Genomic DNA, 57671 nt, shown 5'->3' with positions numbered 1-57671 from the left:
GATCGCATGTCCCAGATATTGGGGGCGTACGCCGATCTCACGCCAATATCTGGGAGAGATTCGAGCGTCCCCGAAGATTGACGTAATTTCACCCAAGTCCTGCGTCTCAAGCTCTACGGAAACGAACTCTTGGGAAGGTCGCTCATCCCCGAGAATCCGGGGAGCTGACGACTTATGTAGAGTCCGTGAGGCTAGGGTCCATCAAACGCATAGCCCATTTTTCATCATTGGGGTTTCCACTTAGATGCCGTAACCCTAAAGCCGTTTACTCCCGCCAGGGAAGCTGGACACCCGAGCCTAGGTTGTCCCTTCGTCTACTCAAAAGCTCCTGGACCCCCACCTGGAATCTGGCACTACAGGAAAACACAGGACCATCGAATGCGCGCACAGTCTGACCTGCGTCACTGAAATGATTAGGTATAAATCATCTAGACTTAGGTAGCTTGGCATGGCAATGGTAAGAAGTTGGCAATCAAATCTATAGGAAACCATCATCAAAAATCTGCGGGTAGCATTTTGGCACTTTAGGCAAGGTGGGCTGAAACAACTGCTCCGTTGGAAACGCCGGCAAGTCGTTCTGAACCACAACGGCGCGAACAACATCATGGGACGCGCGATCCGCTCAACTTCGAATGGTCGGATGATGTTGGACTTTCCCGCACTCCAACATAATCGGAAGCCTGCCCCTATGGCCAAGCTTCGTGTGGCGACAATCCTGGATGACTTCTCGGCGCAGGCTTGGGGATACGAGTGGGACTGCATCGCTGTCAAGCCCGATACCTGGCTAGAGGAACTGACAGCCGAACCTGTTGGTCTCCTCTTCGTTGAGTCCGCCTGGGCCGGAAACGGCAAAGCCTGGTCGTATCACTTGACTGGAACTTCGGCACCACGACCGGCCATCGTGGAGTTGGTGGAGTGGTGCAAGTCTCAACAGATCCCCACTGTATTTTGGAATAAGGAAGACCCTCCTCACTACGAAGACTTTCTGGCAACTGCGAGGTTGTTTGACACGGTGCTCACATCGGACTCAACACAGATTGATCGGTACAAAACGGATCTGGGCCATGATCGTATCCATGCACTGAGTTTTGCTGCCCAGCCAGTGGTTCACAACCCCATTCGTCCACAGCAAGGGTTCCAAGCGCGAGACGTTGCCTTTGCAGGAATGTATTTCGCCCACAAATTTCCTGAACGCCGCGAGCAGATGGATATGCTGCTCTCAAGTGCGTTGGACGTATCCCAAAGCATGGAGCATGGCTTGGAGATCTTTTCCAGGCAACTCGGAGGAGACGCAAACTATCAGTTTCCGGCGCCGTACAATGAACACGTGGTCGGAAGCCTGCCGTACGAGAAGATGCTGACCGCTTACAAGGCCTACAAAGTGTTCCTCAACGTGAATTCCGTGGTCAACTCCCCGAGCATGTGTGCCAGGAGAATCTTCGAAATCACGGCATCCGGCACACCCGTCGTAACCGCTCCAAGCCGGGCGATTGCAGAATTTTTTGACAAGTCGGAAGTGCTCGAAGTCGGCACTCGAGAGGAGTCGGCGAGCATGATCCGTTCGTTGGTCCGCAGCAAGGAGTTGCGAGATCACACGGTTCACTTGGGCCAACGCAGGATCTGGCAAGAGCATACGTATGCACATCGTGCGGATCAGGTTGTTCAAGCGTCGGGGATCCGTGTTTCGACACCCCACCCGTCCTCAATGACGCTGAAGCCCACTATTTCGGCGCTCGTTTCGACCATTAGACCGCAGCAGATTGATCATGTCCTTGCCACAGTGGGCAAGCAGCTAAACGTAAACATCGAACTAGTGCTGCTAAGCCACGGCTTCGAGCTTGACGAGCGTGCCGTGAGAGCGAAGGCCCGTGACCAGGGAATCGAGAACCTCGTCATCCTGCACCAGCCGCGAACTACGTCGCTCGGAGCATGTCTAAATCTTGCGGCCGATGCTGCTTCCGGCTTTTATGTCACTAAGATGGATGACGACGATCTCTACGGCATCAACTATCTGCAGGACCAGGCAGCCGCCCATCGCTACAGTGGCGCAAACGTTGTCGGCAAGCAGGCGCACTACATGTATCTTGGGGGCCGAAATGCGACGCTGCTGCGTTTTGAAGAACGTGAACACCGATTCACTGATCTGGTCATGGGGCCAACGATTTTCACCACTCGAGAAATAATGCAAGAGGTTCCGTTCCTGGAACTTGGCAGGGGAGAAGACACCAACTTTCTTCGCGGTGTCCTTGAAGTTGGGGGGACCGTATACTCGGCTGACCGTTTCAACTTCATACAGATGCGTGGCGTTGAGCGCGACGCCCATACCTGGTCAGTTGAAGAGACAGAATTGTTGGCGACAGGTGTGTTGTCAACGTTCGGACTCAATAAGGCACACATCATGTTCTGATTGTGTATCCGAATTCGGAATATACATTGCACATGCAACCTCGGGCTGAATCATGTCCGAGGTCGAAGCAACGTAACGTAGGATTTATGAATCAATTGTGGAGCTAATGCTCCTGGAGATAGGCGGAAGATGTCAGTGGGGGCTGTGCGAGTACTGTTGCTGACGCATTCCTATTCTCCGGAAGTTTCGCCGCCACAGCGGCGCTGGGATTCTTTCGTTTACGTCATGCGACAATGCGGATGGAAAGTGCACGTCGTAACCCCTAGATTCGAAGCTCAAACTGCTGCCTCCGCCGCGAATCTACGGATGGGCGCAGCAGAAATCGGGGCATACGGTGAAACCATTCGCCGCTATTGCTCCATGAGGAAGCCCCGGACTATCTTGGGCAAGCTCATAAAGAACGCCATCGATGGCACCCTGATGCTACCGCGCGCCCTCTTTCAAGGACGTCCGAGCGTGGTGATAGCAACCGTTCCTGCGTTGCCGACCATGTTTGTCGGGTTCATCGTAGCGACAATCTTCCGGCGACCTCTGCTCCTGGAAATGCGGGACGCGTGGCCGGACATCATCTCAGATTCACGAATTCTCCGATGGAAGTGGCTGACTCGGCTGGCGCATTGGAGCGTACGGTCCATTCAGCGCCGGGCAACGGTGGTCGTCACCGTGACTGATGGTTTCGCGACGATCCTGAGTCGCGAGGGGGTTTCGGCCGTGCGAACGATCCATAACGGAATCAGCACCAGAAAATTTGAAGTGCTCCCAGAAACCCGAAAAAGGTCGGATTCAAAGCTTCATGTGCTCTACTTGGGAAATTTGGGGGAGAGCCAGGGCTTGGAGTCGGTGATCTTGGCATCCACCATGGTGTCTGAGGACGTACAAGTTCGCATAGTGGGTGGCGGAACAGCCAGTGATCGTTTGAGACGATATGCAGAAAGCCTTGATGCCAATATCGATTTCCAGGAACCTGCCCGGGGCGATGCTTTGCGTGCGCACTATCAATGGGCAGATACATGTGTCGTTAGCTTGCGCGACGACTGGGCGAGTTTCAACCACACAGTGCCCTCTAAGATTTATGAACTGCTGTCGCTCAGTAGACACGTCACGGGATTAGTAACCGGTGAAGCCGCACGAATCATCACTGATGCGGCCGCAGGAGACATTGTGGATCACGATCCAACAAACATTGCCGAGCTGTGGCGAATACTGAATGCCGACCCACAGAAACTGGATGTCGGTACCACAGGGCGTGACTGGGTGTTCGAACAGGCCTCCTTGGAGAAACTGGGGCAGAAATACGTGAAACTGGTACTAGAGATAACCGGGCGAGAATCAAATAATGACTGAGCTTACGCCTGTCCGGCTAGGGAGCCGCGTTCTTCGTGTGTTCCAGAATTTGCGAACAATCAGCCGAATCGTCATAGAGAATCTGCTCGATGACCCGACTTATTTCCTGCTGCAAGTCTCGAGGAGAATTGATTCCGGAAGTCTTGCGAGAATTGCGGGTTCCTGTCAACGTGTTCTACCTCCTCGGGCAGTCCTACTGAGGAGCTTCATCCTGATGCTGTCGGGCAACACTTCCCAGTTGGGGAAGTACCTGCGCACTGTTGATACAGAACCCCTTTCTGATCAAAAGCTCGCGCGATTGGGAGATATGGCAGTCGCTATCCAAGATTCGATCAGCACGTCGTACCTGCTCGATGGGCGAGACTCAGAGAACCCTGCCCTGCGTCGCACAAAAGCGCGACACGCCTGGTATATGGGAAACATGCAGGAAGCCATTGATCTCTTGGCCACTTTGGTGCCACCATCCAACAGGCAGCTACGACACTACCGAAGCGAACTCGAAGTATTTAAAGGTGTACTTCCAGAGATAGGCCGCAGAGAAGTGCCACAAAGTGGCGAAATAGCAGCGCCGACGACCGCGCTGCATTTTCTGACCAATTCTCTGCCCCACACCGGCAGCGGCTATGCGCAACGCTCACATTCGATCATGACCTCCCTCAGGGATGAAAAATGGCACGTTGAAGTTCTGACGCGAGCTGGGTATCCTCTCTCCACTGGCAAATTCCTTGCTAAGGCAATGGACCATATCGATGGCATTACATATCGGAGGGTTCTTCCGCGGACTTATAGTTCCGATACCCGGTCCAAGATCCAGCAACAGGCCGATGCCTTGGTAGATGCTGTAGTCAGATTGAAGCCTACGGTTCTTCACACGACCACGGATTTCACCAATGCCATTGCTGTCATGTGCGTTGCCGAGTCATTTGGTTTGCCCTGGGTTTATGAGGTTCGAGGTCAGCTTGCGGACACCTGGGCTGCTACTCGACCTGCAGATGCCAAATCATCACAGCGATACAGGCTCTTCAAGGAACGAGAAGCCTTCGTGGCGTCACGTGCGACCCACGTTGTCACCCTGGGAGAGAGCATGCGGTCGGAACTTATTGCCCGTGGCGTTGAGGACGATAAGATCTCCATCGCACCAAATGCCATCGGTGATGCATACCTGGACGAGCCGATTGAACGCAATGAAGCGCGCTCGTTATTGGGTTTGTCGAAAAGCCATCAGTATGTGGGTACTGTCAGCAGCTTGGTTGCCTACGAAGGGTTGGACCTTTTGGTCAGGGCCGTGGCCGAGCTGATTCCGGAGAATCGGGCTCTTCGACTACTCATCGTCGGCAGCGGTGTCGAAGCTAACAATCTCAGAGAATTAAGTATCGAACTAGGCATCGATGAATTCTGTATTTTCCCGGGGCGCGTCCCTCGGGAGGATGCTAGGACCTACCATTGCGCGCTCGATATTTTTGTCGTCCCACGTAGGAATCTCTCGGTGACGCAAGCAGTAACACCTTTGAAGCCTGTGGAAGCCTTGGCCTGCGAAGTTCCAGTCATTGCAGCAGATTTACCGGCTCTCCGCGAGCTTGTGGAACAAGATGTAACCGGCCTTTTGGTCAAGCCGGACGACGTCGGGCAATTGGCCGAATCCATTCGAACATTGCTCGCAGACCCGTCGAAGAGAGCATCGATGGGCGCGGCGGGCAGGAAGGCCATGCTTGCTGATCGCACTTGGGCGGCCAACGCCCAAAAGTTGTCTGCGACATACAAGTTGATCGCCGACAAACTGCAATGAATGGATGAATGAAGTATTCTGGACGAGGCTCCAAATCGAAGCCTCCTGAATTTCAGTGCCTCTGGCGAGTTATCTGCACGCCTCGGTGCTCCCACTCGATCCAAGGGGAAACGTCATAGTGACGAGCATTAAAGAAGTGGCCGTAGTCGGACTTGGCTACATCGGACTGCCAACGGCAGCAATCCTTGCCTCCAAGGGCATCATCGTCAAGGGCGTGGACGTCACCCCGCGTACGGTCGACGCGGTAAACCGCGGCGAAGTGCCGTTCGTCGAACCCGCACTCGGAGACTTCGTTGCCGCCGCAGTGGCAAACGGCACCCTGAGCGCAAGCTTCGACACTCCTAGCGCCGACGCCTACATCGTTGCAGTACCGACGCCGTTCAACGGCGACCACAGCGCTGACCTGTCCTACATCGAGGCAGCAGTCGACAAGATTGCCCCGCAGCTTCGCGGCAACGAACTGGTCATCCTCGAGTCGACGTCCCCTCCAGGCGCCACCCAGCACATGGCAGACCGTTTGTTGGCAGCGCGCCCGGACCTGGATTCCTCGAGCCTGCACATTGCACACTGCCCGGAGCGCGTGCTTCCAGGTCGCGTCATGGAAGAGCTTGTCACCAACGACCGCATCGTCGGCGGCATCACTCCCGAGGCTGCCCAGATGGCCAAGGAACTTTACAGCGTCTTCTGCGAGGCAGAGATCCTTCTCACCGATGCAACCACCGCAGAAATGGCAAAGCTGGTGGAGAACTCCTACCGCGACGTCAACATTGCGTTCGCCAATGAGCTGTCCGTGATCTCCGACAAGATCGGGATCAATGTGTGGGAGCTCATCGAGTTGGCCAACCACCACCCGCGTGTCAACATCCTCCAGCCTGGTCCCGGCGTCGGTGGACACTGCATTGCCGTCGATCCATGGTTCATCGTTGCCGCGGCTCCCGAGGAATCCAAGCTGATCCGGCAGGCTCGCGAAACCAATGACGCGAAGCCGGCCTGGGTGGTCGACAAGGTCATCGAGTCCACGAAGGCAGAAGGGTTCAACGGCAAGGTTGCCGTCTTGGGTCTTGCCTTCAAGGCCAACATTGACGACCTGCGTGAATCCCCGTCGATTGCGATCGCCCGTTCCTTGGCCGACAAGGCCCCGGGCGTCGAATTCCTCCTTGTTGAACCGCACATCGAAGAAATGCCGAAGGCACTGGTGGGCATCGAAAACGTCCGTTTGGCAACCACCGAGGAAGGACTGGAAAGCTCCTCCACCGTTGTCGTTCTGGTTGACCACGACCAGTTCAAGACTGTTCCGGCCACCGCTTTAGCGGGCAAGGACATCATCGATACCCGCGGACTTTGGCGCTAAGCTGATCGAGGCACTCGCATCCACATCATCATTCGCCCCAACGGATAGGTAATCGTGAAGAAGATTATGCCGATTTACGGCACGCGGCCGGAAGCCATCAAGGTGGCACCAATTGTCAAGGCCCTCAAGGACTCAGAGCTTTTCGATTGCGTGGTGACCGTCACGGGCCAGCACCGCGAAATGCTCGATCAGGTGAACGAACTTTTCGACATCACCCCTGACTATGACCTCGACGTCATTCAGCCACGTCAGACACTCAACTCATTGCTCACCAAGACCATCAACGGATTGGATGAGATCTTTGAGAAGGAGAAGCCCGACGCAGTAGTTGTCCAAGGTGACACCACCACGTCCACGGCCGGTGCAATCGCGGCATTCTACCGGGGCATCCCGGTGATCCACGCCGAGGCCGGACTGCGTAGTTACGACATCTTCTCTCCGTTCCCGGAGGAAGCGAACCGCAAGATGACGTCGCAGATCGCCAGTCTCCATTTGGCTCCCACCAGCTTGAGCCAGCTGAACCTGATCAACGAAACCATCGATCCGAAGACCATCTCCGTCACCGGCAACACGGTCATCGACGCGTTGTTCACGGTTGTCGAAAAGAACATCCCTTTCAGCGACCCCAAGCTGGAAGAACTCGTTGCTTCCGGCCGAAAGATCGTCCTGGTCACGACACACCGTCGGGAAAACCAGGGCGAACCCATGCGGGGGATTGGTCGTGCTTTGGCTCGCCTCTCCGCGGTCGAGCCGGATGTTGAATTCATCCTTCCGCTGCACCGCAACCCCGCCGTTCGTGAGGCTTTGCTTCCCGAGATTGAGGGTCGTTCAAACATTACCTTGACGGAGCCGCTCGCTTATGGTGAGTTCACCCGACTCATCGCCGCGGCGAACATCGTGTTGACCGACTCGGGAGGGGTGCAGGAAGAAGCCCCGAGCCTGGCCAAGCCCGTGCTCGTGATGCGGGAAAACACCGAGCGTCCCGAGGCGGTGGTTGCCGGTACCGTGAAGCTGATTGGCACGGATGAAGAGAAGATCTTTGAATCCGTGGAACTGCTGCTCAACGACGCCGCTGCCTACGCGCAGATGGCTTTGGCAGCAAACCCGTATGGCGACGGCAAGGCGGCTATCCGCACGGTTGCCGCCATTGCGGAACTGCTAGGCGTGGGCACCCGGATGGAAGATTTTGACTCCAACCTGACTTCCGAGGCGAGCCTGGTGAACGCGGCAAGCATGTAATTAGGCGAAACGCCAGAAGGCTTGGTCCACAACTTGGGGGTTGTGGACCAAGCCTTCTGGCGTTCCACGGCACTTGCTTGTGACACGTAGCACGGGTTGAACTGAACGAGCTAGACGGAATGTTGCGCCTAATCAGGGGGTTACGATCCCGGTTTCGTAGGCGATCACAACGGCTTGGACACGATCCCTGGCATTCAGCTTGGCCAAGATATGCCCCACATGTGTCTTGACCGTTGCCTCCGACAAGAAAAGTTCCGCGGCAATCTCCGGATTGGATTTACCATTGGCTATGAGCCCAAAGACCTCGCGTTCACGCGGGGTCAATGATTCCACGGCCTTGACGTGCGCGCTGCCCGGGAGCGTCGACCGCCGCAGCATGGGGGCCACATGGTCCAGGAGTCTGCGTGTTGTTGAGGGCGCAATGACTGCATCTCCGCGGTAGACCGTGCGAATCGACTCCAGGAGCTCTTCCGGAGGAGCGTCCTTGAGAAGGAATCCGCTGGCGCCAGCCTGGATGGCTGAAAGCGCGTACTCGTCAAGGTCAAACGTTGTCAGCACTATGACCTTGGGCCCCGGGGCTTCCTTGGCCTGCTTTCGAAGCAAATATTCCGTGGCCTCTATCCCGTTCATCTCGGGCATGCGCACGTCCATGAGGATGACGTCGGCGCCAGCCAGAGCCGGTGAGGCGATGGCTTCACGGCCGTTGGATGCCTCTGCAACGACTTCCAGATCTGTTTGGGAGTTGATCAGCATCCGGAAGCCACTTCGAACCAATAGCTGGTCATCGACGAGTGCAACCCGTATGGGGTTTTCTTTGGGCAAGATTTCTAGTCCTCGGTGTAGGGGATGAATACGTCAACGTGGAATCCGCCACCGGCCTTGGGCTCTGCCCGAACACGGCCATCGTAGAGGGCGACCCGTTCGGCCATGCCCAGCAATCCTTGCCCAACGTCCGATGTGCCGAGAGCTCCGGCTCCGCGGCCGTTGTCAGAAATTGCCAGCTGCAGTCCTTTGCTGTTCCAGGTGAGGCTTACTTTTGCCGTGGTTGCAGGTCCGGCATGTTTCAAGACATTGGTCAGTGCCTCCTGCAGTACCCTGTAGGCTGTGAGCTCCGCGCCCGCAGGCAGCGAGCGCCGGGCCGTTCCTTCTGGCGTGTAGCTTATCTCCAGGCCGCTTTTGCGTGTGGTTTCCAACAGCTCGGGTACATCCGCAAGTGTAGGAAGTGGCCTCGTGGAGGCCTCATCGCCACCGCGCAGCACACCCAGCAGTCTGCGCATCTCCTGGAGGGAGCTTCGTCCGGTCTGGGCAATCGTGGCAAGGGTTTCCCTAGCAATCTCCGGGTTGTGTTCACTCGCGTAGCGTGCACCATCGGATTGCGCGATGATCACGGACAAGGAGTGGGCAACAATGTCGTGCATTTCCCGCGCAATGTGGTTGCGTTCATCGGCGGCAGCCAGCGCACGTTCCTGCTCCCGCTCGGTCTCGAGCCTCCGGGCGCGGTCTTCGAGTGTTTGCAGCGTAAGCCGCCGAGTCCGGGCCAAATCTCCAAATGTCCAGGCAACCAGAACCACGAGTCCTAGGCCAATGAAGTTCAGAACCATTCCTTCAAGCGAATTGCCGCCGGCCCAGACGCCTACCCGTACACTGGCCAGCAGAGCTCCAACGAATCCCGCTGCCAGCCCGGCGAAGGATTCCCACCGTTTGCCGAAAGCCGCCAATGTATAGACCGTAATCGGCACGGCAATCTGGGAAGGCAACAATTCGCTTGTGACCACGACCTGGATCAGATGCGCGATGACGATGATTCCGGCGGCCGGCGCGGGTCGCCTTCGCCGCCAGATGAGCGGAAGCGTCTGCAACGAACCCAAGACGAACATCGTCCAACCGTTGCCTGAAACGCCAAGCATGATGCCGGCAAGGAATCCGAAGACGAGCCAGATTCCGAGGCCAAAGATGAGGTCAACCTTGTTTGGATTCTCGCGAATCCACTTGTCTATGGTGCGGTGTGGCGTCATCGGATCCTGCGTTGGCAACTGGAGGGGTTAGTTTCGTCCTAAAGCCTACGGGGCAAACGCCGGGCGTGCCTCATGCCTCGGCATGAGATTTGGCTCTGTCCAGCCACGAATTGTTCATATTCTGAGACAGGTTGCTCACATAGTGATACAAGTCGATAAACTCATGTGTCATGAGCGAATCCTTGAATATTGCCGTCATTCCAGGCGATGGCATTGGTCCAGAAGTTATTGCCGAGGCCGTGAAGGTCCTGAAGAAGGCCATTGAGAGCACCAACGTGCAACTGGTGCTGACCGACTACAAGCTCGGTGCCGAACATTGGCTCGAAACGGGGGAGACCCTGCCCGAGGAAACCCTCGTCGCGCTGCGCACCCATGACGCCATCTTATTTGGTGCCGTTGGTGCGGCACCGGGGGATACCCGCATTCCTTCCGGCTTGATTGAACGCGAACTGCTGCTCAAGCTGCGCTTCAGTCTGGACCACTTTGTGAACCTGCGTCCGTCCAAGCTGTACCCCGGCGTCCCGAGCCCGTTGGCCGAACCCGGCGAAATCGACTTCATCGTTGTTCGCGAAGGAACCGAAGGCCCCTATGTGGGCAACGGCGGCGTGCTTCGTGCCGGCACGCCCCATGAAATTGCCACAGAGGTGTCCATCAACACCGCACACGGTGTCGAGCGCGTCGTGCGTGACGCATTCCGCCGTGCCAGTGAACGTACGCGCAAGCACGTCACTTTGGTCCACAAGCACAACGTCCTGGTCTACGCCGGTCACTTGTGGCGCCGCACCGTCGAAGCAGTCGCTCAGGAATTCCCGAACGTCACCCACGATTACCTGCACGTGGATGCCGCAACGATCTTCATGACCACTAACCCCTCGCGCTTCGATGTCATTGTCACCGACAACCTCTTCGGTGACATCCTCACCGACCAGGCCGGCGCGATCACCGGCGGCATTGGCCTGGCCGCTTCGGGAAACATCAATATGGACCGCACCGCACCCTCGATGTTTGAACCGGTGCATGGTTCGGCGCCGGACATTGCTGGCCAGCAGAAGGCCGACCCTACGGCGGCGATCCTTTCGGCTGCTCTCTTGCTTGACCATGTTGGCCTGTCGGAAGCCGCCCGCCGAGTGGAAGAAGCCGTGGAAAGCGACATTGCATCACGTGATGAAATGACCGACCCGCGCACCACGGCCGAGATTGGCGATGCAATCCTTGCTGCACTGGCTTAAGCTGGAGCGTAGGTTCACTTAGGAACCAATTCTTAGGGTGGCAAGCCCTTATGGGCTTGCCACCGCAACACCCTGTCGAAGAGGAAGCCTGACGGCATCATGGAATTCACCGAAGTTCTCTCAACACACCGTAAAAGCGATCAGGAACGTGCCGATATCCTGGCCAACCCGGGTTTCGGGGATTTCTTTACCGATCACACGACTGTCATCGACTGGGCAGCCAACGAAGAAGGCAAGGACGGTACCTGGAGCAATGCACGCATTGAACCCTACGGTCCCATCGCCATGGACCCAGCGGCATCGGTCCTGCACTACGGCCAAGAGATCTTTGAAGGACTGAAGGCATACCGTCACGCAGATGGAAGCATCTGGACGTTCCGTCCGCATGCAAACGCCGCCCGGCTCAACCGTTCGGCCGAACGATTGGCTCTCCCCAAGCTGGATGAAGAAGTCTTCGTCGAGTCGTTGCGTCGCTTGGTCAAGGCCGATATCCAGTGGGTCCCCTCGGGAGACGGTGAGGCTCTGTACCTCCGACCGTTCATGATCGCCACCGAGGCCTTCCTGGGTGTTCGTGCGGCTCGCCAGGTTTCCTACCGTGTTATTGCATCCCCTGCTGGTAACTACTTCGGCGGCGAATTGAAGCCGGTGGGCATCTGGGTATCCCACAACTACGCCCGCGCCGGTCGAGGCGGCACGGGAGCTGCCAAGTGCGGAGGCAACTACGCCGCATCCCTGATTGCCCAGCTTGAAGCCGAGGAGAATGGTTGCAAGCAGGTGTTGTTCCTGGATCCATTTAATGACGAGGCAGTGGAAGAGCTGGGCGGCATGAATGTCTTCTTCGTCATGAAGGGCGGCAAGTTAGTCACGCCACGACTGACCGGAACCATCCTGGAAGGCGTCACGCGCTCCTCGATCATCCAGCTGGCCAAGGACCGCGGCCTAGAGGTTGAAGAACGCACGATCACCCTCGGCGAGTGGCGCGAGGGAATCGCCAACGGGGACATCGAGGAAGTCTTTGCCTGCGGAACGGCTGCTGTCATCACACCGATCGGTGTGTTGAAGAACGGCGAGGAGCACATCGGTGATCCCGAGGCTCCCGCCGGTGCAGTGACGATGGCATTGCGTACTGAATTGCTCGGCATCCAGACCGGCGCTATCGAAGACCGCCACGGCTGGCTCGAACAGCTCGCGTAATCGCAAGACATTTGAAAGGGTGGGATTCGAAACGAATCCCACCCTTTCGGCTCATGTGACCCAAATACGGCTCAAAGTTTCATAGAATGAGAGGCATGCGCATTTTGGTCACCGGCGGCGCCGGCTACATCGGATCCCACACAGTGTTGCTTCTTCTGGGAGAAGGGCACGAGGTCCATGTCTATGACAATCTGAGCAACTCATCACCCGAGGCATTGCGTCGTGTTGCGGAACTCACCGGCCACGACGCGCAGCTGCACATCGGCGACCTGCTGGACGAACGCCGTCTTCGGGACGTTTTTGACGTGGCCAGGCCCGAGGCGGTCATCCACTTCGCAGGACTCAAGGCAGTCGGAGAGTCAGTATCGAAGCCGCTGGTGTACTACCGCAACAACGTCACCGGCACCTTGAACCTGCTCGAAGCCATGGACGCCAACGATGTCCGGACACTGGTCTTCAGCTCCTCGGCAACCGTGTACGGCGAGACAGTTGAACTGCCGATCAACGAATCAACTGCGCTGTCCGCCACCAATCCCTATGGACGCACCAAGCTTCACATCGAGTACATGCTTGATGACCTTGCTGCCTCCGATCCACGGTGGTCTATTGCCAAGTTGCGCTATTTCAACCCGGTTGGTTCTCACGAATCGGGACGAATCGGTGAGGACCCGCAGGGAATCCCCAACAACCTCATGCCATACATCGCCCAGGTTGCGGTGGGGATCAGGGAGAAGGTGAGCGTGTTCGGCGGAGACTATCCGACCCCCGACGGCACCGGCGTGCGCGACTACATCCACGTTGTGGACCTGGGCGCCGGCCACCTGGCCGCGCTGGAGTACCTGCAGGATCACGGCGGGTTGCACGCGTGGAACCTGGGTACCGGCAACGGGTCCTCCGTGCTGGAGGTCATCCAGGCCTTTGCCCGGACCTCCGAGCGGGATATTCCGTACGAGATTGTCGACCGCCGTCCAGGGGACGTTGCCGCCAGCTACGCCGATCCGACGTTGGCCCGCGAGGAAATTGGCTGGAAGGCGGAACGTGGCCTCGAGCAAATGGTCGAGGACATGTGGCGGTGGCAATCCGGGAACCCCAACGGTTACCCGGAGGAAGCACCGCACGATCCTGAAGACGACGAAGTGCAAGAAGGCAATGTGGCCAAGTCGTCCAAGACGAAAAGCGATCCTGACGTCGACGAAACCACTAAGCTGTAACCCATGCGTATTGCTCGTTTTGTCGTTGACAGTGACCCCATGTACGGCGTCGTGGAAGATGACGAGGTCATCGTCATTGCCGGAGACCCGTTCTTCCAAGGAATCAAGCCAACCGGTGCCAAGCACAAGCTTGAGGACGTCCGCCTGCTTGCCCCGATCATTCCCCGCTCCAAGGTCGTGTGCTTCGGGCGCACCTATGCTGACCATGCCGCCGAGCTTGGCAACTCCGTGCCCGCCGAGCCCTTGATGTTCCTGAAGCCGAACACCGCGGTGGTCGGCTCCGGCGATCCCATCACCTTGCCGAGCTTCTCCGAGGAAATTTCCTATGAGGGTGAGCTTGCGGTGGTCATTGGACGCATCTGCAAGGACGTCCCGGCCGAGAAGGCCCAGGACGTGATCTTTGGCTACACCATTGCCAATGACCTCACCGCGCGCGATGCCCAGCGCACGGACGGCCAGTGGGCCCGTGCCAAGGGCTGGGACGGCTCCTGCCCGCTCGGTCCGTGGATCCAGACGGAACTGGACCACGACGACACGCAGCTGACCACCCGACTGGACGGAAAAGTCGTCCAGGACGGCAACACCTCCGAAATGGTGTGGGGGATCAACGACCTGGTGGCCTATGCCTCCCAGGCCTTTACCCTGCTTCCCGGTGATGTGATCCTCACCGGCACCCCCGCAGGCGTCGGCTTGGTCACCGAAGGCCAGCGAGTTGAGGTCGAGATCGAGGGAATCGGTACGCTGAGCAACACATTCCGCCGCTGAGCTCCCTGATTAATCGCTTTTGAGCTTGGCCCCAGTTTCCGGGGCCAAACTCGTTAGCTGAAGTATTTCCGACTTGTTGCGGGTTGCGGACCATCCATGAAGGGCATCGAAGCACCTTCCCTTGACCTAGCGCTGAAGGCGGGGTTTCAGGCGGGAATGCAGGATTTCGAACATGATCTCCCGGATGGATGCCACGTAGACGGTCGAGAAGAGCTCAGGGGAAAAGCCTAGACGATTGATTCCAAACCGTCACTGGTCGTAGGCGACCAGTGACCGGCGGATGGAGGCGCCGAAGTTCTCGTTGTAGCAGATAGCAGCGGTCTTCACCAGAAGCCGCTGCACCACGCGGGCGATGACGCCGGCCGGGGTGCGGCCGCCGTGCCGTTCCCGGTCAAGCTGCCCTTTGAGGGTGTCGTTGATCGGTTCGATAGCCTGCCCAGGGGCCCGAAGAACCTGGCTCTGGGCAGGCGTTTCTCGCCCTTGCGTGCCGGGCGGAGCAGCTCGATGCCGGCCGGAGCCATGGTGTCCTCCAACTCGGCGCCATAGTAGTTCCTGTCACTGATCACCAGCTGGCGGAACTTGTCCTCGTGGAGCTGGTTCATAGTTTCGGTGCCGTTCAGGATATCCAGGAAGATCTGGCATTCATCCGCCATCGCGCCGGCCAGGGCGAAGCCGACCGGCAGCCCGTGCAGGGTGCAAATCAGAATCAGGAGCACCCCCAGAACCAGCGCGAATGCGAGGCGGAGGAGCCGTACTCGGCCCACCCGGCCAGGTCCGAGCATCGCACGGTCTCGCGGGAACGCCCGCATTTGACCGGGGTCGAATCCAGCACCCAAACGTCGTCGGAGCCGGCATCGGCGTCCCGCACCAGGGTTCCGATGACCCATGTCATGGTCGGATACAGCTTGCGCAGGCGCTTGTTATATCCGGGTTGGCCGCGCAGATGCGGGAACTGTGAGACTCGTTTGTAGCTGGTCTGGGACTGACTGGCAGGATAGGAATCGGCCGTTCCGCCCGTTGAATGTGACTCAATACGGGACCGACCCTTAGCTTATTTAACCTTTTCGCGCAGGATGGCGCGCGTGGCCCGCTCGGAGGCCTCGCGCATGTCCTTGATGATCCGCCGTAGCTCGCGGTCGTTCTCGATCCATTCTCGATAGAGGTTGGCTTCCTCCTCGCTCAGGGTGCGGGTGACGGTCTTGCCGTTGACCTTGCTGCTCCACTGGTAGAACGGTGCCCGTCCCGTTTTCTTCTCCGTTCCGTCGGTAGGTGCGGCCGCGTGGCGGTGGACGACTGAGCCGTGGTGGATCAATCCCAGGGCGCCGATGCAGGCCGCCAGCTCCCGGTATTCGGCGGTGGCCGCGGCCAGTTCCTGGCCCGCAGTCGGTGTTGATTTGGGGGTGGTGGCCATGGGTGCGCCTTCCGGGCGGGGTGGGTTGCGAAAATTGCTGCCGTGTCGTTCCCGGCTTCCCATCAGTGTATCGATCAGTATTAGTACTGTCTGATGATTGGTGACACCCGGGAGCCCTTCGATGACCGAAAACCCAGCACAAAACCTGATCGAGTTCCGCGACTGCTTCTACCACTGCCTCGAATCCCGCCCCGATGCCCAGTTCGAGCTCTGCGACGCGATCCTGTGCTCCGAAGGCCCGGTCGACACCCTGGTGGGGCTCTCCGAGGTTCCCGAACACCGCCGCGGCTACGGGGCGCTCTATGATGCGGTGAACCAGGGAACACTCACCGAAAGGCAGCTGCGCGGCGCACTGCTGGCGGCCCCGCTGCCCCGGGATGCGAACGGGCGGATCGTGCTGGCCGTGGACATCAGCAATCGGCTGCGCCCCGACGCGCCGACCAGCCCCGAACGGCTCTTCTGCCACACCTACGCCCGCGGCTCCGGGGCCAAGCAAATGATCCCGGGCTGGCCGTATTCCTTCATCGCCGCGGTGGAGCCCGGGCGCGCCTTGTGGACCAGGCTCCTGGACGTGCGCCGGCTCGGACCCACCGAGCAGGAAACCGAGATGACCGCCGGGCAACTACGCAACGTCATCGAGGGCATCATCGCCGCCGGGCACTGGAAACCCGGGGACCAAAAGATCCTGGCGCTCTTCGACGCCGGATACAACGTGGCCCGCATCGCCCGGCTCCTTTCCGATCTGCCCCTGGAAGTGATCGGGCGCCTGCGCTCGGACCGGGTGCTGCGCAACGATCCGATTCCGGCACCGCCGGGTTCCGGGCGTCCGGCCCGCCATGGCAAGGAATTCAAGCTCCAGGACCCGGACATCTGGGGTGCCCCGGCCACCGCAAGCCACACCGAAACGACCCGATACGGGGACGCCGCCGCGCAAAGCTGGAATCGCCTGCATCCGCGGTTGGCCCACCGCGGCGCCTGGGAGGACCACCGGGGTGAGCTGCCGGTCAGCCCGGGCACGCTGATCCGGCTCGAGGTCCAGCATCTGCCGGGCAACGCCAAGCCCAAGCCCCTCTCGTTATGGACCTCGGCACCGGTCCTGGACACCGCCCAGGCCGAGAAGTATTGGCAGTCCTACTTGCGTCGCTTCGATCTGGAGCACACGTTCAGGTTCCTGAAGCAGCCCCTGGGCTGGAACGCGCCGCAGGTCACGTCCCCGCGGGCGGGTGACACTTGGACGCAGCTGGTCCTGGCCGCCCACACCCAGCTGGCGCTGGCCCGCGAGCTCACCGGCGACCTGCGCCGACCGTGGGAAAAAGCCGTGGAGCCGCACAAGCTCAGCCCGGCGCGGACCAGACGGGGGTTTCGGCACCTCCACCGGAAGCTGCCGCTGCTTGGCAGGGCACCGAAACCCGCGCATCCGGGGCCCGGGCGGCCGCCGGGCAGCAAGAATCGACGACCAGCCAGCGTGCACCCGGTGGGAAAGCAGCCTTCAACGGTTAAGTAGCAAGCTCAGAGGCAGGGCGTCTGCAAAGTCGCGGATGAACTCCGGACCTATCCTGTGAGACGGCCCCGCCAGGCGGAGACCCTTGGCGAACTGGGCCCCGAAAGTTGGAGCCGGTAAGTAAGAGTCTACGCAGCGAGTGCCCGGGCCCGGTATTTGATCGGGCTTAGGCACCGCAGCGTCAACGAAATGCGGTCCTGGTTGTACCAGTGGATGTAGTCGCCGAGCTCGGCGATGAACGCCTCGACGCTGGTGTGTTCGTGGTGGTGGAACATCTCTTCCTTCAGGTGCCCGAAGAAGTTTTCCATGACGGAGTTGTCCAGGCAGTTGCCCTTGCGCGACATGGATTGGGGCATGCCGGCGTCGGCCAGCAGCCTCTGCCAGCTGGCGTGCTGGTACTGGAATCCCTGGTCCGAGTGCATCATCGGAGCCTCGCCCGCGGCCAAGGTCCCGATGGCCTCGCTGAGCGATTGGTTGGTGAAGGCCACGGTTGGGGACTGCGACACCGAGTAGGAAATGATTGAGCGGTCGAACAGGTCCAGCACCGGCGAGAGATAGACTTTCCGCTCGGCAATCTTGAATTCGGTCACGTCGGTCACCCACTTCAGGTTCGGTGCCTCGGTGTCGAACTGGCGCTTCAGCAGGTTCTCGGCGACCTTGCCGACAGTGCCCTTGCAGGAGGAAAACCGTCGCTTGCTGCGGACCTTGCAGACGAGGTTCTCCTCGCGCATCAGCTTCAGCACGGTCTTTTTCGCCACCGGCCACCCGCCGCCGAGGAGTTCGGCGTGGATGCGGCGGTGGCCGTAGCGGCCCTTGGCGTTGGTGAAGACCTCGTGGATCCGTGCGCGGAGCTCCGCGTGCCGGTCCGGGGCCTTGAGTGCGGCCTGGCGGTGGAAGAAGGTGGAGCGGGGAAGCCCGGCCGCGGCCAGGAGCAGGGGCAGGGGGTGTGTGGCCTTGAGGGCTATCACGGCGCTGATTTTCAGCGCGGTGGTTGGTTCCTCAAGGCCCGAACTTTTTTAGGTAGGCATTCTCCGCCTGCAGCCGCTGGTTCTCGCGGCGCAGCTGCTCGACCTCCGTGGGTTCACCGGGTTCGGCGCCGGAGGCGGCCTTGGGCCGGCCCTTGGCCTTGGAACGCAGCCCCTCCTCGCCCTGCTCCCGGTAGATCCGGATCCACTTGCCCAAGAGCTTCGGGGAACTGAGCTGGTGCCTCAGTGCCAGTTCAAGCAGTGTCCCGTCGCCGTCGAGGAACTGGCGGACGGCCGCGAGCGTGAACTCGAAGGAATTCACCTGCTTGGTCGGTTTGCTGTCCAACGCTGCCCTACCCCAAATCTTGAATCGTGCCTCCAGCCCCTTAACGGAGTGGACGCTAGCGCCAAGTCTTGAGGATACCGCGTGATGCCCGATTCCCTGCTCGAATAGATCGACGGCAGCCGACCGCTGCTCGGTGGTTAAAGAACCTTGTTGTGGCATGAAAAACTCTCCGAAAGTATGGATCTGAATTATTCATTCCAACTTTCGGAGAGCAGTTCATTGGCTAGGGGGCTTCTATTTGATCCGCAATAGCTTCATAGGCGGAATTTACATAATGGTATTGAGCTGGACCCCATCTGTGGGCCTCGCTAGAGAATAGTGATAGCTCCGGGATCTCTACTAAGCGAATGCCGTATGCAGCAATTTGTGAGTAGTACCGCTCATATCGTTGGTTCCAGTAGGCATGCGTCAACCCACGTGTGAGCTGCACTGATGTTCCTTCCTTCGTGGAATCCACAAATGGGGCTCTAATTACTCTTGTCTTACTCAATAGATCTTGTTCTCGTAGTAACGTGATGAGTTTGCCGAGAGCGTCAACCCAAAGTTCGAAATGATGATCCGTCCCGAACTCTATGAAACGTCCGCGGCCTTTGATTTTCAACATCAGCTTTGATTTGTTCAGCTCGTTCGAGAACGTGAGGTATCCACCATCTGCATATGGGTATACACCTAGACGTTCGTCGACTAGATCGATCACGATCCTGTCTGCTTCTTTCCCCGAGATTTCTAGGGATGGGAAGAGAGTGGAAGCGAAGTCCCCTTCAACGGCACGGTTCTGAAAAGGCGAGCTTAGCCCGCTTACCTCTGGCAGAGGAACGGGAAGATTCGCGGCACTGATGAGAGACTGGCGGGCGATGTATTCGGTTCGCTGCCAGAATTCACTGCGCAACTCTGCGGTGTCGCGGGAGACGCATGAACCGGCCAAGAATACTTTGAGGGGGTTTGGTGTCATTCGCTCAAATTATCATAGTGACACGGCTCGGTCGCCCCTCGACCTAATATCCGTTGGGCAGTCAATTTGCGGGTATCATGCCATAATTTTCGGGGGAAAAAAGAGAGCGTTTCAGGGGTGGCGTGTAGTTAGAGCAATGTAAGACACAGTTCTTGGGTATGGCACATTGCTACTCACTGTTCCAGTCGAACGGGAACCGCCTTTCATCAGGCTGTAGTTGCCCTGAAAGATTGATGGTGGACCCTCTCATCGCTCTGTTTAAGGCTGCTGAATCTCGGAATTTCAGGGTGACGGCAGTCGGCTTTCTCCCCTCTCAGTCGAGCTTAGTTTGGAAAGGGACTCCCCAATTTCATTGGTTGCGTCCTAACTCCCAATTGCTTGACAACGCCTTTTGGCGCTCGGCGCGCACGCTAATGGTGGTAGTTCTAGCGATAGTGGTGATCGCTCGCACGAATGGAATGACGAAGAGTGCGATGAATAGTCTGAAGCATGCGGCGTTGCTGACGGGTGGCAATTGAGCTACCTGCAGCGGACCGGGTAAAAGTGTCCACGGTTTCTAAGTTTTTCCGGAGGGCGGGTAATATTGGCTCTAAAACTCGAGTCTGGGGGGAAAGTGCTATTCATCGGTCAAACACGGTTCAGTGTTTACAGTCCGAAGTCGGGTGCGTGGAAAGCTTCAAATGGTTCAAGGTTTAGGTCAGAGCCGGAATATCGGGAATACCTGTTCTCCGACGAACGGCTTGCTGGTCGCTCTGCGATCTTCTTCAACCTTTCGCTCCCGCAGTTGGCCGCAGCATCGAAAGGGCATGGGGTCCGGCACCTAATTTCGTACTCGGAGTACCTCCCTGAGAAGTACCAGGATCGTCTTCGGGAAGCCGCCGCGGCCCACAACTTTCTAATCCTCGATAAGCAAGTGGCTGGGCAGGCACCGAAAACGGTCGAGTCTGTTGCCCGTGCATCGATGTTCAGCGAGACCACAGCGGACCCATACCAGCCGTTCGGTGTCTATCGCTTGGATGATGATGATTTGCTCCCCATCAATTACTTTGACTTGAATGCAAGGTATGTCAAGAGCGAGTTCGTAGGGATGCAGGTCTCGCTTGGCACCGGTATAACAGCGATCTACATGGAGGGTAAATTTTATAATGCAAGACGCAGCTACCATCCAATGCTTGGCATCGGCTACATGAGCATCCAGAATTTCAGTGGTGATGGCACGCTCAATTCCCCTCCGGCCGTCATGCACAACACCGCTGATCGGCACTACCCAGTGGTCATGGACTCCAAGCGGCTTGGTTATGTATGGACTCGTCATATCGAGCAGGACACCTCACTGGGGCTGGTCGCATCGCCCGAAGGCGACATAACGGACAGCATTAGGAACCACATCAATCAGCACCCCGCAGTAACAGACTTGAATGAACTGCATGAGTCATTCCCTGTACTTGAGGGGCTGATCACCGCTTCAGCTGACGCTAATTCAGAGCATCAAGAGCTTGTGACTTCGCCGCAGATTATTCCGTCGCCTGGTCTTCAGTTTGCCATTGATAACGCGAGAGGTGCGCTAACAATTACGACAAAGATTGTGTGCGATATGCAGTCGGAAGTCCGTAATGCCCTTCTGAGCTTTGAGTTGGTTGACGGTCAAGGTAATGCTGTTGACCGCGAGGTTATTCAAGATCATATGAAGGAGCAGCAAGTAAGTTGTTCCGGTAACCCGGGCATTGGATGGTTCCGTTACCTGACGACTCGCCCGGGCCAGAATCAGACTGTAATGAAGTTTGCACTCCCGAGCGGTGTCTATTTGTCGCGTGTGACGGTGAGGAAGTGGAGGAAGCCGGACACAGCAATTACACTCCGCTCCATCACAGTGGAGCATTCTGATCGTTAGATGCGTCCAGCATTTAGTGCGGTGACGATGCAGGCTCCGCAGGCAGTCACAAAGTACGTGTGCTCGTCCGGTTCGTTTCTCAGTTTCCGCTGCGTCTACTTTGCTGGGATGCTGAAGTTTAGGGTTCAGCGATCCTTCGTATTGGAATTCCCTATTGCTCTAAGGAAGCTTATTATTCCACCAGGTTCCTTGAGCTGACATGTTATGTGCGGCGCATTTGTTCGCTTTACGTTGTAGAGTATTGCGGGTAGCGGCGCATGACCATGGGTAGCCGCGGTGCCGGTCGTCGGGACATTTGCCTCGGGGTTCCCCGTCAGCGGCGTCAGGCTGACGACGGACCTGTGTTCCGGGGGTGGACATTGGGCCGTTTGTCCCTTGAATGTGGGCCAGGGTGGCAGTGTGTTTCAGGCCAATTTGGCGAGGTGGTCCGAGTGGACTCCGATTCCACTCTGCGGGCGGAAACCCCTTGTGGATAGGCCGATGCTGGCGCCGTCGATCAACCGCTCGAGCCCTTGAAGGGCAGTTCATCCACAATTCGCCACGCTAAAAAGCTAGATATCAGGACGTCCAAAGCAGATGGCGGCGTCTTTGCCCGACTTGTGGAGCAGAGGCGTGCTGCCGTGCTGGCCGGTTGATTTCCTGTCGCGGCATAGAATGGTCACATCATGACTGATGTATCCCTCATTCCCACCGTGACCGATGAAACCCCCGTCCGCGTACGCTTCTGCCCGTCTCCGACCGGCACACCGCACGTAGGCCTGATTCGCACCGCCCTGTTCAACTGGGCCTATGCCCGCCACACTGGCGGAAAAATGATCTTCCGCATTGAAGACACCGACGCCAAACGAGACTCCGAAGAGAGCTACCACCAATTGCTTGATGCGTTGGATTGGCTCGGGATCACCTGGGATGAGGGTGTCAATGTCGGGGGACCGCACGAACCGTATCGCCAGTCCCAGCGCAGCGACATCTACCAGGACGTCATTGCCAAACTGCGCGCCGGCGGCCACGTCTACGAATCCTTCTCCACTCCCGAAGAGGTCGAGGAACGCCACAAGGCAGCAAGCCGCGATCCGAAACTGGGCTACGACGGCTACGACCGCGACCTGAGCCAAGAGCAGATCGCCGCCTTCCGCGCAGAAGGCCGCGAGCCGGTGTTGCGCGTGCGCATGCCGGATGAGGACCTGACCTTCACGGACCTGGTCCGCGGGGAAATCACCTTCAAGGCCGGTTCTGTTCCGGACTTCGTGGTGGTCCGGGCCAACGGCCAGCCGCTCTACACGCTGGTCAACCCGGTCGATGACGCGCTGATGGGTATCACGCACGTACTCCGCGGCGAGGACCTGCTTTCTTCCACTCCGCGCCAGATCGCCTTGTACCGTGCCTTGATTGCCATCGATGTTGCGAAGTACATGCCGCTCTTTGGCCACTTGCCATACGTGATGGGCCAGGGAAACAAGAAGCTTTCGAAGCGTGACCCCGAATCCAGCCTCTTCCTTCACCGGGACCGCGGCTTCATTCCGGAGGGCCTGCTGAACTACCTGTCGTTGCTGGGCTGGTCGCTGAGCGCGGACGAGGACATCTTCACCCGGGACCAGCTCATCGAGGCATTCGACGTCCACGACGTGCTGTCGAACCCGGCTCGCTTTGACATCAAGAAGGCCGAGGCCATCAACGGCACCCATGTTCGCATGCTGGAGCCGGAAGACTTCCGTGCCCGCTTGGTTCCTTACCTGCAGGCCCATGGCTTGGTGGGGGAGACGCTCACCGATCGCCAGAACGAAATCCTTGCCGAGGCGGCTCCGCTGGTCCAGGAGCGCATCACGCTCCTGGGAGAAGCACCGGAAATGCTCGAGTTCCTCTTCAGTGAAGATTCGTCCATCGAGCCGGCGGCCGATGCCTTGAAGGGGCTGCCAGAGAATACCGCCGAGGTCCTTGACGCGGGTCTGGCCGCGTTGGAGGCTGCAACCGAGTGGAATGCCGAGACAATCCAGGACGTCTTGAAATCCGCTTTGGTCGAGGGACTTGGCATCAAGCCTCGCCACGCATTCGGACCCATCCGCACCGCTGTGTCGGGCAAGCGCATTTCCCCGCCCCTCTTTGAATCCATGGTGATTCTGGGCAAGGAATCATCCTTGAACCGCGTACGCGCGTTCCGGGCCACCCGGTAACCAGGAGTAAACAAGAATCGTGCATAACGCGACCAGCGCCCTCAACCCAACTCACGGAGCATCTTCCGTGGCCCGGGTTGAGGGCGTTCTCTTTGACATTGATGACACCCTGGTGGACCTGAACTCCGCTTCGATCATGGGCTTTCACCAGCTCACCGCAGAAGACTTCCGGGATATTCCAGCTGCACTGCGCGAGCATGCGGCCCGGGACTATGCGGATGACGGCGCGGGGGCTTACGAGCGCTACATGGCCGGGGAACTGACATTCCTTGGCCAGCGCGCCGAACGAATCCGCCGGGCGTATGGACTCGTTGGCGTGGCAGCGCCGCCGGCGGAAGCCATCGCAGTGTGGAGTGCCCGCTACGAGGACGTGGTCCAAAGCATGTGGGCGCCGTTCCCCGATGTCCATGATTGCCTGGACGAGCTGGATGCGCTTTCCATTCCCTACGGAGCCGTCAGCAACAACGTGAAGGACTACCAGCGCATCAAGTTGTTGTTGGCAGGTCTCGAGCGCATAGCGGTGCTCGTGGGTTCGGACACTGCCGGTGCGCCAAAGCCGGATCCACGTCCTTTCCATGCCGGCTGCCGGCTCTTGGGCACCAGCATTGGCGCCACGTTGTATGTGGGCGACAACCCGGTCAACGACGTCCAGGGTGCCAAGGCCGCGGGACTGCAGGGAATCCTGCTGGATCGTGCGGCAGATCACAAAACCGGGTCTGGCGGAATCCTGCAAAATCTCGGGTTGCTGACTTCGCTAATCCGCGGAAATTCGGGGTTTTTGGGCACCTAGGCACCTAGTGAGCCCCCGATTTGTACTTTCCGCAGATCCGCCGGTATAGTTATTTCTCGTGCTGAGGCGCAGGAAAGCTTCCGAAAAGGAAAGCCGGAGAGCGAGTCAAGCGCTGTGGGGTATGGTGTAATTGGCAACACACTGGTTTCTGGTACCAACATTCTAGGTTCGAGTCCTGGTACCCCAGCGTCACGGTCTTCGCGAAAGCGGAGACCGGTCTGCTTGGGGGATGAAAGTCCTCCAAGCAGAGCATACGGCCCCATCGTATAGCGGCCTAGTACGCTGCCCTCTCACGGCGGTAACGCGGGTTCGAATCCCGCTGGGGTCACGATTCAATTGAATCGGACGGCAACAGTCCTAAAACGTTGCAGCTATGCGGCCCCATCGTATAGCGGCCTAGTACGCTGCCCTCTCACGGCGGTAACGCGGGTTCGAATCCCGCTGGGGTCACCAGCGCAAAGGTTCCAAACCAAGGTTTGGAACCCTTTGTATTTAACCGGTAGTTTCGGATTTTTCCGGGCTAACTCCGCACAGCTTGCGGATAAAAAGCCCAAGTCTTTGGCATGATGTAGTGGTGACTACTAGTAATGGCTCCGGACCCGAAGGTTCGCCACACCTCTCTGCAGTTCCAGCAGACATGGAAGCCATCAATCTGCTCACCGAAGTCCGTTCCGATCTTTCGGTCAACATCCTTCCCCTGGACATTGCCGGTGTTGCCCAGCTACGTGAAAACGTCCGCAGCTCGGTGGAACAGCTCGACGACTACATCCTGCCGCGTTACCGCAGCCTGGATGCACCGCTGCTCGCCGTTGTCGGTGGATCCACCGGTGCCGGAAAATCCACGCTCGTCAACGCGATTGTGGGCCACCCGGTGACCCGTGCCGGCGTGATCCGGCCCACCACCCGACAACCCATCCTCCTGCACCACGAGCTGGATCGCCCCTGGCTGGAAAACGACAGGATCCTTCCAGGCCTGCGCCGCATCACCGGAACCACCGTCAGCCGCAACGAATCGATTCCGGCAAGCCAGGCAGGTGCCACACCGGATGCCGCCCTGACCGATTCGATCATCCTGCTCCAAGATGATGCCGTCCCACGCGGCCTGGCGATCTTGGATGCCCCGGACGTGGACTCGATCTCGGATGAGAATCGCCGACTCGCCGGACAGCTGCTGGCTGCGGCAGACCTATGGATCTTTGTCACCACCGCCAATCGGTATGCGGACGCCGTTCCCTGGAAACTTCTCTCGGAGGCGGCTGGCCGCAACATCACTGTCGCCGTCGTCCTGGACCGGGTCCCTGCCGGCGTGGAAGAGGAGATCGCCACTGACCTGCGTGGCATGCTCCAGCGAGAAGGGCTGGGCGGGGCCGAGCTCTTTGTGGTTCCGGAACTCGAACTAGACGAGATGGACATGCTGCCGGGCCTCGCCGTTGCGCCACTGAAGACGTGGCTGGGCGAGCTGGCGGACACCAGCGAATCGCGCGCCGCCATAGCCCGCCAGACCCTTGCCGGGGTTCTTGGCCAGCTTGCCGACCGCGGGGACGTTATTGCCGTGGCCATGGGGGAGCAGGAAGCCAGCGGCAGCAGGCTGGCCCAATACGCGGAGGAAGCCTTTGCCCAGGCGCACGTCGGTATCCTCGCCAGCGTTCAAGACGGGACCTTGTTGCGTGGCGAGGTCCTGGCGCGCTGGCAAGACTTTGTGGGAACCGGTGAATTCTTCCGATCTCTTGAATCCGGGATCGGCAGGCTGAGGGATCGGATCGGGGCATTCTTCACCGGCAAGCCCAAGCCCGTCGACAATATCGAGGCCGCCATCGAAAGCGGCCTGCATGCCGTCGTCGTCGACCAGGCCGCCAAGGCGAGTGAAACCACGGAGGAACGCTGGAGAGCCGACCCCGCCGGCAAGGGGCTGGTCGGCACCGCCAATCTCGGAGTCCTCTCCGCGGGCTTCTCCGACAGGGTTGCCGAGCAGGTGCGAGCCTGGCAGGGAGACCTGATGGGCATCATCCGTACCGAGGGGGCCAACAAGCGTATGACCGCCCGCATGGTTTCCTTTGGTGTCAACGGGGTTGCCGTTGCGCTCATGGTTGTAGTCTTTGCGTCCACCGCTGGCCTAACCGGGCTGGAGGTCGGTATTGCGGGCGGGTCGGCCGTGGTCGGGCAAAAACTTCTCGAGGCAATCTTTGGGGAGGACGCCGTGCGCAGACTTACCAAGCGTGCCAAGGATTCCCTGGCGGCCCGGTGCACCGATCTTCTCGAGACGGAAAAGGAACGTTTCCTTGTCCGCTTACAAGGTATTCCCACTGCTGAGGACGCCAAACGAATGAAACAGAATTCGGCTGCCATACGCCGACTGGCCCGGGAGCAAGGTGCATGAGCCGCCGCCGTCAAACCACGACCACCAGCCCGCTCGAGCTTCGACTGGAAGCTCTCAAGGAAGCCACGGAGTTGGGGGCCGACTGCATCGACGTTGCGGTGAGTGAAGCTTCCTGGAAGATGCTCGAACGCGCATCAACACGCAGGACACTTTCCGCGGAACACACCGTGGTCGGATTTTTTGGAGCCACCGGCAGCGGAAAGTCTTCATTGTTCAATGCCATCGCCGGACAGGACCTCGCGAAGGCGGCAGCAACCAGGCCAACCACAAGCCAGCCACTGGCCGGAATCTGGGGCCGCACCGGTTCCGATCCGCTGCTTGATTGGTTGGGCGTTCAGGAACGCCATGTGCTTGACTCACCCTTGCGCCTGGAAAAGAAGGGCTTCTTTGGATCGGAAAAGGAAGCCAGCGGGCTGATCCTCCTTGACCTGCCGGACTTCGATTCCACGGTCGCAGCAAACCGCGAAATTGCCACCAAGCTTGCCGGGCAGGTCGACGTGTTGATATGGGTCCTTGATCCACAAAAATATGCGGATGCCGCAGTTCACCACGACTTCATCCGACCGCTGGCAACCCACGGTTCGGTAACCCTGGTGGTGCTGAACCAGATCGACAAGCTCAGGGAGAATGAGCGTCAACCGGTGATGGATTCCTTGCGCTCGATACTCTTGGCAGACGGCCTGGCCAACCCAAGGTTGCTGGGGGTCTCGGCATTGACCGGCGAAGGCCTGGACCCATTGCGCCAGGAAATTGCCCGAGTAGTCACTGAACGCGGGGCCACCACACGCCGGCTAACCGCCGACGTGGCGGGCATTGCCGAGCGGATGGGCGAAGGCTCTTCCATGAAAGAGCTCGCTCTTCCTTCGGAACCCGCGAAGAAGTCGCTCACGGGCGAACTGGCAGCAGCAGCCGGGGTCGACACCGTAGTGGATGCCGTGCGAAGCTCGTATCGTCTTGATGCCCACAAGAAAACTGGCTGGCCGCTAACCCGGTGGCTGGCGAAGGTTCGTCCGGATCCGCTGCGCCGGCTCAACCTAAAGAGCATGGACGTGAATCCGAAGCTCAACCGCACCTCCTTGCCGACCCCCGGCGCCGCGCAAAAGGCCCAAGCCGATTCCGCGGTCCGCCGTTATGCGGACCAAGCCGGTGAAGGTGCACCCGAAGCCTGGCAGGGTTCAATCCGGCGCGCGGCGCGAGAGGGACAGGACACCCTGCCCGATGAATTGGATCAAGCCATTGCCAACACCGATATCGGCGCCACGAAGGGCGCCTGGTGGTGGCCGGTGGTCTCCGTCATCCAATGGATTTCGCTAATCACCGCCCTGGCCGGAGGGCTCTGGCTGGGGGCGTTGTTCGCTGCGCAATACTTCCAATTTTCGTTACCTGAAGTTCCCAAGATCGAAGGATTCCCCGTCCCCACGCTCATGGTCGTCATAGGCATACTATTGGGAATCGTCCTGGGACTTGCCACGGGATTGGTTGCCCGGGTTGGGGCGGGCGGCAGAGCCAGGAAGGCCAAGAAATCCATGCTCGCGGCTGTCGGTGCCGTGGCGCAACGTGCCGTCGTTGAACCCGTGGATGCAGAAATCACTCGACACAACCACTTCATTGGAGCCCTTGAACGTGCCCGAAAATAATCAGTTGACCGTTGGAAACCTGGGGGAGAGCGGACTACTGGATCGTATCCTGCCGCGCCTCCGGGGGGCGGCAGCGCTGCTGGGACCGGGCGATGACGCGGCATTGATCGCGGCACCCGGGGGCAAATTTGTGATCACTGTGGATACTCTCGTGCAGGACCAGGATTTCAGGTTGCGCTGGCCCAACGGGTTTGAAAGCAGTGGCTTCGACGTCGGCTGGAAATCAGCGGCACAAAACCTCTCTGACGTCAATGCCATGGGAGCCATTGCCACGGCCGCGGTTATTTCCTTGACTTTGCCCCACGGCACGCCCGTCTCTTGGGTGGAGGACCTGGCTGAAGGCTTCAGTGCGGCTGTCCGCGACCTTGGTGCCTCCTACTGCGCCATTGCCGGAGGAGACCTTGGCCGCGGGGGAGAATTGTCGATCACAGCGGCCGTCACAGGAATGCTTGCCATGGGCAAACCCGTGTTACGCAGCGGGGCCAAGCCGGGTGATCTCGTTGCCATCAACGGCGTGCTGGGTGTTGCAGCAGCGGGACTGGCCCTGCTTGATGCGCCGGCTTCACATCTCGATTGGAGTGAACAGGAACGGGCATTGGTCTTTGGCCAGCGACGCCCGTCGCCTCCGCTGGGAGCAGGGCCGGAGGCGGCGCGCGCCGGGGCAACGGCCATGATGGATCTATCCGATGGCCTGTTGAAAGACGGCCGACGGATGGCGGTTGCCAGTAACGTCAAGATTGAGATTGATAGTGCCAGTCTGAGGAGTTATGCCGCCCCGCTGCAGACAGCAGCACAAGTGCTGTCTGGTGACCCGATGTCTTGGGTGCTCGAGGGCGGTGAAGACCATGGTCTCCTCGCTACGTTCCCGCGAGGTCTAGAAATCCCTGTCGGATTCAAGGTGATTGGTGAGGTCTCCCCGAGGAATACAGGCGACGCTGCGGTGCTGCTCGACGGCATCAAGATTGCCGAAGGGGGTGGGTATGATCACTTTCGGGCAAGGTCCTCCTGGCATTCCACGTAGGATTGTCGGCGGCGGTTCGTGAATCGCTGTAAGGTCAACGACAGCTGCCGAGGGAATATGACAAACGCTAAGCCAGAAGCCACTCATCCCAAGAGGGATGCCGGTGTCCGGCTCTACCTGTTGGACGTACTCAGGCTCTCGGCAGCGATTTCCGTCGTTTTATACCACTTGGTCGCGGCTCGACCAGCCGGCTGGGATCTGGCGTCAAAAGGCGCAATGGAGCCGTTGGGTGCCGTTGCTTCTTATGGTGCTTTGGGTGTTCAGTTCTTCTTCATGGTCAGTGGCTTCGTGATCCTGATGTCTTTATGGGGGCGAAGCCTGGCTTCATTTACCGCTTCACGGATATCCAGGCTGTTTCCTGCCTATTGGGCGGCCGTGTTGTTGTGCAGTTTCCTGTTCTTGGTCATTGCTCCCGGGGAGTTTAAAGACCCATCAGGCTCCCAGATCCTCGTTAACCTGACAATGCTTCAAGAGCCTCTCGGTGTGAATCACATAGACGGTGTCTATTGGACATTGTGGGTCGAACTAATCTTCTATGTCACTGCCGCCGTGTTGGCGACCCGTGGACTGACAGCAGGACGAGTTCTGGCTTTCGCATTCCTATGGCCACTCGCAGGGGCGATGGCCATGAATGCCAAACACGAACTCTTGACGCAGCTTTTGATTCCGGAGTATTCGCCGTTCTTCGCTCTAGGCATGGTTCTCTACCTGATTTTCGCTGAAGGATCCACGGTGCTCCGCTGGCTTGTTGTAGGCATGAATTTTGTGGTGGGCGGATTCATGGCCACGAAACACTTCCTCCCCACTATGGAACGGGTGACCGGAAGGGACCTGTCGAGTGTGGTTGTGTGGGGAATTCTGGCAGTTGGAGTGATTCTCATTGTTTTGGCGACAGTCAGCCCGCTGAACGGGCGGGGTTTTGCGTGGATGTCCGTTGCCGGCGCTCTCACGTATCCGTTGTACCTCGTGCATGAATATTGGGGTTGGTGGATCATCCGATCCTTGTCGGGCAGCTTGAACGCCTGGTTTGTTCTGGCGCTGGCGTTGGCTGTCGTCACGGTATTGGCATGGGCTATCTACAAGCTGATTGAAGTGCCGTTTAGTCGGAAATTCAGGAGACTTCTTGAAAAGAGCCTTCCATCTCGTCAAGACAAGAGGGAAAAAGTCGAACGCGCATCGAATTCAACGTTCAGGAGCTGATTTGGGAAGGCAGCAAATCGCCGGCTGAAGTTTGGGGCAGGGGTGGATGGGTGCCTTATTTGGCAGGTGGCCGGCATGGGTTGGGTTGCCCCGGGATGCTGCTGCTGCCCCTTAGTTGGATGACCGTGGCCTGGTAGAAGGCCCTCCGCATTTTCGCTAGGTGAACCGTGGCTTCAAGCTGAATACCACGACGTGCTCTGAAGACCGCGGTGACGTTTTGCCAATTTGCAAGTGCATTGATCCTTCCGGCGCATTTCACCTGGACGGATGCATGATGGGCCTGTTGCGATCTTGGCAGACGAATATGTGCCAGCCGCGCCCAGAACAAGCAGCAATCCAAAGACGAGCAGTCATCAGTCCCCGGTCTTGCGCAGTGCGTCACTCAGGGCGTTGGCCGTCTGGACGACCACTTCCTGGTGCGCCCGACCCGGCTGGCGGGAAAGACGCTCGATTGGTCCGGACATGGAAACCGCAGCAATAACACGACCCGAAGGCCCGCGGACGGGCGCCGAGACCGAAGCCACACCGGGCTCACGTTCACCGAGGCTTTGGGCCCAACCGCGGCGCCGGACTCCGGCAAGTATGGTGGGGGTGAACCGGGCTCCGTGCAGCCCGTCCAACAATCGTTCGTGGTCCTCCCACGCGAGCAGGACCTGGGCGGCGGAACCGGCTTTCATGGAAAGCTGGGTTCCCACAGGGATGGTGTCCCGCAAGCCAACGGGACGTTCGGCTGAGGCGACGCACACGCGGTAGTCCCCTTGCCGGCGGAACACCTGGGTGCTTTCGCCTGTGGAGTCCCTCAATTGGAGCAGCAGCGGGCCGGCCGCGGCAATCAGCCGGTCCTCACCGGCCGCCGAGGCTAGTTCGACGAGGCGACCACCCAGCACGAACCTGCCGTGGATGTCCTTGCCGACCAACCGGTGGTGCACCAGGGCCTGCGCCAGACGGTGCACGGTCGGCCTCGAGATCTTGGTCAGCGATACAAGCTGCGCCAGGGAGGTGGGCCCCGCTTCAAGGGCATTGAGGATGAGGGCCGCTTTGTCGATGACGCCAACGCCACTTGATGTGTCCATAGTTTGATATTGCAGTCTCACTATTTGAGATGCAAGTCCGTGTAGTGGATATTACGAGGGTTGCGATGGAACAGTTGAGACATAGGATTTTAATCAAGTGAGGGAGTCGGTCATGGCCGCACACCAGGCAGCACAGACGCTGGCCGAAAAAGTATGGAACGCGCACGTGGTGCGCAAGGGAGACGGGGCAGGCGCTGCGCGCCAGCCCGACCTGATCTATATCGACCTGCACCTGGTTCACGAGGTGACTTCCCCGCAGGCATTCGAGGGCCTTCGCCTCGCCGGGCGCCCGTTGCGCCGACCCGACCTGACGATCGCCACCGAGGATCACAACACCCCGACGCTGGACATTGACAAGCCGATTGCCGACCTGACCAGCCGCACGCAGATCGAGACCCTGCGCAAGAACTGCGCCGAGTTCGGCGTGCGCCTGCACTCCCTCGGTGACAAGGAACAAGGCATTGTCCACGTGGTCGGTCCCCAGCTGGGTCTCACCCAGCCGGGAATGACGGTCGTCTGTGGCGACTCGCACACCTCGACCCATGGTGCCTTTGGTGCCCTGGCGTTCGGCATCGGAACCTCCGAGGTCGAGCACGTGATGGCGACCCAGTCGTTGTCATTGAAACCTTTCAAGACCATGTCGATCAACGTCGAGGGAACACTGAAGCCGGGTGTGACCGCCAAGGACATCATTCTGGCCGTGATCGCCAAAATTGGCACCGGCGGCGGACAGGGCTATGTCCTGGAATACCGGGGTTCGGCCATCCGTGCGCTGTCCATGGACGCCCGCATGACCATTTGCAACATGTCGATCGAGGCCGGCGCACGCGCCGGCATGATCGCACCGGATGCGACCACCTATGACTACCTCAAGGGCCGCCCGCACGCACCGCAGGGTGCCGACTGGGATTCCGCCGTTGCTGAATGGGACACGCTGGCAACCGACGAGGGCGCAAACTTTGACGCCGAAGTGTTCCTGGATGCCGACACCTTGGAGCCCTTTGTCACCTGGGGCACCAACCCGGGCCAGGGCGTCTCGCTCTCCGAGACCGTGCCGGCACCCGAAGACTTCGAGGACGAAAACGCCCGCGCGGCCTGCGAGCGTGCCCTCGAGTACATGGACCTGAAGGCCGGGACGCCCATGAAGGAGATCCGGGTGGACACCGTCTTCCTGGGTTCCTGCACCAATAGCCGGATGGAAGACCTCCGTGCGGCCGCAGCGATCATCCAGGGCAGGGAAAAAGACCCCGAGATCCGCATGATCGTGGTCCCGGGTTCTGCGCGTGTTCGCCTCGAGGCCGAGGCCGAGGGACTGGACAAGATATTCAAGGACTTTGGTGCCGAATGGCGTTTTGCCGGCTGCTCCATGTGCCTGGGCATGAACCCGGACCAGCTGGCCGAGGGGGAGCGCTGCGCCTCCACCTCGAACCGCAACTTCGAAGGTCGCCAGGGCAAGGGAGGTCGCACCCACTTGGTCTCCCCACTGGTTGCCGCGGCCACCGCCATCCGGGGGACCCTGTCCTCGCCGTCCGACTTGGATGCGCCTGCCGCGTCCGCAAAAGCAGCCTAAGGATTCATCATGGAGAAAATCACCACCCATACCGGAATCGGCGTCCCGCTGCGCCAAAGCAATGTCGACACCGACCAAATCATCCCGGCCGTCTACCTCAAGCGCATCACACGAACCGGTTTTGAAGACGCCCTCTTTGCGGGCTGGCGAAAGGACTCTTCCTTCATCCTGAACCAGGAGCCGTTCTCCAAGGGCTCCGTCCTGGTGGCCGGCCCCGACTTCGGCACCGGTTCTTCCCGCGAACACGCGGTGTGGGCCCTGAAGGACTATGGCTTCAAGGCCGTCCTCTCGTCCCGATTCGCTGATATCTTCCGAGGGAACTCCGGCAAGCAGGGACTGGTTGCCGCCGAGGTGGCCCAGAGCGACATCGAATTGATCTGGAAGGAAATCGAGAACCATCCGGGCACCGAGGTCACGGTTGACCTCGAGGCGCGTACGGTCACCTGCGGATCGATCATTGCCCCGTTCGCAATCGACGATTACACCCGCTGGCGCCTCATAGAGGGGCTCGATGATATCGGCCTGACCCTCCAGCATGAAGAAGAGGTTACGGCCTTTGAAGCCCAGCGTCCAGCCTTCAAGCCAACCACCTTGCCGGCACGTTACTCCTGAGTATTAGCTCACCGCGTAACTGGCTCTCATGTTCCGCTCATAGTCGCTGATCACCGGCGGAATGGGGTGGATCCGGCGAGTACAGCGCCCTGAGACGCGACCGGCGTTACACCTTCCATGCAGCCCCCGGCAATGTCGGGGGCTGTATGCTTGCTTAGTCTTACCTTCGGTTTCGAAGGCCAAACAATTGTGGTGAGGTTCTTAAGTTCATGGCGAAAGTCCTAACGATTCATGGTGGCGTGCCACTCAAGGGAAAAGTGACCGTCAGGGGTGCCAAGAACCTGGTTCCCAAGGCCATGGTCGCGGCTCTTCTGGGGGATTCACCCTCTGTCTTGCGCAACGTCCCGGAAATCAAGGACGTTGCCGTTGTCACCAGCCTTCTGAAGATCCACGGTGTCACCGTGACCAAGGACGAGGCCACGGGCGACCTGACCATGGACCCCAGCGGGACCAAGACCGCCACAAGCAATGAGATCGATACCCATGCCGGGGATTCCCGCATCCCGATCCTCTTCTGCGGCCCCCTGCTGCACAGCCTGGGCGAGGCACTGATCCCCAACCTTGGTGGTTGCAAGATCGGCGACCGCCCCATCGATTTCCACCTTGATGTGCTGCGCCACTTCGGGGCCGAGATCGACAAGGCCGGCCCACTGGGCACGAGCATCCGGGCCCCGCACGGGCTGACCGGTGCCAAGATCTCCCTGCCGTACCCGAGCGTCGGCGCCACCGAACAAGTGCTGCTGACCGCCGTGCGTGCCAAGGGCACCACCGAGGTCGAAAACGCGGCCATTGAGCCGGAAATCCTTGACTTGATTTCCTTGCTCCAGAAGATGGGCGCAATCATCACGGTGGGCCGCGACCGCGTCATTCGCATCATCGGTGTCGAACGCCTCAGTGGCTACAACCACAAGGCTCTGCCCGATCGCAACGAGTCCGCCTCCTGGGCATCCGCGGCATTGGTCACCAAGGGCGACATCTACGTCGAAGGCGCAGCGCAGCGCGACTTGACCGCCTTCCTTCACACCTACCGCCAGATCGGCGGCGAATTCGAGGTCACCGACGGCGGAATCCGATTCTTCCACCCGGGCGGGGAGCTCAAGCCGCTCATCCTGGAAACAGACGTGCACCCGGGCTTCATGACCGACTGGCAGCAGCCGCTGGTTGTGGCGCTGACCCAGGCCACCGGCGTTTCCATCATCCACGAAACCGTGTATGAGAACCGTTTCGGCTTCACCAACGCCCTGGTGGAAATGGGTGCCCGCGTCCAGTTGCACAGCGAGTGCCTCGGTGCGATCCCGTGCCGTTTCGGCCAGCGCAATTTCCAGCACTCCGCCGTGATCACCGGGCCGACCCCGCTGGTTGGCGCTGACATTGACATCCCGGACCTGCGCGGCGGATTCTCGCACCTGATTGCCGCGCTCGCTGCCGAGGGCACGAGCCACGTCACCGGGATCGAACTGATCAACCGCGGCTACGAAAAGTTCATGGACAAGCTCACTGACTTGGGTGCGCGCGTCGAGATGAATGAAATCGCCTGATCCGCATAGGCTGACTTGCATGAAAGAATCTCGCGGTACAAAAACCGCGTTTGCAATAGCGGCCGGAATCGTTCGGCCGGTCATGAACCTCATGATCAGTCGAACGTGGCGGGACTTCGACAAGCTGCCCGAAGGCGGTTTCATCCTGTGCCCCAACCACGTGACGGAAATCGATCCGCTGGTCGTGGGCCACGCGATCTACAGCTCCAAGCGCTACCCGCGGTACCTGGCCAAGGAATCCTTGTTCAAGGTGCCGGTGCTCGGCACGATCCTGCGCAACACCGGACAGGTTCCCGTGGCTCGCACCTCCGCGGGAGCATCCCAGTCGCTGAAGGCCGCACGCGAGGTCCTTGACGCCCATGGCGTCATCGTCATTTACGCCGAGGGTACCCTGACCCGGGACCCGGACCTGTGGCCCATGCGTGGGCACACCGGTGCCGCGCGGCTGGCCCTGCAGACCGGTGCCCCCGTCATTCCGATGGCGCACTGGGGTGCCCAGGAATTGTTTCCCCGCTATGCCAAGGGCTTCAAGCTTTTTCCCCGCAAACGGGTAACGGTCATGGCCGGGGATCCGGTTGACCTGGATGACTTGCGGGATGTCCCCTTGACCCGGACGATTCTCCTCGAAGCCACTGAACGCATCATGCAAGCCATTGCCAAGGATGTGGGCGTCTTGCGTGGCCAGAATCCACCGGAGGTCCTTTGGGACCCGGCGGATCACGGCCAGGCCGCTCAGGGCCGAAATTTCGACAACGGGGCCCCGACGAACGAAACAAAGGACAAATAAATGAGGCCCGCACCAAGGAAGATTGCCGTCATGGGCGCCGGAAGTTGGGGGACCACCTTTGCCAAGGTGCTTGCCGACTCCGGAGCCGATGCTGGCATAGAGGTCATGATTTGGGCCCGCCGCGACGAGGTGGCGGCGGAGATCAACACGCGCCACACCAACTCGCGCTACCTGCGCGAAACGAAGCTCCCCGGCAATATCTCCTCGTCCTCCAGCACCGCCAAGGTGCTGGCCGGGGCCGAATTGGTGGTCCTGGCCGTCCCGGCCCAAAGCCTGCGCGAGCAGCTACGTTCCTTCAAGGAATTCCTGGAACCCAACGCCGTGCTCATGTCCCTGATGAAGGGCCTTGAACGCGACACCGATGCTCGCATGAGCGAAGTGATCTCCGCCGAGGTGGAAATTTCCCCGGAACGAATCGCGGTCCTTTCCGGCCCCAACCTGGCCATGGAAATTGCCCGCAAGCAGCCCACCGCCTCCGTGGTGGCCTGCACCGAGATCGATACAGCCACGTGGATCGCCACGCTCTGTTCCACGGACTACTTCCGCCCGTACACCAACACCGACGTCATTGGCGTTGAAATCGGGGGCATTGCCAAGAACGTCATCGCCCTGGCCGTGGGCATCTGTGACGGTCTGGGCATGGGTGACAACACCAAGTCCTCAATCATTACCCGTGGCCTTGCCGAGACCACGCGCCTCGCCTTGGCGCTTGGTGGAAGCTATGAGACCCTTTCCGGCCTTGCCGGCCTGGGGGACCTGGTCGCCACCTGCTCCTCTTCGCTCTCGCGCAACAACACCGCGGGCCGGCTGTTGGGCCAGGGCCTTTACCTGGACGAGGTCAACGACCGCATGTCGCAGACCGCGGAGGGCATCAAATCGGGGCGGGCCGTGTTGGACCTCGCGACGCGCCACAACGTGGAAGTACCCATTACCGAGGCCGTGGTCATGGTTCTGGAAGGCACGCTCAGCGTGGAGAACATGGGAGCACGCCTGCTGGGGCGTCAACTAAAGTCTGAAGGTGAACTCAAGTGAGTCAAGTTAACAACCACAAGCCCCGGGTCATGCTGCTCTTTGGCGGCCGCTCATCCGAACACCCGGTCAGCTGCGTCACCGCCGCCGGTGTTCTTGAAGCCATCGACCGTGACAAGTACGAAGTCGTGCCAGTGGGGATCACCCGCGAGGGAGCCTGGACCCTGGTGGACCAGGACGTCACGTCTTGGTCGCTGGCCAACAGCAAGAAGCCCGAAGTAACCGCAGGCAACGAGGTCCTGCGCCTGACTGGTGAACCTGGCAGCCACGAACTGCTCGCCTCGGATGCAGCGCACGCCGTGCGCAGCCTGGGCGACATTGATTTGGTCTTCCCGTTGCTGCATGGCCCGTTCGGCGAGGATGGTTCCTTGCAGGGAATGCTGGAAATGGTGGACGTCCCCTACGTGGGTTCGGGCATTGCCGCCAGTGCCATTGGCATGGACAAACACTTCATGAAGGTCGTCTTCGAGGCCGCCGGATTCGCGGTGGGGCCCTACGTCGTCATCCATGACAAGCAATGGGAACGTGACCAGGATGCCTGCCTGGAATCGGTCAATGGACTGGAATACCCGTTGTTCGTCAAGCCGGCCCGCGCGGGTTCGTCCGTGGGTATCAGCCGAGTGGACACTCCCGATGGACTTGTTGCCGCCATCGAGGCGGCACGCATCCACGATCCAAAGGTGATTGTGGAAGCCGGCATCGTGGGACGTGAAATCGAGTGTGGCGTTCTTGAGGGACGCGGCTCGCTGCCGCCGAGGGCCTCCATGCCCGGCGAGATCGTGGTGGACAACGCCGGCCACACCTTCTACGACTTTGATGCAAAATACGTGGACGGGGCTGCCGCGCAGCTCAGCTGCCCCGCGGTCCTTGATGCAGCAGCCACGGAGGAAGTGCGTCGGCTGGCAGCCGACGCCTTCGACGCCGTGAATGCCGAGGGTCTGTCTCGTGTTGATTTCTTCTACACGCCAGAGGGTAAATGGATCATCAACGAGATCAACACCATGCCCGGCTTCACCCCGTCAAGCATGTACCCGCATATGTGGTCCAAAACTGGATTGGGCTACGCGGAGCTCATTGATGAATTGATCCACCTGGGACTGAACCGGAAAACGGGTCTTCGCTAAGAGCCGTGCCGAATGAAAGAGGGGTGTTTAGCCAAGTAGATCTTGGCTAAACACCCCTCCTTTTAGGTTCCAGCAATATCGCTAGGGGACATCCACGGTTTTGCTCACCGTCGAGCACGCACGCTCGGCAGGAATCTTTGACGCTGCCGATGACAGCGTCGCCAGAACCGTGCTGGAAGGGATCACATTGGGATCGAACACCAACTCGGTGGCCGGAACCCGTCCGTAGGTGGTCAAGGTCCACGCCTCGTCGCCTTCCTTGGCCAACCAGTCCACTCCGTTCACGCTGACGCATGGATCCGTTGACGGCGGCGGGGGAGTGACTCCGCAACGCAGAACCAGCTGCGCAGGGTCTCCCCATACAGCGGTGGCCTGGCTATTGGTCTGGCGCTTCTGCTGCTCCGAAATCTCAGGAGGAAGAACGACCATCATTTCGGCACACAGCGGATTGCCGGCATCGTCCGCTGATTGGACGTTGGCAATGGAAGCGCAACCGGAAAGGACAAGGAATCCCGCGAGCGAGGCCACCGTAACGGTGGCAAACCGAACTCGACTGGTCTTTCTGGCTGTATCTTTTCTGGGAGCCGACTGTGAGTTATGGGAATCTAGGCTACTAAAAATCAATCTGGGCACTTAAACAGCCTACCGGTCGTGGGACATGACTAGGATGTAAAGGAGTATTTGCTAGAGAGGCATGGATGACACATCTGAACGGGTCCTTCGAGGACACAGGCTACGAATCACCAAAGAAGAAGAAACGCACCGGTCTAATGATATTGCTGGGTGCCGTATCTTTGGTGCTCATTGCACTTCTCGTAGCCGGGGGGTACCTGTTCTCGCTTGCTCGCAGCTTTGACAACAACACCACCAAGCTCACGGACGCATTTCCCGAGGAAAGCTCACGACCGCAAAAGGCTGAAGCCGCCAAGGACGCGGTCAACATCCTGCTCCTGGGCAACGACACCCGGGCCAAGGACCAGGGCGAAGAGAACTTTGCCTCGCTGCCCAACGGTGGCCGTTCCGACACCATGATGCTCGTCCACATCCCGGCGAACCGCGAAGGCGTCTACGCCACCTCGATCATGCGTGATACCTGGTTGGACATTCCGGGACATGGAAAAGCGAAAGTGAATGCCGCCTTTGCTTACGGCGGAGTGGCACTGGCCGTGCAAACACTCGAGGGCTTGCTGGACACTCGTATTGACCACGTGGCCTCCATCGATTTCGAAGGCTTCAAGGGCTTGACCGACGCACTAGGTGGAGTCCAGATCAACAACCCGATCGCCTTTAAGCAGAATCTGAAGAACGGATTTGTCTTCCCCAAGGGAGTGCAAACGCTCGATGGTGACCAGGCACTGGCATTTGTCCGTGAACGCTACGCATTCAAGGACGGCGACTACCAACGCGTGCGCAACCAGCAGCTTTACGTCAAGGCCGTCATGAGCACCCTGATGTCCAAGGAAACATTGACGGACCCCGCGAAGATCTCCGAGACAGTCAAGGAATTCGCGCCCTATGTTGCAGTCGACGAGACCCTCGACGCCGTAAAGGTGGCCAAGCTGGGAACCACCATGGCCAACGTGCGCTCCAGCGACATGCACTTCTTCACGCTCCCCAACAAGGGAACGGGGCGTTCCGCCGATGGCCAGTCCATCGTCATTCCTGACATGGCCGTGATTTCGGACTTTGCAGACGCCTTGAAGCAGGACAAGGTGGGACAATTTGTAGAGGACAACGGTCTCTAAGGATCCAGTGATCACTCACACCATGAACCAAAAAATCCATGCCAATTCCAAGGCCATGTCAACGTGGCTTGAACGAATGGTCAAGAGCCTGGGAAACCATAGCGACCGCCTAAATGCGATCAACATCTTCCCGGTGGCGGACGGGGACACCGGCAGCAACCTCTACCTGACCGCACGCAGCGCCCATGACGCGATTTCCAAGCTGGAAACGGAAAACATTGGTGAGCTTCTGACCATGGCATCGCGCGCCGCCATGGAATCGGCCCGTGGAAACTCGGGAACGCTGTTGGCGGTCTTCCTGGCCGGCCTGGCCGAGCCGCTGTGCGGAGTGGAGCGGATGACCGCCCCGGCACTGGCCACCGCCCTGGAACGCGGCAAGGTCAGGGCCTGGTCGGCCCTGAGCGATCCGGTTTCCGGAACCATGCTCTCGGTGATGGATGTCGTGGCCTCCACGGCCCGGTCCACCCACAGGGCCAGCTCGCTGGAACCGGAAAGCAAGGCCGCGCTTGTTGAACTGCTTGATGCCCTCTGCGTGGCGGCGGAGGCGGCCGTGGTGGCCACGGAGAACGAGCTCGGGGCACTGCACAAGGCCAAGATCGTTGACGCCGGCGCCGTGGGCATGCTGATCATCCTGGATGAACTTCGTGGCTCCCTTCTTGGACACTTCATTGACCCCGACGAATACTCGAACCTGCACGGCTACGACATCCAGGACCCCCACATCCACCAGGACATCTCCCCGGAAACCGGTGTCGAGGTCATGTGCACCATCAGCCTCGATGCCTTGGGCGCGGCCACCTTGCGCGGGCAGCTGGACACCATCGGCGACTCCGTCATCATGAGCCCGGTCAACCCTACCGAAGACGGGTACCGCTGGCGCGTCCACGTACACGTACCCGAAGCCGAGAGCGCCCTTGATGTCATCCGAAGCCTGGGCACTCCGGTCAACGTCTCGGTGACCGACCTTTGCACGCATGACGGATGACCAAGACTTCACCAGCAATACGCCACTAGACTCCGTCCTTGGCGTTGCTTCAGCACGCAAAGTGGAAACCGCATTCGGATACACCACGGTCGGTCAACTGCTGGGACATTTCCCCCGCCGCTACATGGAAATCGGGGAGCTATCCAAGATTTCGGAACTTCCCGTCGGGGAAGACGCCACGATTGTCGCCGAAGTGAAATCGGTGAACCAACGGCGCATGCACTCGCGGTCAGGATTCCTGCTCGAAGTTGTCGTCAGCGACGCTCTGGGACCCGAACAATCGATCTTGCGGATGACCTTTTTCAACGGATACGAAGCCAAGCGCGACCTGCAGGTCGGTTCCACCGCCATGTTCAGCGGCAAGGTGACCATCTACCGCAACCACCTGGAACTCACCCACCCCGAATACTCCTTGCTCGACACGGCAGAAGAAGCCGATCCACGGCCCATTCCCATTTACCCGGCCACCGCCAAGTTCCCGAACAAGAAGATCCGGGAGACCATGGACCTTGTGCTTTCCCGCGTCCGGCCGGAGATCTTCGAGGAATTCATTCCAAAACAGGTCCTGGAATCCCAACGAATCCCGTGCAGAGCCACGGCCTTTGAAAACATCCACAGACCACAGACCGTTGCCCAAGGTTATGCAGCCAGAAAACGCTTTGCCTTCGAGGAAGCCTTCTTGCTCCAACTCGCGCTGGCCCAACGCCGGGCCCACCGGATGCAACAGCCGGCAATTGCCCGGCCCGGAGCCCCGGCCGGGCTGCTGGAAGCCTTTGACAATTCGCTTCCCTTCACCCTCACCGACGGCCAGGTGCTGGCCGGCATGGAAATCGCGGACGATCTCGTACGCGGCCACCCCATGAACCGGCTCTTGCAGGGGGAAGTCGGCTCGGGCAAGACCCTGGTGGCGCTGCGGGCGATGCTGCAGGTCATTGATTCCGGCGGGCAAACCGCCTTGCTAGCACCCACCGAAGTGCTCGCACAACAGCACTACCAATCCATCAAGAAATTGCTTGGCTCCCTGGGCGCTGGAGGCGAACTTGGATCGGATCCCCGCGCCACCCGTGTGGACGTGCTGACCGGTTCAGCCGGGACCGCCGAACGCAAGCGCGTGCTGCTTGGTGCCGCTTCGGGAGAAACCGGAATCCTCGTGGGCACACACGCACTGCTCTCGGAAGCGGTTGGTTTCGTGGACCTTGGCCTGGTCGTCGTTGACGAGCAACACCGCTTTGGTGTCGAGCAACGTGATGTTTTGCGATCAAAGGCGGACACGCCGCCCCACATGCTGGTCATGACAGCCACCCCGATCCCGCGCACCGTGGCCATGACCGTCTTTGGCGACCTCGAAGTCAGCCTGATGAAAACCCTGCCACAGGGCAGGGCACCCATTGCAACCCACCTGGTCCCACTCCAAGTTCCACGGATGCAGGAACGGCTTTTTGCCCGCATCGCAGAGGAAACGGCCAAAGGCCACCAGGTATATGTGGTGTGCCCGCGCATCAGCGAAAAGGCCGTCGAAGACGACTTCCTGCCGATGCCTGTGGAACCTGGCGCCAACGACGCGAGCTCGGATGCCATCGCGAAGCCGGCATCGATGACCGTAGAGAAGATGCTGGACATACTGACCACCATGCCAATCTTTGCGAACACCAATATCCGCGCCCTTCACGGGCGCATGGCCAGCGACGAAAAAGCCGAAGCCATGACTGCCTTCGACAGCGGGCGCGCCTCCATTCTGATCTCGACCACGGTGATCGAAGTCGGGGTGGACGTGCACAATGCCACACTCATGGTGATCATCGATGCGGAGAATTTCGGGATTTCGCAATTGCACCAGTTGCGTGGACGCGTCGGGCGAGGCGGCCTGCCGGGCACCTGCCTGATGACCACATGGCTGGATGCGGAGCATCCCTCGGTGGTGCGGCTGCGGGCGGTTGAATCCACCACTGATGGGTTCCTCCTGGCCGAGTCGGACCTGAACGAACGCCGTGAAGGCGACATCTTGGGGGCGAGCCAGTCCGGCTCCCGGTCCACGCTCAAGGTCCTGCGCGTCATGAAGGACGCCAAACTCATTGCCCGGGCCCGGGATGCCGCCGAGGCCATCGTGGACGGCGGTGGCGGGCTCGGCTCCTATCCCGGGTTGCAGGCCGCCGTCGAGGAATGGGTCGACGAAGACATGCAAGCATTCCTGGAAAGGGGATAGATCCACCATGAGTCGTATCGTGGCCGGCGCCGCCGGAGGAACACCACTGAAGAGCGTGCCGGGGGACTCCACCCGGCCCACCACCGACCGCGTCAAGGAAGCGTTGTTTTCCCGGCTCGAGAGCTACGAAGTACTGACCAACGCCAGGGTTCTAGACCTGTACGCGGGCGCCGGTTCACTGGGCGTCGAGGCAGCAAGCCGCGGGGCGCGCTCCGTCTTGCTCGTGGAGCTTGCGCCCAAGGCCGTAGCCGTATGCCAGGCCAACGCCGGACTCGTCAACAAGGCCCTGCGCAAAGACCTGGTCAGCGTCCGCCGCGGCTCGGTCGATTCGGTCCTTGATTCTTTTGCCCCTGTTCCCGGCGGCAGCGCGGGAAAGACCTGGGACTTGGTGTTCATGGATCCGCCCTACCCGCTGACAAACGAGGAGCTCGCCAAGACCCTGGAAAAGGTTTCACTGGTGCTCGACGTCGGGGCAACCGTGGTCGTGGAACGCTCGACCCGATCCGCCGAGCCCACCTGGCCCGCGGGACTGGAGAAGTTCGCCGACAAGAAGTACGGCGAAACCCGGTTATGGTTTGCCGAACCCGTCCAGGTCGCTGCCGAATAGCACCGTGCCTGGGTGCGGACCCGCGGCCCGCAACCGATCCACCATGGCCATGTCGATTTTCGATTGGGTGCCGGCCAAGATCATGTTTCCTGGATACCTTCGGGAAAAAATCTCGGTCGGTGCGCTGGCGATGAGCGTTCGAAAAACCTGAGACATGGCCTGGATCTGTGAGTCGGCGAAGGAAAACGGCGGATCGTCGCCAACGTTGACCAGTACGATCCCGTTCGGCCGAAGCAACGCGTTCATCTCGGAATAGAAGCCGGGGACGGTCAAGTGATGGGGAGCCCCGGAGCCGCTGAAGATATCCAGGACGATGATGTCGAATTTCTCAGCGGCCAATTCCTCGGTCAGTACCCGCCGAGCGTCCCCAATAAGTGCTTTGAGATTCTTGGGGTCACCCATGGGGAGAGCCTCAAGGACAAAGTCGAGCAATTCTCGTTCGAGGTCTACGGCTACCTGCTGGCTTCCGGGGCGCTTCTTCTCGATGTAGCGTGCCAAGGTCAACGCGCCGGCCCCGAGATGGAGAACCCGCAAAGGGGCTCCGGGCGCGGCCTGCTCGTCCACATGGTTGGCTAGTCGTCGAAGGTACTCGTAGAAGATCTGCTCGGGGTGATCCACATTGACGTGGGATTGTTCCGCGCCGCCCAAGGTCAGGACCCATGCCCCTGTAACGAAGGCGTCCTCCTCCAAGGTGGCGTGGGCCCCGAGGTTGCTGAGCCAGCGGCTGGCACGTTGCACCATGTTCAGCCACCCAGCTTTGCCGTGAGCAGGGACAGCCTTCGGGACGCCTCGGTGAGTAGCTCCGGCTTCTTGCAGAAGGCAAAACGCATCAGAGTGCGTGTGCGCTCCGCGCCTTCTTCATGGCAGAAGACGGACAGCGGGATGCCTGCGACGCCGATCTTTTCGGGCATTTGGCGCGCCAGCTCCAACGCGTTGTCAAAACCGAGGGGTGCCACGTCGCCGACGATGAAGTAGGTTCCTTTCGGACGGTAAACCGTCATTCCAGCCGATTCAAGGCCCTTGGCCAATATCTCGCTGCGCTGACCAAGATCCTTGGCGAAATCCGTAAAGAAGTTGGCCTCGCTGGCCAGCGCCTCGGCAACGGCCGGTTGGAATGCCGTGCCGGAGGAATAGCTAAGGAACTGCTTGACCGTTCGGACCGCGGCGATCAGGTCGGCCGGGCCGGTGGCCCAGCCGACCTTCCAGCCGGTGAACGAAAAGGTCTTGCCCACAGATGAAATGGTGATGGTGCGGTCCCAGGCTCCCGGAAGGGTGGCGATGGGGATATGGGATAAACCAAAAGTGAGATGCTCGTAGACCTCATCCGAGACTATGAGGCAATCGTGCTGCTTGGCCAAGGTAACGATCTCAGCGAGCAGGTCCTGGCCAAAGGCGGCGCCAGTCGGATTGTGCGGGTTGTTCAACACCACCATCCGTGTGCGTGCGTTGAACGCCTTGCGGAGTTCCGTGAGGTCTGGCTGGAAATCCGGCGCGTTCAGCGCGACGGTCTTGTGGACTCCGCCAGCCAAGCCGATGGTTGCACCATAGGAATCGTAGTACGGCTCAAAGGTGATGACCTCGTCTCCGGGCTCCACGAAAGCAATAACGGCAGCGGCGATCGCTTCGGTGGCGCCAGTGGTGACAACCACTTCGCTCTCGGGGTTGACGTCCAAACCGTAGAAGCGCTTTTGGTGATCCGAGATGGCCATGCGGAGGGGGAGTATTCCGGAACCCGGGGCATATTGGTTAAGATTTCCCGAAATGCCGTGGGCAGCCATGCCCTTGAAGACGCTAGGCCCGTCGGTGTCGGGGAATCCTTGTCCGAGGTTGATGGCCTGGTGCTTCGCAGCAAGGGTAGTGATCTCCTCAAAGATGGTGAGACCAAGGTCACCGTTGGGGGAGAGGAGGTTGGCGCCTGCAGCCATGCGCTGCCAAGGAAATTCGAATGAGGGCATGCCCCCCATTATCCCGTCATCGACCGGCTCCGTATGCAGCCCACCGGGAAACGACACGTTGTGTCATCAAACCATGGGAAGCAACTGTGCCCATAGCCGAGTTGATAGATTGCAAGGTATGCGTCGAGCCGTCTGCCCCGGGTCCTTTGACCCCATCCACAATGGTCATGTTGAGATCATTGCCCGTGCCAGCAACCTCTTTGACGAGGTCATCGTGGCGGTGTCAACCAACTATGCCAAGAAATATCGTTTCGAACCCGAGGAACGCCTCGAAATGGTTCGGGAAACCATTGGGGGACTGCGCGGTGTCAGTGTTGAGCCCATGGGTGACGGACTGCTCGCCGACTTTTGCAAGCTGCATGGGGCCGATGCGATCGTCAAGGGACTTCGGTCCACTGTTGACTACCAGTATGAAACCCCCATGGCGGTCATGAACCGCCACCTGACCGGTGTGGAAACAGTGTTTCTGGCCGCCGATAATCGCTACACGCATCTGTCCTCATCCTTGTTGAAGGAAGTCCAGTCCCTTGGGGGAGACGTTGCGGACTACTTGCCGAGAACAGTGCTCAAGAGGCTGCGAAGCAGCTCGCAATAGGCCCAAAGCGTTTCGATGTTTGTGCATTGAATGACGTAAAGTCGAATCCATGACTCAAAGTAGGCGTGTAATTAAGGCCGTTATCCCTGCGGCAGGTTTGGGGACGCGTTTCCTGCCAGCGACCAAGGCAATGCCCAAGGAAATGCTGCCCGTCGTTGACCAGCCAGCCATTCAATACGTTGTTGCCGAGGCATCAAAGGCCGGACTTACCGATGTACTGATGATCACTGGGCGAAACAAGCGGGCGCTGGAAGATCACTTTGACCGGGTCCCTTCCCTCGAAGCAACCCTCGAGGCCAAGGGCGACACCGAGAAATTGCAGCTGGTGCAGGGCGCCACGGCTCTGGGAGATATCCACTACATCCGACAGCGTGACCCAAAGGGTCTCGGACACGCAGTGCTCTGCGCCAAACAGCATGTTGGAGACGAGGCCTTCGCTGTCCTGCTCGGTGATGACCTCATTGACGAACGGGACGAGCTTCTCTCGATCATGATCGACGTGCAGGAGAAGACCGGTGGTTCGGTTATCGCGCTTATGGAAGTGGATCCTGCACAGATTAGCGCTTACGGTTGCGCTGATGTCTCGGCCGTAAACGGCGAAGATTACGTCAAGGTCAACGGGTTGGTGGAAAAGCCCGCAGTCGAGGATGCCCCGTCAAACCTCGCGATCATCGGGCGTTACGTCCTTCACCCGCGTGTTTTCGAGGTACTTGAAGAGACGAAGCCTGGACGCGGTGACGAGATCCAGTTGACCGACGCGCTGGAGACCTTGGCCGTGGCAGAGGGTCCGGGCAGTGGCGTTCACGCCGTCGTGTTCCGGGGTCGGCGATACGACACCGGCGACAAGCTGAGCTATCTTCAGGCTGTGATTTCCTTGGCAACGGAGCGGCCGGACATCGGCCCGGAACTGCTTCCATGGCTCAAAGACTTCGTCGCCGGGCGCTAGGATTCTTGTAGTTGGCAAGGCTAACCCAGCATCCTCACAGGGGTGTTGGTTAGCCTTGCTTTGTTTGTGCGAAAGTTGTCGACCGAAACATTGCCTCGAATCGTCCAAGGCTTCTCGTTCCGGTTTTTTGGAGACGTTGATTGACTGACAATAGAGAATTTGAAGGCGGTTACCTACCGCGGCGGCTGGCCCGTCGAAAGAAACGCACTGGCCTTGTTGTGCTTCTGAGCGCGATTGCCGTGGTGGTCGTGGCGGCAGTTGTGGCCAGTACCTACCTCGGTAGTCTTGCCCAGACGTTTGACAACAAGACGCAGGTAATTGCAGAAGCTTTCCCCGACGAGGAATTGCGCCCGATCAAGAACCCCGATGACGGTTCCTTGAATTTCCTGTTGCTGGGCGTCGACCACGGTGCAGAAGGCGCGGAGACGTCCGACTTGCTTAAGGGCGGTGGCACGGATCAGCGATCCGACTCGATGATGCTGATGCACATCCCAGAGGACCGCAAGGGCGTATACGTAATGTCGATCGTGCGTGATCTCTACACTGACATTCCTGGATATGGGCGCCAAAAGATCAATGCCTCCATGTCGCTTGGAGGTGTGCCCCTGGTGGTCCAAACGATCGAAGGCATGCTGGATACCAAGATCGACCATGTGGCCATGATTGACTTCGATGGCTTCAAGGAACTCACAACTGCACTTGGTGGAGTCACCGTTCACAACGACATCGAGTTCTATTCGACTGACAGCAAAAAGTATTTTTACCCTGTTGGTGATGTTGTTCTTAAGGGCAACCAGGCCCTGAGGTTCGTTCGTGAACGGAAGCCGTTCGTCGACGGCGACTACCAACGCGTGAAGAACCAGCAGAAATTCATCAAGGCCGTCATGAACGGATTGCTGTCCAAAGACACGCTGACAAATCCAGCTACGGTCTACGAGGTGATTGACCAGATATCCCCCTATCTTTCGCTGGACGATGGTTTTGATGCGGCAACAGCCGCTGGACTGGGACTTCAGCTGAAAGGCCTGCGAGCATCTGGCATCGAAATGTTCACCCTGCCAACTGCCGGAAGCAGTACGTCGCCTGGCGGGGAATCGATCGAGCTTCGTGACGAAAAGGCCATCGAGGAGATCGGCAAGGCGCTTCGAACCGACACCCTTAAGGCTTACTTGGACAGCGCAAACTTAGAGCATTGAGAAGTGATGCATAGATCACACATCGTGATATGGGACGATGCCGATCGGCCTTCAGTACGCGCATCTACTAGACTTCAATAGGTTCGCCGGCCAGAGCCGACGTGACAACCGTGATCAACGAGGTATCGAAAACTATGACAGCTGCCGAATATGCGGCGCAGTACGGCCTGAACAGGGTCGGCGCTCGCCCAAGCCTGGTGAGCTATCTGAAGCAGGCCTGGGGCAGACGTGACTTCGCCTACGAGCTAGCCAAAAGCCGTGTCCAATCGGAGAACCAACGCAACCGCCTCGGCATGTTGTGGGTGATCATCAAGCCAACCATGAACGCTCTGATGTATGGGTTTATTTTTGGAATCCTGCAGGGTGGTAGCCGAGGCCATGATTTTCCCGTTTACGTCGTCATTGGCGTATTCCTCTTTGAGTTCTTTTCGGGATCCGTAACCACCGGGGCAAAGGCAATAACCGGGAACGCGGCACTGGTGCAATCGCTAGCCTTCCCGCGCATCACGCTGGTGATTTCCGCGGTAATCCAGCAATTTTTGACACTGGTCCCCATGGTTGTAGTCATGTACCTGTACTGCATGATCTTGGGAACATATCCACGCTGGAGCTGGCTGATGATCGTTCCCGTGTTGGTAATGTTCACCATGTTCAACACCGGCATGGCCTTGATTTGCGCCCGGTTGACTGTGCACATTCGTGACTTCACGCAGATTCTCCCGTTGATCACGCGGATACTCTTCTTCACCTCCGGTGTGCTCTTCCCCGTCGAAAGGGTCCTGAATGCATTCCCTTTCCTCGTGCGGGTATTTGATTTCCATCCGATCTATCAGGTCCTTCAGGTTGCACGCGGATCCATTATGAACGGTGTGGAGTACCCGTCGTTCTATTGGATGGTCATGGCAGTCTGGGCCGTGGTCGCCCTCGTTGGCGGCACCATCTACTTCTGGGCAGCCGAGGAGCGTTATGGTCGAGTTGACTAACTTCGATGATCTGATCAACCCCCGTCTACACGGCAAATTCGAACCGAAACCTGTCTACGATCCGGAACCCCACGATGCCCCTGCGGCATCAACCATTAGGATCGATGAATCCCGTACACCGGTTGTCATCGTTGATGACCTCCACGTCAAGTACCAGGTATACGCGAGCGGGAAAGCCGCCGGATCCGCAGGAGCCAAACGTTTGCTGCAAGCTTCCGCTCGAGGGATTCGTGAAGTGCACGCGGTGAAGGGTGTTTCCTTCGTTGCCTATGAGAACGAATCCATCGGGATTGTTGGGTCGAACGGTTCAGGGAAATCCACTCTCATGCGAACCATCACTGGGCTGACCACGCCGGCATCAGGATCGGTCTATGCATCTTCGCGTCCGAACATGCTTGGTGTTGGCGCTGCCCTGATTGCTGATTTGTCAGGTGACAAGAACATCATGCTTGGCGGTCTGGCGCTCGGTTATAGCCGCCAGGAAATCAACCGGATGCGCGACGACATCATCAAGTTCGCAGAACTTGAGGAATTCATCGACCTGCCGATGCGTACCTACAGCTCCGGAATGTCCGCTCGGTTGAAGTTCGCCATCGCAGCTTCGAAGCAGCACGACATCCTCATCGTAGATGAGGCACTTGCCGTGGGCGATGCCCGCTTCCGCAAGCGGAGCGAGGCCAAGATCCGTGAAATCCGCGAAAACGCCGGCACCATCTTCCTGGTTTCGCACTCCATGAACTCGATCTTGGATACCTGCAACAGGGCGATCTGGATTGAGAAGGGCGTACTGATGATGGATGGGGATGCCAAGACCGTCGTCAATGCCTACAAGGGCAAAAAGAAGTGACTGCAGCACGGGATTTGGGAGTTTCCTATGTGATGCCGGTGCTCAATGAAGCCGGGTACCTGCGAGATGCCGTCGCCAGCGTGCTTGGCCAGAACTACGCCGGCGACAAGGAAATCGTACTGGCGCTTGGCCCCAGCGCCGATTCCACTGACGAAGTCGCCGCGGCGTTGGCAGCCGAGGACTCCAGGGTCAAGCTGGTCCATAACCCGCAGGGACGCACTCCGATTGGCCTGAATCTTGCGATCAAGGCTTCGCAATACCCGATCGTGGTGCGCGTCGATGCGCACAGCGAACTTGCGCCCAATTACACGGCTCGCGGTGTCGAAACTATGTTCCGCGTCGATGCACACGACGTGGGGGGACTCATGGATGCGCGGGGGAAGAATCCGCTTCAGCGAGCGGTGGCGGCCGCCTACCACTCCCCGTGGGGTCTTGGCGGCGCGGCCTATCACAGCGGTGCCCCGGAAGGACCATCGGAATCTGCCTATCTGGGAATTTTTCGCCGCGAGGTCTTTGACGAAGTCGGCTACTACGACGAATCGCTGCACCGTGCCCAAGATTGGGAACTATGCCTTCGTATTCGCCAAGCCGGATTCAAGGTGTGGTTTGATCCTGAACTTGAGACCGCATACTATCCTCGCGACAAGTACAAGGCATTGGCCGCGCAGTCCTATGCCTCGGGTGTCTGGCGGGGCGAACTGTCACGTCGTTACCCGGACGGAAAATCCATCCGCCACGACCTGCCGCCATTGATGGTTCTCGGAACCACCTTGGGGGCGGTTGCTTGGATCGTTGACCCGTGGCTGACGACCGATGCCCCCAACACCGTAAGGGTGGTCCTCAACTTGTTGAAGCTCGCACCGGTGGCTTACGCCGGTCTTGTGGTATTTGCGACGCTGACCGGCAAGCGAACAACCCTGAAGGAAAAGCTTTTGATGTTCGGTGTTTTCCCTTCCATCCACTTCCCTTGGGCCGTTGGCTTCGTGAAGGGTCGTGTTCATGGCGCTCAAGGCACCTTGGACCGGGGCCGGGTGCGTTCATGAACAACGAGACCATCCGCCCCAGCAACCCGACGCTCGAGCAGCTGCGCGCGGTCTGCCAGCCTCCCGAAGTCCGTGCCAGGCGCAACGCCGAGCACTGGACCGCGGAACTCTACCTGCGCCACATCTCCATCTACTTGACCGCAGCGCTGGTGCGTACACGCATCAGCGCCAACGGCGTCACCGGGCTCATGATCCTGGCAGGATGGCTGATGTCGGCGGCGCTGCTGATCCCTGGAGTGTGGGGGCCGCTATTGGCGGTGGTCCTATCGCAGGTGCAGCTCTACTTCGATTGCAGCGATGGGGAAGTAGCCCGCTGGCGAGGCACGCAGTCGCCGCGCGGCATCTTCATCGACATGGTGGGGCACCATACCACCGAGGCACTGATTCCCATCGCTTTGGGCTACCGGGTATTCCTTGAGCTGCAGACCCAAGGTGCCGATGCGGCACAGGCATGGCCGACGTTTTTTATTGCGGCGGTTCTTTCGGTGCTCCTGGTGTTGAACCGCTCGCAGAGCCTCATGGTCCATGCGGCACGAAGCATGGCCGGGCTGGGCAAGCTGCCTGACACCGCAGAGGCTCGTGCGGTGTCGCAGACCAGCCTGGTTGGTAAGCTTCGCTCTGCTGCCCGCTTCTTGCCCTTCCACAAGATGCTCCACGCAGTGGAACTCAGCCTTCTCATCCTGGTGTTGTCTATTGTTTCGGCCATCGTCGGTGTTCCCGGCATCGCTGAAAAGTGGATGCTCTGGATCCTGTTGCCTGCAGTTGTCCTTGTGAATATCGGACATTTTGTTGCGACCATGGCCTCTCCTCGGTTGCGGTGAAGCCTTGACGATTTTAGATGCCAATCTTCCTTCGGTCGGTGTCGTGGTGCTGACCATGGGCGACAGGCCCGTGGAACTGGACCGCGCCCTGCGGAGTCTCCTTGCCCAGCGCAACGTCAAACTAGACGTCGTGGTGGTGGGCAATGGCTGGGATCCGATCGGCCTGCCCCATGGCGTGCGAGCCCATTATCTGGAGGACAATCTGGGTATCCCGGCAGGCCGCAATGCAGGGGTGCCGCTGGTGACGGGGGAGTATTTGTGCTTCCTGGATGACGACTCATGGTTTTTGGATGGGGATTTCCTCGAAGAAGCAATCTCCCGGTTCAAACTGCACCCGAAGATGGGGCTGCTCCAGCCACGGATCACCGATCCTGAACGTGATGACGACCCGACACGTTGGATACCTCGTTTGAACAAACGCACGGCCGAGGAATCCAGCCGCGTCTTTCACGTGGGTGAAACCTGTCTGATAATGCCTCGGTTCATTTTCGACGAAACCGGAGGATGGGCCGGTGGTTTCTGGTACGCCCACGAGGGAATCGAACTCGCGTGGCGGGTCTGGGACACTGGTCATCACGTTTGGTACGCCGGTGACATGAGAATCGGCCACCCTGTCGTAGACCAACGTCGACACGAGGAGTTCTACCGCCTCAACGCAAGAAACCGTGTGTGGCTAGCCAAGCGGAACCTACACTGGCCATTTAGCTGGATCTACGTTGGTAGCTGGGCCCTGATTGAGAGTGCACGGTTGCGCAGGGATCGCGGAGCAGTGCGACAGTACTTCAGCGGATGGATGGGGGGCTGGCGGGAAAGTCCCTGGTACTCAACACCGCGGCGCAAACTCAAGTGGTCGACCCACCTGCGGATGCTGTTGGCAGGCAGACCACCCGTAATCTAAGACCTTCGATCCGTGCGTCCCAGGGCGCAGCAAAGCAGCAAATGGAGTTGAACATGGCAAAAACAGTTCTGACATACGGCACGTTCGATCTTTTCCACGTTGGTCACTTGAACATCCTCAAGCGCCTAAAGGAAAAAGGCGACCGTTTGATTGTCGGCGTGTCCACCGACGAATTCAATGCCATCAAGGGCAAGAAGCCAATCGTTCCCTTCGAGCAACGCATCGAGATCGTCCGGGCGATTAAGTACGTGGACGAAGCCATTCCGGAGGACAACTGGGATCAGAAGCGTCTGGACATTACCAAGTACGGTGTCGATGTCTTCGGCATCGGAGAGGACTGGAAGGGTAAGTTTGACGACTTGGGCGACAAGGTCGAGGTTGTGTACCTTCCCCGCACCTCGGGGATCTCCACCACCGAACTGAAGCGGGTGCTGAGTGCGTTCGACGAGCGTCACGTGGCCAAGCTGAAAGACACCCTCGACAGCCTGAGCCAGATCGTCAAGGAGCTCAGCTGAGGTCTTTCAGTTCTGCAATAACGGAATTCAACTATGTAGTGTAGGGACCGCTACGTTGATAGTGAATCTCCGTCCGAGCACGGCTGTTTTGATGTGACTTAGTTTAGGTCTACGTCTCAGCTGTTGGCCCACCGGGCTCGGTCCCGTGCCCTCGAGCTATCGGCCGGCTCAGGGCTCAGAGGCTCGGAGAACGTCCCCCCGGATAGTCCGGAACAAATCGTGCGCCATTGACACCCGCCTACTGTTGCACTCGGTGGCCACAGCGTAAGGCTTAGAGGCGAGGATTACGTGCCAGAGAACTGGGGTATCTTGAACCACGTCTTCCAAAGGGAAAGAACCAACGAGAGATTATGAGTAAAACGAACACCCGAACGTCCTTCCGGCTCGACATTCAGGGACTGCGAGCCATTGCAGTCGGGCTCGTAGTCATATACCACCTGCACCCGGCCAGTCTCACCGGGGGCTTTGTAGGTGTGGACGTCTTCTTCGTTATCTCTGGCTACCTAATTACGTCCCACCTGGTTAGGCACCCGCCCCGTACGCCAAAGGAGTTCGGGGGCTTCTGGTTACGTCGCATCAAGCGCCTCTTGCCAGCTTCAATACTGGTGCTTCTAACGACGGTCATCGCCGTCCGCGCCCTCGCGCCCCCATCGTTTTGGCGAGAGAATACCTTCCAGGCCATAGCTTCTGCATTCTATTCACAGAACTGGTACCTGCTGGCGACTAGCGTTGACTACCTGGCGGAAGACAATGCGCCCACGGCCGTGCAGCATTATTGGTCACTGGCTGTTGAGGAGCAATTTTACCTACTGTGGCCGCTGTGCATCGCCGCTCTGTGGTGGTTTGCGGTGCGGAAAGAACTCATTCCCAAACGCGTAGTGTCCCTCGGTGTTTTATCGATTGTGGTTACTTCGTTGGGCTATTCGATCTACTTGACGTCTGTTGATCCAGGGGTTGCATACTTTTCGACATTTACTCGGGCTTGGGAACTTGCTTTGGGCGCCCTGGTGGCGCTCGCACCTGCTCCGCAGTACCGCATCAGTTCCTCGTGGGTCGGAGCCGCGATTGCATGGACCGGTCTTGCTGGAATTGTGGGTGCTGGAATCGCGTACGACTCGACAACACCATTTCCCGGCTATGAAGCGGGTTTGCCAGTTCTTGGGTCCGCGCTGGTAATTTGGATTGCAGCAACGTCACGCTTCTCACCAAACTGGCTGCTCAGTTCGAGGCCATTCCAGTTCCTCGGGGGCCATTCCTATTCGATCTACCTCTGGCACTGGCCTGTCATCGTTCTCCTGCCCTTCGTTTCGGGCACTTTGGGTGTCTTGGACCTGTTGGCGGCGACAGTGGCGATACTTATTCTTTCCATGCTCTCCAAGAGGTACGTCGAAGACGCATTCCGCAAGACCCTCGATGTCTCTAGGATCGTGACACCGCTGCGGTTCCTTGTCATCGGGACTGCAACCGTGGCACTGCTCGCTGGAGGCATTGCCGGAGAAGCAAAAATTCGCGAACAGTCAACTTCGGTTACGCTTTCAGCCGCACTCGATGGGACAGTTCCATGCTTCGGCGGTGCTGCCCTCTTGGACCTCAATGATGGTTGCCAATACGATGCTAATAGCGAGCTATTGCTGTCGCCAGCGCTGGCCAAGAATGATAAATCGCAGGCATATGCCGATGAATGTTGGTCCAGTGCACCCTTCGAAAAGAAGCCCACGTGCACCTATGGAACAGGAAAGAACAAAGTCGCACTTGTTGGGAACTCGCACGCGGGACACTGGCTACCGGCACTTCAAAAAATCGCCGTGGACAAAGACTGGACCATCACGACCTTCTTAGTCGATCGCTGCAACCCCACGGATGCCATGCTTAAATTCGATGCGGAAATCAAGTCGCGAGGTTGCGAGGCTTATGGCAAATGGGTCATGGACCAAACGAGTCACGGGGAATTCGATCTCATTATTACCTCGGAGAGGCAGTCCATTCCAGTAGTTAACCATTCCTTTGCCACCACGGAAGATCCGGCCCGTGTCGGCTACGAAAGTTATCTCAATCGCTGGACGGCCTCCAACACCCCGATTCTGATCATCCGGGATACGCCGTTCCCGGGAGCCACTCTCAAGAACATTCCGGATTGCGTAGCGACCGCTACTGACGCAAATGCGGAGTGTTCTGGCAGCGCCGAGGAATGGGAGTGGATGGATCCGTTGGTGGCCGCTGCAGAACGAGCCCCACACGAAAATGTTGCGGTTATCGATCCGACGCGGTACTTCTGCCAAGATGGCACCTGTCCCGCCGTGATTGGCGGGGTGGTCGTTTACTTCGATGCGTCGCATATCACTGCTACCTATGCGTCGACTCTCGCGGCCTTCCTGGAAGCAGATCTCGATAAAGCCTTGAAGAAAATTAGTGGATAGATGTTTGGAATGTAGCCACCACGGGATAAGCGAGGTGGGTATGAAGTGGGGGACAAGATTCGTGGTGTTTCGGTGTTAGTATCGGTTTCTCAATCCGTGTCGTTGACAGCCCAAAGAGAGTGGCTGTCAACGACAGTTTGAAGCTGCCTGCGGGCTGCAAACGAATTCGCCCCTGCTTGGTTTCGATCGATCTATTCTTCTATGTCCGTCAGGGCGCTTCCTGCGCCTTTTGGCCTGAGTCGAGGCAGTCAGAATCCAGAACATGCTTCAGGCCAGGAAGCGCTTGGCGCAACGCAGGATTTCATTATCGACTTTGCCTTCGGCGTTTCGGCGCGATGGATCGGCAGGTTTCGGCGTCATGCGTCATCCTCGTGTTCGCAGCCATGTGAAGCGCGCTGATAAGCCTTCTATCTCCTCCCCAGTTCAGGCGATGTCGCATCGTGTTGCCCGACGATGCCGGAATGGGAATCATGCCAGCCAGACAGGCGAAAGCCGCGTCGCTACGGGCGCGTCCCTCGTGTGACCACGCCACCAAGCATTTTGCCGCGGTCACCGCCTTGAACACTTTCTCCACGGTTAGAGGGGCAGCCTCGCTGTCGTTGACCAGCCCGCCCAATTGCTTTTCGCTGGACTTCACCTGCTTCTCAAGGTTGAGGATTTGCTTGGGCTACACGGATTGCCTCGGCCCCGGCGACACCCAAAGCCAGTTCTTCCTCACGCTCACGCCACCGGGAGATCTCCTTGATCTGGGTGGCGGTGAGCTTCTTGCGGGCATCGATACCGATGAATATTTGCTCCTGCGGGGGCCAGCCACATTGCCAGTGGGGACCATCCCGGGAATACGTGAATATTCCCTTTGGGAGCCACCAATGGCGTGCTTGGGAGCCACTTGGCCGGCGACAGACGACGGTACCAGTTCGGTGAGCCGGTCGGGAGGGACCGATTGCTCGGGACAATCCGATGGGCGTTGCAGTGCCCCAGACGAGCCTGGCCGGTTCAATCCTGCCGGTGTAAAGCGGACCCTGCCGCCCCCCGGAAAATGCCTGCGCACGCTGCTTGGGCACATGCCACGCCGCCGCGGCAGGACGCTGTTCCGCGCACAGTATGAAGTCGAGCCGACGCCCGCGGCCCGGCCCTGGCGTCCACGACGACGCAGTCCTGAACCGGATCATCCACAACACCCTCTGGATCAATGCCCGAAGCTGCAACAAGAGGGAGCGATTCGGCACCTTTCACCATGAGCGGATCGATTGGACATGTGGCTCCCATCCGGGCTGCTGCTGGGGTCAAGTCCCGTGGAGTGGTGTAACCATTTGGTGATGCTTCGAGGTTGCTGGGGCTAGAAGCTGTGGTTGTCGGACGCGGAGTCGGGTTCCTCC

45 protein-coding genes, 3 tRNA genes and 3 pseudogenes are annotated in these 57671 nt (G+C 59.1%); 40 read left to right on the top strand and 11 right to left on the bottom strand.

Annotated elements, in window-relative coordinates:
• Window positions 1-688: 688 nt before the first annotated feature.
• From J2T21_RS19035 to wecB, 5 genes are all read left to right on the top strand, one after another.
• Complete coding sequence (locus J2T21_RS19035; protein ID WP_307583579.1) at window positions 689-2407, top strand: glycosyltransferase family protein; 1719 nt, start codon at window positions 689-691, stop codon at window positions 2405-2407.
• A 129-nt stretch (window positions 2408-2536) separates the two neighbouring features.
• Window positions 2537-3751: a glycosyltransferase family 4 protein gene (locus J2T21_RS19030; RefSeq protein ID WP_307583577.1), complete on the top strand. Its 1215-nt coding sequence runs from the start codon at window positions 2537-2539 to the stop codon at window positions 3749-3751.
• Window positions 3744-5537, top strand: coding sequence for a glycosyltransferase family 4 protein (locus tag J2T21_RS19025; RefSeq protein WP_307583575.1), 1794 nt, complete (start codon window positions 3744-3746; stop codon window positions 5535-5537). Before J2T21_RS19030 ends, J2T21_RS19025 begins: the two co-directional genes overlap by 8 nt.
• A 118-nt stretch (window positions 5538-5655) precedes the next feature.
• Window positions 5656-6888, top strand: coding sequence for a UDP-N-acetyl-D-mannosamine dehydrogenase (gene wecC / locus J2T21_RS19020; protein ID WP_307583573.1), 1233 nt, complete (start codon window positions 5656-5658; stop codon window positions 6886-6888).
• Between the two features lie 54 nt (window positions 6889-6942).
• Window positions 6943-8127, top strand: a complete 1185-nt coding sequence (gene wecB, locus J2T21_RS19015; RefSeq protein WP_307583571.1) for a non-hydrolyzing UDP-N-acetylglucosamine 2-epimerase — start codon at window positions 6943-6945, stop codon at window positions 8125-8127.
• Window positions 8128-8259: 132 nt separating this feature from the next.
• Here the strand turns inward: wecB and J2T21_RS19010 are convergent, their stop codons facing one another.
• Together J2T21_RS19010 and J2T21_RS19005 are read right to left on the bottom strand one after the other, a co-directional pair.
• On the bottom strand, window positions 8260-8949 hold the full coding sequence (locus J2T21_RS19010) for a response regulator (protein WP_307583570.1): 690 nt from the start codon (window positions 8947-8949) through the stop codon (window positions 8260-8262).
• Between the two features lie 5 nt (window positions 8950-8954).
• On the bottom strand, window positions 8955-10142 hold the full coding sequence (locus J2T21_RS19005; protein WP_307583568.1) for a sensor histidine kinase: 1188 nt from the start codon (window positions 10140-10142) through the stop codon (window positions 8955-8957).
• 170 nt (window positions 10143-10312) lie between these two features.
• Here J2T21_RS19005 and J2T21_RS19000 point away from each other — a divergent pair, with 170 nt between their 5' ends.
• From J2T21_RS19000 to J2T21_RS18985, 4 genes are all read left to right on the top strand, one after another.
• Window positions 10313-11371, top strand: a complete 1059-nt coding sequence (locus tag J2T21_RS19000; RefSeq protein WP_307583565.1) for a 3-isopropylmalate dehydrogenase — start codon at window positions 10313-10315, stop codon at window positions 11369-11371.
• Window positions 11372-11470: 99 nt separating this feature from the next.
• The gene (locus J2T21_RS18995; protein WP_307583563.1) at window positions 11471-12565 is read left to right on the top strand and encodes a branched-chain amino acid aminotransferase; all 1095 of its coding nucleotides are present in this window, start codon (window positions 11471-11473) and stop codon (window positions 12563-12565) included.
• Between the two features lie 95 nt (window positions 12566-12660).
• Window positions 12661-13776 carry a UDP-glucose 4-epimerase GalE gene (galE, locus tag J2T21_RS18990; RefSeq protein ID WP_307583561.1) on the top strand — a complete coding sequence of 372 codons (1116 nt, stop codon included), beginning with the start codon at window positions 12661-12663 and terminating at the stop codon, window positions 13774-13776.
• Between the two features lie 3 nt (window positions 13777-13779).
• Window positions 13780-14541, top strand: a complete 762-nt coding sequence (locus J2T21_RS18985; protein WP_071215208.1) for a fumarylacetoacetate hydrolase family protein — start codon at window positions 13780-13782, stop codon at window positions 14539-14541.
• Window positions 14542-14790: 249 nt separating this feature from the next.
• Here the strand turns inward: J2T21_RS18985 and J2T21_RS20930 are convergent.
• Window positions 14791-15493: pseudogene (locus tag J2T21_RS20930) on the bottom strand (transposase); the annotation flags it as partial.
• A 99-nt stretch (window positions 15494-15592) separates the two neighbouring features.
• Window positions 15593-15952, bottom strand: coding sequence for a DUF6788 family protein (locus J2T21_RS18970; RefSeq protein ID WP_307583557.1), 360 nt, complete (start codon window positions 15950-15952; stop codon window positions 15593-15595).
• Between the two features lie 121 nt (window positions 15953-16073).
• Here J2T21_RS18970 and J2T21_RS18965 point away from each other — a divergent pair, with 121 nt between their 5' ends.
• Window positions 16074-17456 carry an NF041680 family putative transposase gene (locus J2T21_RS18965; RefSeq protein WP_307583555.1) on the top strand — a complete coding sequence of 461 codons (1383 nt, stop codon included), beginning with the start codon at window positions 16074-16076 and terminating at the stop codon, window positions 17454-17456.
• 125 nt (window positions 17457-17581) lie between these two features.
• On the opposite strand, the pseudogene J2T21_RS20910 reads toward J2T21_RS18965, so the two are convergent.
• Both J2T21_RS20910 and J2T21_RS18950 read right to left on the bottom strand, forming a co-directional pair.
• Window positions 17582-18874, bottom strand: a pseudogene (locus J2T21_RS20910) (IS3 family transposase).
• A 113-nt stretch (window positions 18875-18987) separates the two neighbouring features.
• Window positions 18988-19716, bottom strand: coding sequence for a DUF6270 domain-containing protein (locus tag J2T21_RS18950; RefSeq protein ID WP_307583549.1), 729 nt, complete (start codon window positions 19714-19716; stop codon window positions 18988-18990).
• A 583-nt stretch (window positions 19717-20299) separates the two neighbouring features.
• Between J2T21_RS18950 and J2T21_RS18945 the strand changes: the two genes are divergently transcribed.
• The 10 genes from J2T21_RS18945 (at window position 20300) to J2T21_RS18900 (ending at window position 30803) form a co-directional block, all read left to right on the top strand.
• Window positions 20300-21607 (top strand): glycosyltransferase, encoded by a 1308-nt coding sequence (locus J2T21_RS18945; protein ID WP_307583548.1) that lies wholly within the window; start codon window positions 20300-20302, stop codon window positions 21605-21607.
• Between the two features lie 665 nt (window positions 21608-22272).
• On the top strand, window positions 22273-23778 hold the full coding sequence (gene gltX / locus J2T21_RS18940) for a glutamate--tRNA ligase (RefSeq protein WP_307583546.1): 1506 nt from the start codon (window positions 22273-22275) through the stop codon (window positions 23776-23778).
• 19 nt (window positions 23779-23797) lie between these two features.
• On the top strand, window positions 23798-24568 hold the full coding sequence (locus J2T21_RS18935) for an HAD family hydrolase (protein WP_307583545.1): 771 nt from the start codon (window positions 23798-23800) through the stop codon (window positions 24566-24568).
• A gap of 115 nt (window positions 24569-24683) precedes the next feature.
• A tRNA-Gln gene (locus J2T21_RS18930) sits at window positions 24684-24755 on the top strand.
• Between the two features lie 68 nt (window positions 24756-24823).
• A tRNA-Glu gene (locus J2T21_RS18925) sits at window positions 24824-24896 on the top strand.
• A gap of 49 nt (window positions 24897-24945) precedes the next feature.
• Window positions 24946-25021: transfer RNA gene (locus tag J2T21_RS18920), tRNA-Glu, on the top strand.
• A gap of 184 nt (window positions 25022-25205) precedes the next feature.
• Complete coding sequence (locus tag J2T21_RS18915; RefSeq protein WP_307583543.1) at window positions 25206-26945, top strand: dynamin family protein; 1740 nt, start codon at window positions 25206-25208, stop codon at window positions 26943-26945.
• Window positions 26942-28582 carry a GTPase gene (locus tag J2T21_RS18910; RefSeq protein WP_307583540.1) on the top strand — a complete coding sequence of 547 codons (1641 nt, stop codon included), beginning with the start codon at window positions 26942-26944 and terminating at the stop codon, window positions 28580-28582. The genes J2T21_RS18915 and J2T21_RS18910 overlap by 4 nt, the downstream gene beginning before the upstream one ends.
• Complete coding sequence (thiL, locus tag J2T21_RS18905) at window positions 28569-29603, top strand: thiamine-phosphate kinase (protein ID WP_307583539.1); 1035 nt, start codon at window positions 28569-28571, stop codon at window positions 29601-29603. The genes J2T21_RS18910 and thiL overlap by 14 nt, the downstream gene beginning before the upstream one ends.
• Before the next feature lie 57 nt (window positions 29604-29660).
• Window positions 29661-30803: an acyltransferase family protein gene (locus J2T21_RS18900; RefSeq protein ID WP_307583537.1), complete on the top strand. Its 1143-nt coding sequence runs from the start codon at window positions 29661-29663 to the stop codon at window positions 30801-30803.
• 353 nt (window positions 30804-31156) lie between these two features.
• Here J2T21_RS18900 and J2T21_RS18895 read toward each other — a convergent pair whose 3' ends face one another.
• Entirely contained in the window at window positions 31157-31876 is a 720-nt protein-coding gene (locus J2T21_RS18895) for an IclR family transcriptional regulator (RefSeq protein ID WP_071215214.1), read from the bottom strand.
• Window positions 31877-31988: 112 nt separating this feature from the next.
• On the opposite strand from J2T21_RS18895, the gene leuC reads away from it, so the two are divergent.
• The 6 genes from leuC (at window position 31989) to J2T21_RS18865 (ending at window position 38536) form a co-directional block, all read left to right on the top strand.
• Complete coding sequence (gene leuC / locus J2T21_RS18890) at window positions 31989-33446, top strand: 3-isopropylmalate dehydratase large subunit (protein ID WP_307583536.1); 1458 nt, start codon at window positions 31989-31991, stop codon at window positions 33444-33446.
• Between the two features lie 9 nt (window positions 33447-33455).
• Window positions 33456-34058: a 3-isopropylmalate dehydratase small subunit gene (gene leuD, locus J2T21_RS18885; RefSeq protein ID WP_307583535.1), complete on the top strand. Its 603-nt coding sequence runs from the start codon at window positions 33456-33458 to the stop codon at window positions 34056-34058.
• Between the two features lie 209 nt (window positions 34059-34267).
• The gene (murA, locus tag J2T21_RS18880) at window positions 34268-35596 is read left to right on the top strand and encodes a UDP-N-acetylglucosamine 1-carboxyvinyltransferase (protein WP_113763599.1); all 1329 of its coding nucleotides are present in this window, start codon (window positions 34268-34270) and stop codon (window positions 35594-35596) included.
• Window positions 35597-35615: 19 nt separating this feature from the next.
• Window positions 35616-36383, top strand: a complete 768-nt coding sequence (locus J2T21_RS18875) for a lysophospholipid acyltransferase family protein (RefSeq protein ID WP_307583532.1) — start codon at window positions 35616-35618, stop codon at window positions 36381-36383.
• The gene (locus J2T21_RS18870; protein WP_307583531.1) at window positions 36384-37415 is read left to right on the top strand and encodes an NAD(P)H-dependent glycerol-3-phosphate dehydrogenase; all 1032 of its coding nucleotides are present in this window, start codon (window positions 36384-36386) and stop codon (window positions 37413-37415) included.
• The gene (locus tag J2T21_RS18865; RefSeq protein ID WP_307583530.1) at window positions 37412-38536 is read left to right on the top strand and encodes a D-alanine--D-alanine ligase family protein; all 1125 of its coding nucleotides are present in this window, start codon (window positions 37412-37414) and stop codon (window positions 38534-38536) included. Before J2T21_RS18870 ends, J2T21_RS18865 begins: the two co-directional genes overlap by 4 nt.
• 81 nt (window positions 38537-38617) lie before the next feature.
• Here J2T21_RS18865 and J2T21_RS18860 read toward each other — a convergent pair whose 3' ends face one another.
• Complete coding sequence (locus tag J2T21_RS18860) at window positions 38618-39064, bottom strand: DUF3515 family protein (RefSeq protein WP_373458076.1); 447 nt, start codon at window positions 39062-39064, stop codon at window positions 38618-38620.
• 170 nt (window positions 39065-39234) lie between these two features.
• On the opposite strand from J2T21_RS18860, the gene J2T21_RS18855 reads away from it, so the two are divergent.
• The 4 genes from J2T21_RS18855 to rsmD are packed head-to-tail and all read left to right on the top strand — an operon-like array spanning window position 39235 to window position 44076.
• The gene (locus J2T21_RS18855; RefSeq protein ID WP_307583526.1) at window positions 39235-40281 is read left to right on the top strand and encodes an LCP family protein; all 1047 of its coding nucleotides are present in this window, start codon (window positions 39235-39237) and stop codon (window positions 40279-40281) included.
• 22 nt (window positions 40282-40303) lie between these two features.
• Complete coding sequence (locus J2T21_RS18850; RefSeq protein WP_307583524.1) at window positions 40304-41266, top strand: DAK2 domain-containing protein; 963 nt, start codon at window positions 40304-40306, stop codon at window positions 41264-41266.
• Window positions 41256-43469: an ATP-dependent DNA helicase RecG gene (locus J2T21_RS18845; protein WP_307583522.1), complete on the top strand. Its 2214-nt coding sequence runs from the start codon at window positions 41256-41258 to the stop codon at window positions 43467-43469. Before J2T21_RS18850 ends, J2T21_RS18845 begins: the two co-directional genes overlap by 11 nt.
• Before the next feature lie 7 nt (window positions 43470-43476).
• Window positions 43477-44076: a 16S rRNA (guanine(966)-N(2))-methyltransferase RsmD gene (gene rsmD, locus J2T21_RS18840; RefSeq protein WP_307583520.1), complete on the top strand. Its 600-nt coding sequence runs from the start codon at window positions 43477-43479 to the stop codon at window positions 44074-44076.
• On the opposite strand, the gene J2T21_RS18835 is transcribed toward rsmD, so the two are convergent.
• The gene (locus tag J2T21_RS18835) at window positions 44038-44817 is read right to left on the bottom strand and encodes a spermidine synthase (RefSeq protein WP_307583518.1); all 780 of its coding nucleotides are present in this window, start codon (window positions 44815-44817) and stop codon (window positions 44038-44040) included. The two genes, rsmD and J2T21_RS18835, sit on opposite strands and share 39 nt — an antisense overlap.
• Before the next feature lie 2 nt (window positions 44818-44819).
• Window positions 44820-46031, bottom strand: a complete 1212-nt coding sequence (locus tag J2T21_RS18830) for an aminotransferase class I/II-fold pyridoxal phosphate-dependent enzyme (protein WP_307583516.1) — start codon at window positions 46029-46031, stop codon at window positions 44820-44822.
• A 118-nt stretch (window positions 46032-46149) separates the two neighbouring features.
• Here J2T21_RS18830 and coaD point away from each other — a divergent pair, with 118 nt between their 5' ends.
• The 10 genes from coaD to J2T21_RS18780 all read left to right on the top strand — a co-directional run bounded on the left by coaD (window position 46150) and on the right by J2T21_RS18780 (window position 56292).
• Window positions 46150-46626 (top strand): pantetheine-phosphate adenylyltransferase, encoded by a 477-nt coding sequence (coaD, locus tag J2T21_RS18825; RefSeq protein WP_307583515.1) that lies wholly within the window; start codon window positions 46150-46152, stop codon window positions 46624-46626.
• 49 nt (window positions 46627-46675) lie between these two features.
• Window positions 46676-47572 carry a UTP--glucose-1-phosphate uridylyltransferase GalU gene (gene galU, locus J2T21_RS18820; RefSeq protein WP_307583513.1) on the top strand — a complete coding sequence of 299 codons (897 nt, stop codon included), beginning with the start codon at window positions 46676-46678 and terminating at the stop codon, window positions 47570-47572.
• Between the two features lie 140 nt (window positions 47573-47712).
• Window positions 47713-48768 carry an LCP family protein gene (locus tag J2T21_RS18815; RefSeq protein ID WP_307583511.1) on the top strand — a complete coding sequence of 352 codons (1056 nt, stop codon included), beginning with the start codon at window positions 47713-47715 and terminating at the stop codon, window positions 48766-48768.
• 134 nt (window positions 48769-48902) lie between these two features.
• Window positions 48903-49751, top strand: coding sequence for an ABC transporter permease (locus J2T21_RS18810; protein ID WP_307583509.1), 849 nt, complete (start codon window positions 48903-48905; stop codon window positions 49749-49751).
• The gene (locus J2T21_RS18805; RefSeq protein WP_307583507.1) at window positions 49735-50598 is read left to right on the top strand and encodes an ABC transporter ATP-binding protein; all 864 of its coding nucleotides are present in this window, start codon (window positions 49735-49737) and stop codon (window positions 50596-50598) included. The genes J2T21_RS18810 and J2T21_RS18805 overlap by 17 nt, the downstream gene beginning before the upstream one ends.
• Window positions 50595-51641 (top strand): glycosyltransferase family 2 protein, encoded by a 1047-nt coding sequence (locus J2T21_RS18800; RefSeq protein WP_307583506.1) that lies wholly within the window; start codon window positions 50595-50597, stop codon window positions 51639-51641. Before J2T21_RS18805 ends, J2T21_RS18800 begins: the two co-directional genes overlap by 4 nt.
• Window positions 51638-52462: a CDP-alcohol phosphatidyltransferase family protein gene (locus tag J2T21_RS18795; protein ID WP_307583504.1), complete on the top strand. Its 825-nt coding sequence runs from the start codon at window positions 51638-51640 to the stop codon at window positions 52460-52462. Before J2T21_RS18800 ends, J2T21_RS18795 begins: the two co-directional genes overlap by 4 nt.
• A gap of 55 nt (window positions 52463-52517) precedes the next feature.
• The gene (locus J2T21_RS18790) at window positions 52518-53360 is read left to right on the top strand and encodes a glycosyltransferase family 2 protein (RefSeq protein ID WP_373458075.1); all 843 of its coding nucleotides are present in this window, start codon (window positions 52518-52520) and stop codon (window positions 53358-53360) included.
• 53 nt (window positions 53361-53413) lie between these two features.
• On the top strand, window positions 53414-53875 hold the full coding sequence (locus J2T21_RS18785) for an adenylyltransferase/cytidyltransferase family protein (protein ID WP_307583501.1): 462 nt from the start codon (window positions 53414-53416) through the stop codon (window positions 53873-53875).
• A gap of 350 nt (window positions 53876-54225) precedes the next feature.
• A complete protein-coding gene (locus tag J2T21_RS18780; protein WP_307583499.1) occupies window positions 54226-56292 on the top strand; it encodes an acyltransferase family protein in 2067 nt (688 codons plus the stop codon).
• A 267-nt stretch (window positions 56293-56559) separates the two neighbouring features.
• Here J2T21_RS18780 and J2T21_RS20905 read toward each other — a convergent pair.
• Window positions 56560-57077 (bottom strand): annotated as a pseudogene (locus J2T21_RS20905) (transposase); the annotation flags it as partial.
• Between the last annotated feature and the right edge of the window lie 594 nt (window positions 57078-57671).

This window comes from Paeniglutamicibacter psychrophenolicus (assembly GCF_030812255.1).
Lineage (GTDB): Bacteria > Actinomycetota > Actinomycetes > Actinomycetales > Micrococcaceae > Paeniglutamicibacter > Paeniglutamicibacter psychrophenolicus_A.
This window is presented reverse-complemented; position numbering and strand designations above follow the sequence as displayed.

Excerpts from the sequence above, each read along its gene's own strand:
- J2T21_RS19035 (WP_307583579.1), top strand. The coding sequence starts at position 689 with ATGGCCAAGCTTCGTGTGGCGACAATCCTGGATGACTTCTCGGCGCAG.
- J2T21_RS19030 (WP_307583577.1), top strand. The coding sequence starts at position 2,537 with ATGTCAGTGGGGGCTGTGCGAGTACTGTTGCTGACGCATTCCTATTCT.
- J2T21_RS19025 (WP_307583575.1), top strand. The coding sequence starts at position 3,744 with ATGACTGAGCTTACGCCTGTCCGGCTAGGGAGCCGCGTTCTTCGTGTG.
- J2T21_RS19005 (WP_307583568.1), bottom strand. The coding sequence starts at position 10,142 with ATGACGCCACACCGCACCATAGACAAGTGGATTCGCGAGAATCCAAAC.
- J2T21_RS19000 (WP_307583565.1), top strand. The coding sequence starts at position 10,313 with ATGAGCGAATCCTTGAATATTGCCGTCATTCCAGGCGATGGCATTGGT.
- J2T21_RS18995 (WP_307583563.1), top strand. The coding sequence starts at position 11,471 with ATGGAATTCACCGAAGTTCTCTCAACACACCGTAAAAGCGATCAGGAA.
- galE (WP_307583561.1), top strand. The coding sequence starts at position 12,661 with ATGCGCATTTTGGTCACCGGCGGCGCCGGCTACATCGGATCCCACACA.
- J2T21_RS18985 (WP_071215208.1), top strand. The coding sequence starts at position 13,780 with ATGCGTATTGCTCGTTTTGTCGTTGACAGTGACCCCATGTACGGCGTC.
- J2T21_RS18970 (WP_307583557.1), bottom strand. The coding sequence starts at position 15,952 with ATGGCCACCACCCCCAAATCAACACCGACTGCGGGCCAGGAACTGGCC.
- J2T21_RS18965 (WP_307583555.1), top strand. The coding sequence starts at position 16,074 with ATGACCGAAAACCCAGCACAAAACCTGATCGAGTTCCGCGACTGCTTC.
- J2T21_RS18950 (WP_307583549.1), bottom strand. The coding sequence starts at position 19,716 with ATGACACCAAACCCCCTCAAAGTATTCTTGGCCGGTTCATGCGTCTCC.
- gltX (WP_307583546.1), top strand. The coding sequence starts at position 22,273 with ATGACTGATGTATCCCTCATTCCCACCGTGACCGATGAAACCCCCGTC.
- J2T21_RS18915 (WP_307583543.1), top strand. The coding sequence starts at position 25,206 with ATGGAAGCCATCAATCTGCTCACCGAAGTCCGTTCCGATCTTTCGGTC.
- J2T21_RS18910 (WP_307583540.1), top strand. The coding sequence starts at position 26,942 with ATGAGCCGCCGCCGTCAAACCACGACCACCAGCCCGCTCGAGCTTCGA.
- J2T21_RS18900 (WP_307583537.1), top strand. The coding sequence starts at position 29,661 with ATGACAAACGCTAAGCCAGAAGCCACTCATCCCAAGAGGGATGCCGGT.
- J2T21_RS18895 (WP_071215214.1), bottom strand. The coding sequence starts at position 31,876 with ATGGACACATCAAGTGGCGTTGGCGTCATCGACAAAGCGGCCCTCATC.
- leuC (WP_307583536.1), top strand. The coding sequence starts at position 31,989 with ATGGCCGCACACCAGGCAGCACAGACGCTGGCCGAAAAAGTATGGAAC.
- leuD (WP_307583535.1), top strand. The coding sequence starts at position 33,456 with ATGGAGAAAATCACCACCCATACCGGAATCGGCGTCCCGCTGCGCCAA.
- murA (WP_113763599.1), top strand. The coding sequence starts at position 34,268 with ATGGCGAAAGTCCTAACGATTCATGGTGGCGTGCCACTCAAGGGAAAA.
- J2T21_RS18875 (WP_307583532.1), top strand. The coding sequence starts at position 35,616 with ATGAAAGAATCTCGCGGTACAAAAACCGCGTTTGCAATAGCGGCCGGA.
- J2T21_RS18870 (WP_307583531.1), top strand. The coding sequence starts at position 36,384 with ATGAGGCCCGCACCAAGGAAGATTGCCGTCATGGGCGCCGGAAGTTGG.
- J2T21_RS18855 (WP_307583526.1), top strand. The coding sequence starts at position 39,235 with ATGACACATCTGAACGGGTCCTTCGAGGACACAGGCTACGAATCACCA.
- J2T21_RS18850 (WP_307583524.1), top strand. The coding sequence starts at position 40,304 with ATGAACCAAAAAATCCATGCCAATTCCAAGGCCATGTCAACGTGGCTT.
- J2T21_RS18845 (WP_307583522.1), top strand. The coding sequence starts at position 41,256 with ATGACGGATGACCAAGACTTCACCAGCAATACGCCACTAGACTCCGTC.
- rsmD (WP_307583520.1), top strand. The coding sequence starts at position 43,477 with ATGAGTCGTATCGTGGCCGGCGCCGCCGGAGGAACACCACTGAAGAGC.
- J2T21_RS18835 (WP_307583518.1), bottom strand. The coding sequence starts at position 44,817 with ATGGTGCAACGTGCCAGCCGCTGGCTCAGCAACCTCGGGGCCCACGCC.
- J2T21_RS18830 (WP_307583516.1), bottom strand. The coding sequence starts at position 46,031 with ATGCCCTCATTCGAATTTCCTTGGCAGCGCATGGCTGCAGGCGCCAAC.
- coaD (WP_307583515.1), top strand. The coding sequence starts at position 46,150 with ATGCGTCGAGCCGTCTGCCCCGGGTCCTTTGACCCCATCCACAATGGT.
- galU (WP_307583513.1), top strand. The coding sequence starts at position 46,676 with ATGACTCAAAGTAGGCGTGTAATTAAGGCCGTTATCCCTGCGGCAGGT.
- J2T21_RS18810 (WP_307583509.1), top strand. The coding sequence starts at position 48,903 with ATGACAGCTGCCGAATATGCGGCGCAGTACGGCCTGAACAGGGTCGGC.
- J2T21_RS18805 (WP_307583507.1), top strand. The coding sequence starts at position 49,735 with ATGGTCGAGTTGACTAACTTCGATGATCTGATCAACCCCCGTCTACAC.
- J2T21_RS18795 (WP_307583504.1), top strand. The coding sequence starts at position 51,638 with ATGAACAACGAGACCATCCGCCCCAGCAACCCGACGCTCGAGCAGCTG.
- J2T21_RS18790 (WP_373458075.1), top strand. The coding sequence starts at position 52,518 with ATGGGCGACAGGCCCGTGGAACTGGACCGCGCCCTGCGGAGTCTCCTT.
- J2T21_RS18785 (WP_307583501.1), top strand. The coding sequence starts at position 53,414 with ATGGCAAAAACAGTTCTGACATACGGCACGTTCGATCTTTTCCACGTT.
- J2T21_RS18780 (WP_307583499.1), top strand. The coding sequence starts at position 54,226 with ATGAGTAAAACGAACACCCGAACGTCCTTCCGGCTCGACATTCAGGGA.